This window comes from Flavobacterium collinsii (assembly GCF_902804485.1).
Lineage (GTDB): Bacteria > Bacteroidota > Bacteroidia > Flavobacteriales > Flavobacteriaceae > Flavobacterium > Flavobacterium collinsii.
The window spans coordinates 1-45,813 of record NZ_CADCST010000088.1 but is presented as its reverse complement, the minus strand read 5'-3'; the positions used below and the strand labels follow the sequence as shown (position 1 = coordinate 45,813).

The following is a 45,813-nucleotide window of genomic DNA, read 5'->3' as shown; positions in this document are numbered from 1 at the left end:
GCATAGATTTCTAAACCTTTATTTTCCTGACAATATTTTAGAGCATTTATCAAAATATTTTTTTGATTTAGTCTTGTAAATATATCTATCCATCCTACAACAGTTATAGTTATGAAATATGCTTCATCAGTTGTTGTTGCTTTGTATTTTGTTGACACGTGTTTTTTTTCCTACAAAAATAAAAAGTATAGTGGAAAATTTTAATTTTTTTATTTATAGGTTCTGAAGGAATTACTTTGCGGGCACGGATTGCAAATCCGCGCTATCGTTGCGGAGATAAATCTGCGCGATCAGGTAACACCTAAATTAAAAAGAGCCTGCCCAAATCTTTGACTTGGATTTTTTTCTAAATACTCTTCTAATAAATCAAGTATGATCCTATGTTCTTTTTTCATTTTAAATTAATTTTGTTTATTTTCTAAGTTCTCAAAAAATAGTATTGGATCAGTAATAAATTTTATTGCATTTGAACTTTTCAAACTCTCAATAATAGATTCTATTTCGGGTTTAAAGATTTGTCCTTTTAAATCAATCAAAACAAATTGATTTTTTTTGCAGAGATTTAAAATTGATTGAAGAACATTTATAATATTGGATGCTTTTCTTAAATCAATTCGGAACTGAAATTCTTTAATTTTGTTTTTGTCATCATTTAAGCAAATAAAGGCATCATTATCTTCTTCATTACTTCCATTGCCTTTCCAATTTATAAAAGTATCATTACCCCAATCAGCTCTTTTTATTATTTGATCCATTTCGGAAATAATAGAAGAAATATTTCCATCAAAATTTTCCCAGAAAGAATCAGTATCGGGTAAAAATTCAGTTTCATTATTTTCAAAAATATTGTAATTTTTATCAATAGAATTTTCAGGAATAACGATTAAAAGATATTGCCAGATTGCCATTTTACGATAATATTAATAATTGGTAATTACTTTCGAGCTAGCTAATATAGAAATTATGAAAATAGTATCTTACAAAAACGACTTGTTTTTTACCTAAATTTATTTTCGTTCAAAAAAATTAAATATCTTTGAACTATGAGCACAGCAACAAAACCAAAACATATCGGCAGAAATATAAGCCGTATCAGAGAGCTTAAAGATATGAAACAGGAAGCACTGGCACAGGCTTTAGGAACGAGTCAGCAGAGCATTTCGAATATTGAAAACAGCGAAACTGTAGACGAACAAAAACTAATTGAAATAGCAAAAGTTCTTGGAGTTTCTGTTGAAGCAATTAAAAACTTTTCGGAAGAAGCGGTTTTTAATATTATTGGAAATACTTTTCAAGATCACGGTAGTATTCCTATTATTACAACAGGTGATTACAATTGTACTTTTAATCCTTTAGATAAAGTTGTTGAACTTTACGAACGTTTGGTGCAAGCTGAGAAAGATAAAGTTGAGTACTTAGAGAAATTATTGAACGGGAAGTAACGTTTTTAAATATATATTATAAAAAGGAGATCTTATTAAGATCTCTTTTTTTATGTTCAATTGCTGGCGCGAGCGTTTCTAATGCTGTGCGAAGTCTCCCGACTTCGTACCCACTCCTAATATTCCGTTCCAATGTCTTGTAATTTACTTTGTGGTTAATTGGAACGGGTACGAAGTCGGGAGACTTCGCACAGCGATCGTAACACTTCGCAGAGTGGGGTCCCAAATCATAGCAAATACAAAACCAACTTTCCATTAGGCGCCTATTGCCCAAATCCGCTGTAGTGGCTGTTAGTGGCTTCTTTATGAAGCTAATATTCAATTCTACTTTCTCCGTCTATTGAAGCAAATACTTTATTTACTATTGAATCTTTAACTATAATGTCCCCTTCGCTATTAATCTTTCTCTCTTGTGTCATTTCCACTTCAATAGAGTAGCGATTTGAAAAATGCATCTTCCCATTAAATACTTTGTTGTTAAAATCATTATCATTCATTAAGAAATTGATAATCTTTTCATTATAAAAGCCTTTCCATCTGAAATTACGTTTTATAGCTGGAGTAGCGACATCAATCACTACTCTTTCTAATTCAAGTTTTGGTAAATCATCTGTACGCAATATAAACATAGAAAATTGATTTTTTTGTACTGTTCTGGGTGTTCCTACAGGCTCATCATCCTGTAATCGGAGCACATCAATATATTCCACTTTTGAATAGTTTTGGAGTCTTTTATAAAGATTAGATTTGCGCCAAGAAACTTTATAATTTTTATTTACTATGTTAACGGAATCTAAAACAGTTTTTTGATCTAATTCACTGTCTTCTTTTAATTGATCAAGATTTAGTTTTTTCAACTCCTTTCTTTTTATCTCATTATCCAATTTCAAATTTTCAATTTGCAAAGTTGTTAATTCTTCATTTTCCACAGGAAATCTTGACAGTACTCCTAAAGCAATAGCCACTATTAAACTAATTTGAGTAGAATTTTTGCCTAAGAGTTTCCACTTCTCCTTAAAACCACCCTCATTGCTTGGTAGCGTTTCTAAATCAAGTTGTAAGCCTAAAGTTTCAGAGATTTCCTTAATTATATATAATATTTCTTTTTCACATTCATTTCTAACAATAGAATTTATTGAATGACTATCATCGTCAAAATAGTAATGTAATTGTATGCCGTTTGATTTTTCTATTGACTCCATATTTTTTAGTAAAGGAAAATTCAAATGTAAGCTATTGATTGTTAAACAACAAATGTCCTTTGATTAGTCTGCGAGTAGTTTGCCGCTAACGTTCTTAATCTACAAGCAGTTTGGGATTAAATTAAGCCCTATTTTCGGATTTGCCAAATTTTCTCAAAATCAATTTTCAAATTAAGGTTAATATCCAAATTGTTTGTATCGTGTGTTACCAGTAGTTTTTTATTTATTTAATTGGTTTATTAGTGGCTCAATCTCTTTTTGAAAGTCTCCTTGTCTTCTCCAATTGCTACCAAATTTTTCAACACAATAACCTTTTTTAGTTGAAATAATTCGGTATTGATCTCCATTTGGTTTAGTCGCTACTAATCCATCATCTGTTTCATTCCAATTTGTAAGCTTTCTTTGAATGTTGTATAAATCACTCATGAATGCTCCTGTATTTTCATATCTAATTTTTAAAGAAGGATGAGTAGCTTTTTGAATAATTTTAATAATTTTTGGATGAATATATTTTGGCAATGTATTTAACTGCAATAATTTGTGTTTAGTAACCAGTTTATGAATTATTTTTTCAAGATAAATACTTTGCTCATAATGCCCAGAAATAGCCAAAAATTTCTTTTGCTCTTTATCATTAAGCCAATCAAAATATGCGCCTGGAAAAAAACCACCCAAAATTTGAAACAATGTAACTCCAATTTGATAAATATCAGATTGAGTAGTATAAGTATTATTATCGAATACTTCTTTTGGAGTGTATACTAGCGTTGTCTTTGAACCAGATACTGAACCTAAGTTTTTATCAAACTGTTTGATTGACCCAAAATCGGATATTAATGGTTGCTTACTGTCCTCATATATTAAGATGTTTTTCGGTTTCAAGTCTCGATGAACAATTGATATGTCTGATTTATGTAATTCTGTTAGGCCATGTAATATTCCGTGAATTACGTTGAGTTTCTCAGTCAAATTTAATTTTCCATTTTGAAAAAATTTCTCTAAATCTCCACCGCTTATTTCATCAGTCATAAAGTAACTATAATAGTGGCCAATTCTTTTTGCATCTCTCACTCTCAGAATATTTTCATGATCTATTCGTGATAATATTCGTGGTTCATTATGAGAGTTTTTGTCGTTTCCATAATAAATTTTTAGAGCGATTCTACGATCAAAAATTTTATGATAACCAAAGAAGATGTCGCAATTACCTCCTTCTTGAGAAACCCGATCAATAATAAAATCAGTTTGTGAAGTCAGAAAATCTTTTACCTCGTCATCTAAACCAAGTTCTGTTAAATTCATTTACAAATTTTTGATTTGATAATAAGCAATTTTTAATGCTTCTTCTTGATAACTATATTTTGCTTTAAAAGGTAATGGATTCTTTTTTATGAAAGCAGTACTTGTTTGGGGTTTAATTAATCTAACATCTGCACTTTCAAAACTTTGAATTATACCTTCAATTTTAAATGAAATAGGAGAAGCGGAAAGGTTTTTTTCACTCTGGTCGAATTTCGCAGGTTTAGGGTTTCTCCATCTAATTGTTATTATATCTGGATTAAAGCTTTCAAATGTAGCATGAAGTGATTTTCTGAATAAAATTACGTTTTGAGCAATTTCATCATCTTCTAGTTTGATAGGTTTATAACCTCCTGTAATATCATTAATTTGTCCACTTGAGTTTTCTTCTAGAGCAATAATTCTAACTTCTCGTCCTTTGATTTCAATTCCTAGTACTTTCAAAATATATTTGATTTTTATATTAATAATAGAGGAAAGATATTAAAGAAGATCTCTAATTCCATCTCTGTGTGAAAATTGCTGGTAACTTATTTATAGAAGAAACAAACTTTCATATATACACCTGAATAGGGGTAGATAAGCGAAAAGCTATTTCGTTTTCTTGCTTTTTCAAATATATGGATTTTTTCTTGCCAATTTTTACGGATTTCCTTACTTGATATTTTATTTATTAATTCAAAATAATGAATTGCAATGCAATAAAAAAGCGAGTAAAAATATTTTTACTCGCTTTGATCATTTTTATTTTTATTACCCCAAGAAGGCTTTCAACTCTTCATAAGTTCCAATCTTCACACTAACTTTCTCTTCATTAATAACACTTTCAATTTGAGCAGGAATAGGAAGCGTAATTCCTAGCGCCGGTTCAACCACATCTAAGAATTTTATAGGGTGTGCCGTTTCCAAGAAAACACCAATGGCATTAGGGTGTTTCTCCAATTCTTTCTTCAAACCTAGATAACCAACAGCACCATGTGGTTCTGCGATGTAACCGTTTGTGTTATAAATATTTTTTAGAGCAACAAGCGTTTCTTCGTCGGTATAGCTATAAGAAGAGAAGTCCTTTTCGAATGCTTTTAAGTCGTTGTGGTACAATTCCTGAATTCTAATAAAGTTACTTGGATTACCAACATCCATGGCGTTGGAGATTGTTGCTTTAGAAGGTTTCGGATCGTATGTTCCGTTTTCTAAGAATCTCGGCACCGTATCGTTTACGTTGGTGGAGGCTACAAAATGTTCAATTGGTAAACCCAATCTCTTAGCCATAATTCCGGCGCAGATATTCCCGAAGTTTCCACTTGGGCAAGAGAAAACCAATGGTTTGTTTTGGTTTTTCAACGCTTTATAAGCAAAGAAAAAATAGAACATCTGTGGCAGCCAGCGCGCAATATTAATCGAATTGGCCGAAGTCAGGTTTTTATGCGCTAAAGTTTCATCTAAAAACGCTTTTTTAACCATATCCTGACAATCGTCAAAAACACCGTCAACTTCTAGCGCTTTAATATTTTGCCCTAAAGTAGTCAATTGTTTTTCCTGAATGTCGCTCACCTTTCCTGACGGGTATAAAATCACCACATCGACACCTTCGACGCCTAAAAATCCGCTCGCAACCGCTCCGCCTGTATCTCCGGAAGTAGCCACAAGAACAGTGTTTTTAGCGTCTTTATTGTCTCTGTTAAAATACCCCAGACAACGTGACATAAAACGTGCTCCAACGTCTTTAAACGCCATGGTTGGGCCGTGGAATAATTCTAAGGAGTAGATTCCGTTTTCGACTTTTACTACCGGAAAATCAAAAACTAAAGTATCCGCAATGATTTCTTTTAATTTGTCTGCCGGTATTTCATCGCCAACGAATTGTTTGATCGCTTCAAAAGCAATGTGTTCGTGGCTTAAATTTTCAATTTCATCAAAAAACGAAGGGTCTAAAGGAGTGATGTTTTCAGGAAAGTATAATCCTTTATCACTCGCGAGTCCTTGTATTACGGCTTCCTTAAACGAAACCTTTGGGGCGTTATGGTTTAAACTGTAGTATTTCATTTTTTTTTATTGCTTTAAGCTTTAAGCTTTAGGCATTAGGCTTTTTCCCTAGTACGTATAGCTTATTGCTTTTTTCATGATTTTATTTTCGCAATGGTTTTAAGCTTATTGCCTAAAGCCTATTGCTTAAAGCGTCCCGTCCTAAAGGACGCGGACACCATCGGGATTAATCTTCGAAACGTGAATTTCATACGGTAAATTCATTTTTTCGTAAACGTCGCTCATGGCTTTGGCGATTTGGTTTGCGGTTTCTTCTCCACGGCTTAGAGCGAAGATAGAAGGGCCGGAACCTGAAATTCCAGAACCTAAGGCACCATTTTCGTAAGCGGTTTGTTTGATTTGGTCGAATCCCGGGATCAAAACACTTCGTAAGGGCTCCACAATTTCGTCATGAAGCGAACGTCCGATTAAGTCGTAATCTTTGGTGTATAATCCGGCGACTAATCCGCCCACATTTCCCCATTGCATGATGGCGCTTTTAAGAGAAACGTTTTGTTTTAGTACCGAACGTGCATCCGAAGTTTTCAATTCGATTTGAGGATGCACCACCGTAGCGAACAATTCCTCCGGGCTGTCAATTCGGATAATGTCTAAGGGAGCGTAACTTCTTACGAGCGTAAAACCGCCCAAAAGGGCAGGAGCAACGTTGTCGGCATGAGCGTTTCCGCTGGCCAGTTTTTCACCCTGCATGGCAAATTGTACCAAATCCTTGCGGGAATAAGGTCTCCCAAGCAATTCGTTGATTCCGAAAACTGCTCCCGCAGAACTGGCTGCACTGCTTCCGATTCCGCTTCCAGCTTTAATATGTTTGTAAATTTCGATTTCGAATCCGCAATCTACGTCAAGTGTCTCCAACATGGCCAAAGCCGCAACGCCTGAAACGTTTTTCTCCGTTTCTAAAGGCAAATCGGCTCCCTCGATTTTGGTAATTCGAACTCCTTTTTGAGCTACTTTTCGAACGATCATTTCGTCGCCCGCATTGTCTAAGCAAAGCCCTAGTACATCAAATCCACACGAAAGATTTGCAATTGTAGCGGGACAGAATAATTTTATTTCCATTGTTTTATAAGGTTCTGAGGTTCTGAGTTGCTAAGGCTCTAAGGTTTTTTGCTTTGCAAATTTTTACCACATTTTTTTAAAGGTTCTGAGGTTCTGAGTTGCTAAGGTTCTAAGATGTATCTGGTAAAAAAAACTCAGAACCTTAGTACCTTAGCATCTTAGCGCCTTTATATATTCCCTATTCGGATAACGTCAGCAAAAATTCCTGATGCGGTAACTGCTGCACCTGCTCCGGCGCCTTTGATTAGTAGCGGCTGATCTACGTAACGATCGGTGTAGAAAAGTACAATATTGTCTTTTCCTTCCAGATTGTAAAAAGGATGCTCTTTTGGAATGAATTGCAGACCAACGCTTGCTTTTCCGTTTTCGAATTGCGCTACATATTTCAATCTGGAATCTTTGCTTAACGCTTCGTCATAGATTTTTGAAAAATGAGGAGCATGTTGCGTTAAAGAAGCAAAGAAATCTTCGTTGTTAGTTGTGGCAAGACATTCGGCTGGCAGGAACGATTCGTTGGCGATCGCGTCAATATCCATTTCGTAACCGCTTTCGCGAATTAGGATCAGGATTTTACGAGCTACGTCGATTCCGCTTAAATCAATTTTTGGATCCGGTTCAGTGAAACCTTGTACTCCGGCTTCTTTTACCACATCATGAAAAGAATTGTCTTTATCGAAATTGTTGAAAATGAAGTTCAGACTTCCGGATAAAACCGCCTGAATTTTATGCACTTTATCACCCGAGGCAATTAAGTTTTTCACGGTATCAATAATTGGCAATCCCGCTCCAACATTGGTTTCAAATAAAAATGGTGCGTTGTATTGACGAGATAAATTCTTTAATTTTTTATAATTGTCATAGGCAGACGAGCAGGCAATTTTGTTACAGGTCACCACCGCAATACTCTGTTTTAAGAAATTTTCGTAGGTTTCAGACACGCTTGCATTTGCAGTAATATCAACAAAGATGCTGTTACGCAAGTTTAATTCCTTCGCACGAGCGATGAAGGCTTCTTTATTGGCATTTTCCCCTTTGTCCAAAGCCGATTGCCAGTCTTTTAACGAAATTCCGTCCTCGTCAAAAAGCATTTTTCGGGAATTAGATAAAGCGATCACACGAACATTGATTTTAAGGTTGTCTTTTAGAAACTTCTTTTGATTGTGAATTTGCTCGATGAATTTTTCACCCACATTTCCAACACCCATCACAAACAAATTGAGCTGTTTGGTGTTTTCTTCAAAGAAGTTTTCGTGTAAAGTATTCAATGCTTTCTTAACGTCTCTTTCGTTGATTACAGTCGAAATATTACGTTCAGAGGCTCCTTGTGCAATGGCACGGATGTTAACGTTGTTTTTTCCTAAAGTGCTAAACATTCTTCCACTTAGACCCTGATGGTTCTTCATGTTTTCGCCCACCAAAGCGATAATGCACAGGTCTTTTTCGACGATACAAGGATCGATTTTGTTTTGCGAAATTTCAACTTCAAAAGCTCTGTTGATGGCAGCCTCTGCATTTTCGGCATCCGAATTCAGAATTCCGATACAGATCGAATGCTCAGAAGAAGCCTGAGTGATAAAAATAACGTTGATTTTTTCCTGAGATAGTACTTCGAATAAACGTTTTGACGAACCTGAAACTCCAATCATTCCAGGGCCTTCAAGGGTTACTAATGAAATATTATCGATATGACTGATTCCTTTTACAACGGTATCTTTTGAGGAAACCTGGTCGGAAATTAAAGTTCCTTCAGCTTCCGGTTCAAAAGTATTTTTGATTAAAATTGGAATGTTTTTTCTTAAAACGGGCTGAATCGTTGGGGGATACAGCACTTTGGCTCCAAAATGCGATAATTCCATAGCTTCCTGATAAGAAATCGTAGCAATAGGGTGAGCCTGTTTTACAATTTTAGGATTGGCCGTAAACATTCCGTTCACATCAGTCCAGATTTCTAATTGTTCTGCTTCAAGTGCTCCGGCAACTATGGCAGCGGTATAATCAGAACCTCCACGGCCCAAAGTAGTAGCGATTCCGTCAAGAGTTTGAGAAATAAATCCCGGAAGAATATTAATTTTAGACTGATTTTCGGCAAAATATTCTCTGATCAGCTGGTTGGAAACTTCAAAATTTACAGCTGCTTTTCCAAAATTATTATTGGTTTTAATCAGTTCACGGCTGTCCTTATAAACCGCATTTTTATCAATTTGCAGATACGCCTGCGCAATGATGTAAGACGAAAGCAGTTCTCCAAAACTTAAAATGGTATCTGAAGTTCGGGGAGATAATTCGCCCAGTAAAAAACAGCCGTCCAATAAAGTTTCTAAGTGATTGATGATTCTTTTTACATGGCTTAACAAGCTGCTTTGCTCGCTAACCGGAATAAGTTCTTTTAAAGTGTCAAGGTGTTTTTTCTCGATTTCGGCAACAATTTCTCTAAAGCTTTCGTCATTTGCTGCTGCTTTTGCTGCTGCCAATTGCAGTAAATCAGTTACTTTGCTTAAAGCTGATACTACAACAACCAATTGGTCCTGCTTCGATTTTTGATTTATGATTTCGAGAACTAGTTTTATATTTTGTGCATTGGCAACCGAAGTTCCGCCAAATTTTAATACTTTCATTTTTGATGTTTTTTAATAAGGTGCAAAGATTTTTAGTAACAAAGGTTCAAAGGTTATCAACTGTGAACTGAAACTGAAAACTGCAACTATTTTTTTCTTTGTAAATGTTTTTTATGTATCCAATAACTCTCTTCTTCTTAGAAAAAAGTACTAGGTAACCTGAGTGATATGTAAAATGTATACCCCTAAGGGGTAGTAGTTGTTGTAGTTGAAATTGTAATAGCAGCGATTGCAACTCTGGTTTGAGTTGTTAGTGTAGAATGATATTTTACGCTGTTACTTTTCATTTTGGTTTTTCAAAAGTACAGTTTTTTATAAAAGTTAAAAATCTTTCGGGCCTTTTTATGAATATTTTAAAAATTCAAATCTTACCAAATTAATATTGAGCTTTTGTCAGAATTGAGTCTGTTAAATTATTGGATTCGTATAATTATACGGGTTTATATTTGGGATAGATGGCGTTAATAGGTTGATTTTTAATCCAGAATAATGCCGAAAAACGTCATTAGTCTATAAAACTACTAGGAATTGATTGCTTTTAGGATTTTCTTGTTAAAATTTGGAAGAGCCTTTTTGTTACGAAAAAAACAATCCTGATTTTGTATGATTACTATTGTGAAAAGAACAAAATCGGGGAATTTGTGAGAATCAAATTTTAATTATTAGGAATAAATGTTGCTTTTTAATATTGATTTGCTGAATTTTGAAGTCTTAAATTTAAAACAACATGAGAGAAATCCATTATATAAGTACGGAGACCTTAAGTTTAGAAGCTTTACAGGAAATTATTGTCAACCAGAAAACGCTTGAATTATCTGAAGAAGCGAAAGTAAACGTTCAGAAATGCCGTGATTATCTGGATAAAAAAATGGCTTCACATTCAGAACCTATCTACGGAATCAATACTGGTTTTGGGTCACTTTGTAATGTGAAAATTTCAAATGAAAACTTATCTAAACTTCAGGAAAATCTTGTAAAATCGCATGCTTGCGGAACTGGTGAAGAAGTTCCTGCTGAAATTGTGAAGATGATGCTGTTGCTTAAAATCCAGTCTTTGAGCTACGGACATTCCGGAATTCAATTGCAGACAGTAGAGCGTTTGGTAGATTTCTATAATAATGATATTCTTCCTGTAATATATACTCAGGGTTCATTGGGGGCTTCAGGAGATTTGGCACCTTTGGCACATCTATCTTTACCTTTATTAGGTGAAGGCGAGGTTTTGTTTGAAGGAAAAAAAACAGCTTCTGCTGAAGTTTTAAAACATTTTGGTTGGGAACCAATCATTTTACAATCAAAAGAAGGTTTGGCTTTGCTAAATGGAACTCAGTTTATGAGCGCTTATGGAGCACACATCTTATTAAAAGCCTATAAATATTCGTATTTGGCAGATTTAATCGGAACGATTTCATTAGAAGGTTTTGATGGGAGAATTGAACCTTTTAACGAGTTGATTCATTTTATCCGCCCTCACAAAGGACAGATTGTAACAGCACAACGCATTACTGAATTTTTAGACGGAAGCGAGATCATTGCTCAGGAGAAAAAACATGTACAAGATCCGTATTCTTTCCGTTGTATGCCACAAGTTCATGGTGCTTCAAAAGATGCCATTGATTATGTTAGAAAAGTATTTAAAACCGAAATCAATTCGGTTACAGACAATCCAAATATATTTATCGAAGCCGATATGATTATTTCGGGAGGAAATTTCCACGGACAGCCTTTGGCGTTAGCGTTGGATTTCATGGCAATTGCTTTGGCTGAGTTAGGAAGTATTTCCGAAAGAAGAACGTATCAGTTGATTTCGGGATTACGCAATCTTCCTGCATTTCTGGTAGATAATCCGGGATTGAATTCAGGATTTATGATTCCGCAATACACTGCAGCAAGTATCGCAAGTCAGAACAAACAATTGGCAACTCCATCAAGTATTGATAGTATTGTTTCAAGTAACGGACAGGAAGATCACGTGAGTATGGGAGCTAACGGAGCTACAAAAGCACTACGTGTTATGGACAATCTGGAACGTATTTTGGCGATCGAATTGATGAACGCTTCACAGGCGATTGCTTACAGAGCACCTTTAAAATCAAGCGATTTCATCGAAATGTTCTTGAACAGCTACAGAGAAGTAGTGCCTTTGGTTAAAGAAGACAGAATCCTGCATTACGATATTGAAAAAACAGTTGAATTCCTTGACAGTTTTCAAATTGAAAACGATTTGTTAACAATGGCTTAACATGACAAAATAATATTGAAGTAATTTTGCACTATCAAAAATATAAAAATGTCAATAAACAGTATTTTCCAATTTTTAGTGCCGAAAGACAAGAAATTCTTTCCACTTTTTGAAGAAGCTTCAAGCAATCTAATTGAGTTAGCTTCTAATTTACACGAAGCTGTAAACCTTCCATTAAAAGAAAGAGAAGTTCTTTTTCAAAAAATTGATGAGTTAGAGCAAAAAGGAGAAGACATTACACGTCAAACCAATCTTGAATTGAGTAGAAATTTTATTACTCCATTTGACAGAGAGGATATTCATACATTGATTACTTCAATTGATAACGTTGCAGATTACCTGCACGGAGCAGCAAGCAGAATGAGATTGTATCAGGTGGATAAGATTACGAAGTCGATCAGAAAAATGACTGAAATCAATCTTGAAGCTTGTCAGAACATTGATAGTGCGGTAAAAGAATTGAGAAATTTACAGAATTTCAAAGTCATAAAAGATGCTTGTGCCAGAATTAATAAACTGGAAAACAAGTCCGATAACGTTTATAACAAAGCAGTTTTTGAAATTTTTGAAAACGAAACAGACGCTAAAAATATTATTAAATACAAAGAAGTGTTATCTGTTTTAGAATCAGCAACAGATAAATGTAAGAGTGTTGCGAACATACTGGAATCTATTTCTGTAAAACATTCTTAAATTCAATTTATTTCATTCTGAAGTTATAATTTATGACGCTACTTATAATTATTATAGTATTAGCCTTAATTTTTGATTACATCAATGGTTTTCATGATGCGGCAAATGCTATTGCAACAGTTGTTGCGACAAAGGTACTGACGCCTTTTCAGGCGGTTCTTTGGGCAGCATTTTTTAACTTTCTGGCCTATTGGGTTTTTGGATTTGGTGTTGCGGATACTGTTGCTAAAACAGCAGATACAATGCAAATTGACCTGGTGGTTATTTTAGCTGGTGTTATTGCAGCTATTTGCTGGAATTTATTGACCTGGTGGTTGGGAATTCCTTCGAGTTCATCACATACTTTGATCGGTGGTTTTGCGGGAGCGGCGATTGCGCATGCGATTGCTGTGCACGGTTTTTCGGGTTATGTTGATGCGGAAGGAGTTACACATCATTGGTATGATATCGTGAGTTGGTATAAGGCAGGAAAAGATGGTGGAATGCCCTCCGGAGTTCTTATTATTATTGCTTTTATTGTTTTAGCACCTTTATTAGGAGCTTTAGCTTCCTACTTAATTTCGATTTGGTTGTTGAATGCTTCTCGTAAAAGTATTGGGCCAAAGATATTTACAGTAGCTTTAATGATTGCAACTATTTGGTTCGTTTACACGCAAATGATTCCTTATGAGGAAATTATAAAAGATGGACATAAACCTCGTTTTGCTTCTTCTGTTTTTTGGAGTGTTGCTTTTGAACCACACAATATTAAATGGTTTTTGGTTGCATTTATTGTGTTGACAGTGAGTTGTTTTTGTTTGATATTTAGTAGTTTGAATCTACATCAGGCAGATGCGGCTTTAAAGAAAATGCAATTATTATCTTCAGCGGCTTTTAGTTTAGGTCACGGAGGAAATGATTCACAAAAAGTAATGGGTATTATTGCAGCAGCTGTTGTTGTTTATATCAATACAAATCCTGGCGTTCATATGGATTCTTGGCTAGATGTAGCTCTTCCTTCTGAGGATGGTGCTTTTAAAATGCCAAGCTGGATTCCGTTAGCGTGTTATTCTGCTATTGCTGCGGGAACTTTAAGTGGTGGATGGAAAATTGTGAAAACAATGGGGTCTAAAATCACAAAAGTAACTTCGTTTGAAGGAGTTGCAGCTGAAACTGCAGGAGCTTTAACGCTTTATTTTACAGAGCACTTAAAAATTCCGGTAAGTACAACACATACCATTACAGGTTCTATTATTGGAGTTGGATTGACAAAACGTGTTTCTGCTGTTCGTTGGGGAGTTACCGTAAGCTTAATCTGGGCCTGGATACTAACTATTCCTATTTCGGCTTTATTGGCTGGTTTGGTTTACTTTGTATTGAGTGTGTTTATTTAGTAAAATGATTATTGTAAAATGTGAGAGGTAAATCACATTTTGTCGAAATATTTTAAAGCCGATTTCAATTTGAAATCGGCTTTTTTGTTTGTTATGTATGACCGTTTTGAATTATAATGTATTTATATTTACTTAAAAATAAAGAAATACAGATTGAAAACAGAGTTATTGAATCAGATAGAAAGAATAAAAAAGAAGCTGATCATCGCGAAAAATGAAGACAAAGCTTTAAAGGTTTTTGGAGCGTCAAGTCATAAATATGAGATTGGAAAAACGGTTAGTGAAGATCAGATAATTCGTTTTGAAACCGAGTATAATTTGGAGCTTCCGGAGGGTTATAAAGCCTTTTTATTGCATATTGGTAATGGCGGAAAATCCGATCAGGATGCTGCTGCTGGTCCAAGTTATGGGATTTTCCCTTTTGGTGAAAATCTAGAGGAATTTATTTATAGTAACGCTGAAAATTGTTTTAAACAGGATTGTAGAATTTATCCAAAAATGAGTGATGAATTCTGGAAGGAATTGACGAAAAACATTGACGAGAATGACGATATTTCTCATAAAGATTTCGATGCGGAACTCGGTAAAATGTTTGCCGGAATATTGCCAATTGCGAGTCAGGGTTGTTCTTATTATTACGGACTTGTTTTAAATGGGGAATTTAAAGGACGAGTGGTTAATATTGATATCGACAGGCAGAAACCCTTTTTTACTTTTGAATCTAATTTTTTAGATTGGTATGAAAGATGGCTTGACGTGATTATCCCTGAAAATATAATGGTAAATGACCCTGATTTGTTCCGATATACATTAGGTGGATTTTCAGGCTATATTTTAGAGGTGTATTTTTCTACGGAGGATGATGAAACCAAAGTGGAATGTCTTAATGGGATTTTGAAAAAAGAGGCGCTAAATGCTGAAACTCTTAATGTCTTAGAAGAGCAGTATAAAATATGTTCTGGAGAGATTCAGAAAACAATGCTTCAGGTACTCACGAAGTTTGATTATGGACGCGCAAAACCATATTTGGTTGATTTTTCTAAACAGAGCCTGCTGACTGTGTTTCAGTTTGTGTTTTGGTATGCAAAAGGCAAAAGTAGGGACTGGTTAGAGGTTATAAAAGCGAATGCTGATGCGATTGAAGATGATGAAACCTTTAGATTTTGTATTTATTTGTTAAAAGAAACTAAGTTGGATTATGGTGGTATTATCATTCCGTTTACGTCCAATAAGAGTGAAGAAATAAGAGTTAGTGCTTATTACGGACTTGGGCAAATGAGTGATAAAAAGAAATATATCAGTGTTTTTATAGAGGGGCTTCATGATAATTCTAACCGGGTTATTCATGCAACTTTGCAGGCATTGGATGGAGTAGAGGATAGAAGGCTTTTGAAACACTATAAAATGATTGCTGAAAAATTCCCAAAAGAAAAAGATTATATTTTGGCAAATCTCAATCATAGATTAAAAGCTTATGGTTTGACTAATAAAACTATTAAATCGGTTACTATAGATTTTGAAACCGATAACGAGGGCAAGGAATGGTATCAATTTTGGAAATAATAAAAAGCTAGTTTCAGTAAAGAAACTAGCTTTTTATTTCAGTACGAGTTATTCTTTTGTAAACAAATAATCTTTCCCGCCTTGTTTTAGAGTCATTTCTTTTTTCTCAGCATTAAACTCAAGAACGATTCCTGCAGTATCAAATTTAAAGATATTTACAGCTGTAGCCTCTAAAGGAAAAGAAGGCTGGCCTGTGGCCTGAGCGATTAAAGCATTGTCTTTGTTAGAAATGCTTATTTTTAACGGAATCTGCAAACTACCATAGGTTCCGGAGTAAGAATCCAATGTTGCGGTAGTGATAGCAATGTTGCTAAAGACAGGCATTTTAAAAGGTTTGTTGAAATACGAATTCAGTGCGCATAACATAATATTGTTGTTATCGTAGCCCATTCCGTTTGAAGTTAGAGCTAAAGCTAATTTTTCATTTGGGAAATAGCCTGCAACAGATCTGAAACCGTCAATTCCTCCAGTATGTCCATAACTTTTTCTGTCGTAATATGGAAATTCAAAAAGACCCATTCCGAATTTGTCTTTAATGGTTTTCATTTGGTTTAAATGTTCTATAGAAACTACTTTCCCTGCGAAGAGATTTTCATAGAAAAGATTTAAATCAGTAGGATTAGAAGCTACTGCTCCGGCTCCAAGCGGAATCGATGCGTCGGTTTCACTTTCTTTATTCCATTTTTCTTCAAGTGTATAAGAATAGCATTCATTGTTGTTCAGGCTGATTTTGCTGCCGAGATAAGTGTTTTTTAGATGTAAAGGTTTTGTGATTTTCAGGCTTAAAATTTCTCCATAAGGCTTCTTGTAAATGTCTTCGAGTATAAACGACAATAGTATGTAATTAGAATTGCTGTACTGACCTTTAGTGTCAGGTTCAAAAACGACGACACCGGCAGAAATACGTTCGATCATTTTGGTTCTGGATTGGAATTGAGTATTCCATTTTAAGTAATCGTCATCGTCTGTAAAGTCGTGTATACCACTTCTGTGATTTAATAAATTGCCGATTGTAATTGTTTTGGCATTTTTCACTGTTGGAAAATACTTATCAATAGTTTGATTTAAGTTGATTTTATTCTCTTCTACAGCCTTTAAAATTAAGGATGCGGTAAATGTTTTAGAGATCGAGCCAATTCTGTACTTGGTCTGGATATTGGATTTTTTTGCACTTGCGATGTCATCATAGCCAATAGATTTGGTGTAGATTGTTTTCCCGTTTTCAGATATGGCTATGCTTCCCATGTATTTGCTGTTTTTTTCTAAAAGAGCAAAAAGGCTGTCAAGTTTTTTTGAGTTGAAAGTTTGAGAAAAACCGCTCGTCGTGATGAGGGCAATTAAACAGATGTTGGTGATTTTTTTCATAAGGATGATTTTTGATTGATTGATTTTTTAAGTTTTAATAATAAGGTTATAAGTAAATAGGATAATACGGTTAATACTAGCATAACAGGAATAAACCAATTGCCAAGTGCCTCGTAAGTGTGGTATTTAATTTGGTCTTCAGGATCCATTATTCCTAATGTGAAAACAGAAATAGAGTCTTTGTTGATATGAAGACCAACCTGAGAAGGATTAAGGATTTTCGCAAAAATCAGGAATACGAAACCAAACAGGAAAAGGTATAAAATAGAGAAAAAGATGTACGAAATACCATTGGTAATGTTTAATACCAAAGCTTTGAAAACATGAATAGGATTGAAAGTTTTGGTAGCCTGTTCCAGTTTTTTGTCTGCAATAAGCGGTTTTAGAACCTCTTCGGGAGGACCTAGTTTTTCGATGCTGTCTAAAAGAGCATCAACTTCGTTTGTTCCGTTTCTATGTTGGATGGTTTCAAAAATATGGCTGTTGAATTCCATATAAATGTCGTCCTGATCTATTTTTGGTAGTGAAGCTGTTGCTTTTTTGATACGCTTCATGTAGTTGTTGTAAATTCGTTGCGAAGCTTCCTGCTCGAATTTGATATCTTCTATTCTCATTGAATGATTTTTTTAATTGATTTTTCGAGATTTTCCCAGTAAATATTCATTTGGCTCAAAGTTGCGATGCCGGCTTCGGTTAAGGAATAGTACTTCCTTGGGATTCCGGTTTCCTGCTCAACCCATTTTGAATCTACCAGTTCTTCTGTTTTTAATCGGTTCATTAATGGGTAAAGTGTTCCCTCTGCTATTTCTATTTCGGTATGCTTTCTTATTTGTTCGATAAGTTCATAACCATAGTACTCCTGGTTTTTGAGTACATTAAGGATAATGAAAGTTAAAGTGCCTTTCTTTACCTGAGACTTCCAGTTTGTTACAAATGTTTCGTTCATGTGGCTAATGTATAACAAAATACATAGCATAACAAAGTATATAGCTAAGTTTTTTAACTTAAAATATTAAGTTGTTGATTTTAAGCTACTTGTGCTTATGATTTATTTTTGCAGATTCTTGCGATTGTGTTTTCGCTTGTAGTGTGTTTGCTTGAGATTTTGTTTCTCTTTCGAAATAATACTTATAGTGCCATCGATTTCCAGCATGGCGAGCTTTATATCAGTTAAATGCTCCAGGCCATGTTCGCGTGCCGCTTCTTTTAATTCTTCGTGCGAAATATCAAGTTTGCTTAAAGCTTTGAAATCCAGTTTGCCATCATGAATCAGGATTTCAGGTTTGTCCAGTAGTAAATTGCTGAGACCTTTGTATTTGTGAGTCAGTTTTTTGATGATGTAATTGATGATAAACAAAGCCAAAGCTGCAACTAAACCTCCCCAAAGACTAGTGTCTGGACCTACCATGGCATTTTGAACGGAGTTACTAATCAATAAAATCAGAATAATATCGGCAGTGTTCAATTGCGAAAGCTCTTTTTTACCGAAGATTCTCAAAGCAATAGTCATGAAAAAATAGACGGAGAGACTTCTTAAAATAATATCTAAATAGGGAGATAGCATCATTTTCTTTATTATTTGAATTTAAAAAAAAACTTTGTCAAAGTAAAACCTCAACAAAGTTGCTAAATTAATGATTAGACATTAGGTCTAAATGAATATTTTTACTGAAAAAGAAACAATTATAATTTAAAGTTCTTTTCGATTGCTTTAATCATTTCGCCTGCAACATCTTTGTTGGTAGCGCCTTCGATTCCTTCAAGACCCGGAGAAGAGTTTACTTCAAGTAATAATGGACCTTTTGAAGAGCGAATAATGTCGACACCTGCTACTTTTAAGTCCATGGCTTTTGCGGCTTTTATAGCGATTTTTTTCTCCTCGGCAGTTACTTTTATAACAGATGCAGTTCCGCCTAAGTGAATGTTGGCTCTGAATTCTCCTGGCATAGCTTCACGTTGTATTGCAGCTACCACTTTACCGTCGATAACAAAACAGCGAATGTCTTTTCCGTTGGCTTCTTTAATGAATTCCTGAACAAGTATATTGGCATTTAAGCTCTTAAAAGCATTGATCACACTTTCTGCAGCTTTTTTGGTTTCTGCTAAAACAACACCTTTTCCCTGGGTACCTTCCAGTAGCTTAACGATTAAAGGAGATCCTCCAACCATTTTAATTAGATTGTCAGTGTCTAGCGGAGAATTGGCAAATCCGGTAGTTGGGATATCGATTCCACTGTTTAATAGAAGTTGTAAAGAATAGAGTTTATCGCGGGATTGTGTGATTGCTGTCGCAGAGTTCAGTACAAAAACCTTCAGCGCTTCAAACTGACGCGTTAAAGCACAGCCGTAAAAAGTAATGCTTGGTCGAATTCTTGGGATAATAGCATCAAACTGATTCAGTATTTTTCCACCGCGATAATGAATTTCAGGTGTTTTGGCATCCAGTTTCATATAGCATTCTTTGATGTTCAAAAAATGCATTTCATGTCCGCGCATTTCACCTGCTTCCATGATTCTTTTATTGCTGTATAATTCAGGGTTACTTGCCAAAAGTCCAATTCTCAATCCGGAAGTTGCTTTTTCAGAGTTTTGGTATAATTCTTTTAAGGCTTCAGGACTTGGCTGTCCTAAAAGATATTTTTCTTCGGGATCAACTAATACACGTCCGCTCATGGCTTCACGACCCAGAAGCATTCGGAATCCCATAGAATCCCTGTTGGTTAAGGTCATTTCGATTGGCCATTTTATATCGCCAATTTTTAAATGTGTTTGAATAACGTAGCGATGTTCTCTAAAACCGCTTGAGCTTTTTACAATTCTTTTGTCAACCAATGGAGCTTCACAATGAATAATAGTTTTGATATTATTCTGAATTGGATTAATATCGAATTTTACCCAATTGGCATCATTTTTTATAAAAGGAGCTATGTTTATAGCGTGCATTGCCGAAGTTTTGGCACCGGAATCCACACGAGCCTTGATTGTCGGGATCCCTAGTTCTGGAAATGAGCACCATTCTTCGCTACCTAAAATGACTTTGTTTTGAAGCATACGTTGTTTTTTATTATAGAATTTAATAGCCAAAAATAGCTATTTGCTTTTATTAAAGATAGCAAATTATCCAAAAAAAATACCCGTTATGTTATGAAAACGTAACGGGTATTTTATTTTTGTTATAAAATTAAACTAATTTATTGATTAGTTGGCTCTTCGGCTTTATGAATCTCTACGGAAAGTTCCTGAGAATCATCTTTCAGATCCATTAAGATTTCATCACCTGAATGTATTTTTGAAGTGATGATTTCTTCTGCCAATAAATCTTCAACATATTTCTGAATCGCTCTTTTAAGAGGTCTTGCGCCAAATTGTCTGTCGAAACCTTTTTCTGCAATAAATGCTTTTGCTTTATCGGTAAGACTTAAGGTGTATCCTAATTCTGAAACTCGGCTGTACAATTTCTTAAGTTCAATTTCGATAATCAAGTCAATATCGGCTTTTTCTAAGGCATTGAATACGATTACATCATCAATTCTGTTTAAGAACTCAGGAGCAAAGGTTTTTTTCAAGGCATTTTCGATTATGCTTTTTGAGTTCTCATCGGCCTGAGCCACTTTTGCAGCAGTTCCGAATCCTACACCTTGTCCAAAGTCTTTTAACTGACGTGCTCCAACGTTAGAGGTCATGATAATAATCGTGTTTTTAAAGTCGATTTTGCGACCTAAACTATCTGTTAAGTATCCGTCATCTAAAACCTGAAGCATCATATTAAATACATCCGGATGCGCTTTTTCGATCTCGTCTAAAAGTACAACACAATAAGGTTTTCTGCGAACTTTTTCAGTCAACTGACCACCTTCTTCGTATCCTACATATCCCGGAGGCGCTCCAACTAAACGGGAGATGGCAAATTTCTCCATGTATTCACTCATGTCAATACGGATTAACGCATCTTCCGAATCAAATAATTCTTTTGCTAAAACTTTTGCTAATTGTGTTTTACCAACTCCAGTTTGACCTAGGAAAATAAACGAACCGATTGGTTTGTTTGGATCTTTAAGTCCGGCTCTGTTACGCTGAATAGAACGTGCAATTTTTAAAACAGCTTCATTTTGTCCGATTACTTTGTTCTGAATCAATTCAGGTAATTGAGCTAATTTGTTGCTTTCTGTTTGTGCAATACGGTTAACAGGAATTCCGGTCATCATCGAAACAACATCGGCTACGTTATCTTCTGTAACTTCAATTCTGTTGTTTTTAGAGTCTTCTTCCCATTGTTCCTGAGCGACAGCCAGGTCTTTTTCGATACGTTTTTCATCGTCGCGAAGTTTGGCAGCCTCTTCGTATTTTTGTTTCTTAACCACCATGTTTTTCATTTCGCGAACTTCTTCTAACTGACGTTCCAAATCTAAAATTTGTTTAGGGACATCAATGTTAGTAATGTGTACGCGGGATCCTGCTTCGTCAAGAGCATCGATAGCTTTGTCCGGTAAGAAACGCTCAGACATATATCTGTTTGTTAACTTAACGCAGGCTTCAATAGCTTCTTGTGTATAAGTAACATTGTGGTGATCTTCGTATTTGTCTTTTACATTGTTTAAGATAGCGATTGTTTCTTCAACAGAAGTTGGTTCAACAATTACTTTTTGAAAACGTCTTTCAAGGGCGCCATCTTTCTCAATATATTGTCTGTATTCGTCAAGAGTTGTGGCTCCAATACATTGGATTTCACCTCTTGCCAAAGCAGGTTTGAACATGTTGGATGCATCAAGTGAACCTGTTGCGCCACCAGCACCAACGATAGTGTGGATTTCGTCGATGAAAAGAATGATGTCATCATTTTTTTCAAGTTCGTTCATCACAGCTTTCATTCTTTCTTCAAACTGGCCGCGGTATTTTGTTCCGGCTACTAAACTGGCCAAATCAAGTGTAACTACACGTTTATGAAAAAGAATACGGGATACTTTTTTCTGAATGATGCGCAGAGCAAGTCCTTCTGCAATAGCAGATTTACCAACTCCCGGCTCTCCGATAAGAAGAGGGTTGTTCTTTTTTCTACGGCTTAGAATTTGAGAAACACGTTCTATTTCTTTCTCGCGTCCTACAACCGGGTCCAGTTTTCCTTCCTCTGCCATTTCTGTTAAATCTCTCCCAAAATTGTCCAGAACCGGAGTCTTAGATTTTTTGTTTGACTTATTGGCGGGATTGTTAAAACTACTTTCTTTAAGACTGTCATCTTGTCCTGAATCGTCATTATACGATTCGTTTCTTGGCAAGTTTTCTAAGAATTCTTCTTCGTTTGGAGTCATATTTAAATATTGTTCTTTAGCTATGTCATAATCTATTTTTAGTTTATTCAATAGCTTGGTTGTTGGATCGTTTTCGTTGCGTAAGATACATAAAAGCAGATGCGCCGTGCTAATTGACGAGCTTTGAAATACTTTTGCTTCCAGAAAAGTGGTCTTCAGGGCTCTTTCCGCCTGACGCGTGAGATGAAGATTTTTCTTTTCGGCATTTACTTCAACGCTCTGATTGGCTGGACTCAGTATTTCTACCTTCCTGCGTAAATGATCTAAATCGACTGCAAGGTTATTAAGTATATGAATAGCTTTTCCGTTTCCATCTCTTAAAATGCCTAGCATTAGATGTTCAGTACCAATAAAGTCGTGGCCCAAACGCAAGGCTTCCTCTTTACTGTAGGTAATAACATCTTTTACTCTTGGTGAAAAATTATCATCCATAATATATAATTGGTATTGTAAATTTAGTGAATTACTGTTTGAAAAACAAAAACCGTACCCATCAGCATCTCCTGACAGCTAAGTGACAAAAAAAATAACAATAAAAGCGTTAAAATACGCTTAATTTATTAACTAAAACCTAAAATAAAGTTGTTAATAAATCATTGAAATAAGTGTAGGTAAATAGCTGAAAAAATTTCAAAAAAAACGTATCTTGGCACGCTTTGAAACTAATATAATTATTTAATATAACAACTTATGTCTGAAGGAGAAAAGTTAATTCCTATTAACATAGAAGATGAAATGAAATCAGCTTACATTGATTATTCGATGTCAGTAATCGTATCGAGAGCGCTTCCAGATGTTAGAGATGGCTTGAAACCAGTGCATCGAAGAGTTCTTTACGGAATGTATGACTTAGGAGTAACATCAAGATCTGCCCACAAAAAATCTGCAAGAATCGTAGGAGAGGTTCTGGGTAAGTATCACCCGCACGGAGATACCTCTGTATATGATGCGATGGTACGTATGGCTCAGGAATGGAGTATGCGATATTTATTAGTGGATGGTCAGGGTAACTTTGGTTCTGTTGATGGCGATAGCCCGGCAGCAATGCGTTATACTGAGGCCAGAATGCGTAAGATTTCTGAAGATATCATGGCAGATATCGAAAAAGAAACTGTTGACTTTCAGTTGAACTTTGACGATACTTTATATGAGCCAAAAGTAATGCCAACAAGAGTTCCTACTTTATTAGTAAACGGAGCTACAGGTATTGCTGTTGGTATGGCAACAAATATGCCGCCACACAATTTAACTGAAGTAATCAACGGTACATTAGCCTACCTTGATAATAATGATATTGAAGTTGACGAATTAATGACGCATATTAAAGCTCCGGATTTTCCAACCGGTGGTGTAATATACGGTTATGAAGGAGTTCGTGAAGCTTTTAAAACTGGTAGAGGACGTATCGTAATGCGTGCTAAAGTTGGTTTTGAAGAAGTGGATGGAAGAGAATGTATCATTGTTACCGAGATTCCATATCAGGTGAACAAAGCCGAAATGATCAAACGTACGGCTGATTTGGTTAACGATAAAAAAATTGAGGGTATTGCGAATATTCGTGACGAGTCGGATAGAAATGGTATGCGAATCGTTTATATTTTGAAACGTGATGCTACACCAAACGTAGTGTTAAATACCTTATATAAATACACTTCATTACAATCTTCTTTTAGTGTAAACAATATTGCATTGGTAAAAGGCCGCCCACAAATGCTGAATCTGAAAGATATGATTCACTATTTTATTGAGCACCGTCATGATGTAGTAGTAAGAAGAACTCGTTTTGAATTGCGTAAAGCAGAAGAAAGAGCTCATATTTTAGAAGGTTTAATTATTGCTTCAGATAATATTGACGAAGTAATTGCGATCATCAGAGGTTCTAAAAATACCGAAGAAGCCCGTGAGAAATTAATCGAGAGATTCAATTTATCAGACATTCAGGCGCGTGCCATTGTTGAGATGCGTTTGCGTCAGTTGACAGGTCTGGAGCAGGATAAATTAAGAGCTGAGTTTGATGAATTAATGAAGTTAATCGAACATTTGAAAGCCTTATTGGCAGATGTAGATTTAAGAACGAATTTAATTAAGGAAGAACTTGAAGAAATCCGTGAAAAATACGGAGATGAGCGTCGTTCTACTATAGAATATTCAGGTGGAGATGTTAGTATCGAAGATTTGATTGCAGATGAAAATGTAGTAATTACAATTTCGCATGCAGGTTATATCAAACGTACCAACCTGACTGAGTATAAAACTCAAAATAGAGGGGGAGTTGGACAAAAAAGCGCAGGAACAAGAGATCAGGATTTCCTTGAGCATATGTTCGTGGCAACCAACCACCAATATATGATGTTCTTTACGCAAAAAGGAAAATGTTTCTGGATGCGTGTTTATGAAATTCCTGAAGGAAGCAAAACGGCAAAAGGTAGAGCAATTCAGAATTTAGTAAACATCGAAAGTGATGATAAAGTAAAAGCTTTCATTTGTACGCAAGACTTAAAAGATAAAGAGTATATCAACAGTCATAATCTTGTAATGGTAACTAAACAAGGTCAGGTTAAGAAAACATCTTTAGAGAAATATTCTAAACCAAGGGTAAATGGTGTTGCTGCTATTACTATTAAAGAAGGTGATGAATTACTTGAGGCTAAATTAACCAATGGAGAAAGCCAAATCATCCTGGCAGTTAAGTCTGGTAAACTGGTTCGTTTTGAGGAAACTAAAACGCGTCCGATGGGAAGAACAGCTTCGGGGGTTCGTGGAATTACTTTAAAAGACGATACTGATGAAGTAATTGGAATGGTAACCATTGATAAAGATAATGTTAACGATTCGCAAATTTTGGTTGTAACTGAAAATGGATACGGAAAACGTACCAAATTAGTGGACGACGATGGTGAGGATGTTTACAGAATTACAAATCGTGGCGGAAAAGGAGTTAAAACCCTTAACATTACAGAGAAAACAGGAAAACTAATCTCGATCAATGCGGTAACAGATGCTGATGATTTAATGATTATCAACAAGTCTGGATTAACCATTAGAATGGCTATTGAGGATTTACGTGTAATGGGGCGTGCTACTCAGGGAGTTCGATTGATTAACCTAAAAGGTAAAGATTCTATTGCTGCGGTAACAAAAGTAATGAAAGATGATGTTGCTGAAGTTGTTGTAGACGAAGATGGTAATGTTATTGAATCAGCTATTGAGAGAGTGAAACCGGATTTAGAGGTTCTTGAAGATGACGGTGTTGTCGAAGATGATGACGATGATGATTCTGAAGAAGAATTAGAGGATGAAGATGATTCTGAAGAAGAAGAATCGGAAGAATAGTAGAAAATAAACCACTTATAATTAAATACACAAATTGAATATTATGAAAAGTAAATATGTAATACTTGCGTCAGCATTATTGATTTCAGTAGCTACTTTTGCTCAGAAGGATCAGATTAAGAGTGCTGAAAAAGCATTAAAAAGCGGAGATGCTCAGGGAGCACTTACGATCTTAAAAGATGCTGAAAATATGGTAATAAATGCCAAAGATGTTGAACAAGCACAATACTATTTTGTAAAAGGTAATGCTTATTTAGATTTGGCAAACAAAAAAGTAGAAGAAGGAAAAAATCTTTCTCTTGCTGCTGAGACTTATAAAAAACTAATTGATGTTGAAAAAGCATCTGGAAAAGTTAAATATTCTACTCAGGCTGCAACTTCTATTATTGAAATAAAAGGAAAGTTGATTAATGCTGCAATTGCTGATTCTCAGGCAACCAAACATGCTGATGGAGCAAAAAAATTGTATGATGCTTATTTGTTAGACAAAAAAGATACAATCAATTTATATTATGCGGCTTCTACGGCAGTAAATGCTCAGGATTTTGATCTTGCTTTACCGATGTATGAAGAGTTAAAAAAATTAAATTATTCAGGAAAAGGAACTAGTTTCACGGCTGTAAATAAAATTTCGGGTAGTGAAGATGGTTTTAACAATGCTAAAGATAGAGACTTAGCAGTAAAATTAGGGACTCACGAAAAACCAAAAACAGAAGCTATTCCTTCTAAAAGAGGTGAAATCTACAAAAATCTTGCTTTAATCCTGGTTCAAAAAGGACGTAGTGAAGATGCTAAGCAAGCTATTGCAGATGCTAGAAAAGCAAATCCGGAAGATTCTTCTTTGATTTTGACAGAAGCGAATTTGTATTTGGAATCTAAAGATTACGAAACATACAAAAAACTAGTAGGTGAGGCTTTGCAAAAAGATCCAAACAATGCTGATTTAGTTTTCAACTTAGGTGTAATCAGTGCTAATGCAAAAAACAATGCAGATGCTGAGAAATATTACCTAAAAGCTATTGAAATCAATCCAAACTATGCTAATGCTTACCTAAACCTTGCGGCGTTAAAATTAGAAGCTGAAAAACCAATCATTGATGAAATGAATAAATTGGGAACTACTGCTAAGGATATGAAACGTTACGATGTGTTGAAAGCTCAAAGAGAAAGTGTTTTCAAAGGAGTTATTCCTTATCTTAAAAAAGCGAATGAGTTAGATCCTAAAAACGAGGATGTTTCTAAGACTTTATTAGGAGTTTACAAAGCGTTAGAAATGACTGCTGAAGCAAAAGCATTGAAAGCGACAATGTAATTAACGAGAGTTAATACTCAATAATTTAAAATTCCAAATTCCAATGATGTCTATTATTGGAATTTGGAATTTTTTTATTGGTATGTATAAAAGCTCAATACCTAAAACAAACAAATTCCAAATTCCAGTGATACCCAGGATTATTGGAATAGGGAGTTTTCTTAAGCGATTAGTATAACGGACAATGTGATGGTAGTATTTAAAAGTTTGGAAATTGGACAAATCTCTTTTGCTTTTGCTGCTGTTTTTTCAAATTCCTCTTTAGAAATAACTGGCACTTTTCCTTTTAAATCCAAATGAATCAAAGTGATGGAGCCATCTTCAAACGTTACTGTGGCCTCTGTGCTTAAATCATCTGCTGTATAACCACCTTCGTTTAGTAAAAAACTTAATTGCATCGTAAAACAGCCGGAATGAGCTGCAGCGATAAGTTCTTCAGGATTTGTTCCGACACCGTCAGCAAATCTTGTTTTAAATGATAATTGTGCGTTATTTAAAGTAGTGCTCTGTGTGCTGATCGTTCCTTTTCCTTCCATACCAGTTCCTTTCCAGTTGGCATTTGCTTTTCTTGTAAATTTCATTGTCTTGTGATTTGAATTAATAATTAGTTTGTATCCTATTGATTGTCAGTGGATAATGTGATTATCAAATATAATCAATATTTTACAGAATTGTTTTATGAAGTTTAATGAGAATGTTAAGTTTAAGGTTTTAGTTGAAATGGGTGAAAGTTTTGCCGTAAAGTCTGTGAAGATTGGAGCTGTTTGTTTGTTTGTTTGTTTGTTTGTTTGGAAAGCGGAAAATTTACAAAGTTTTACCTGGATTTAGATTTGCGAACTTTGGCTGCCATGAGGTTAGACATTGTAGTTGTAATTGTTAAGTCCCTACGGGACAGATTTGTCGAGGGAGGAGTTGTGTAGTTACCTATATGTAATCTCTACGAGATTTTTTATGCTTCTATTTTAGTAAAGTAAACTAAATTAAAGTAAACTAAATTAAAGTAAAGTAAAGTAAAGTAAAGTAAAGTAAAGTGTTTGGTGATTATGGTGCTTTCAGGCAAATGTGCTCCTTTAGGAGCTTAATATTGGTAAAAAAGAGCCAGCCTTAATGTGGAGTGTCCCATGGGGACTACATATTGGTTTCGTTTATGTAATTTGTGTTAAGTTGCTTTTACAGATAAGGTTAAAAGCTTTGGGGCGGATTTGTAAGGCAAAAAAAAGCTGTAGTGAAAATCTGCATTGCACCTTTTGTGTTTAATTGTAATGTTAAGTTTAGTGTTTTGACTTGGAATGGTTTTACCTTAAAGAACGTAAGGTTTTGTTTTGCATTGCAGTTAGAAAAAAAAACACAAAATTCGCAAAGCTTTGTATTTATTTAGCTTTGCGAACTTTGCGCAAACCATTACACACTTTGTGGTATAATGTGAACAGGATAAAAAAAACTGCAATGAATATTCATTGCAGTTCTGATATTTAAATTATTCCTGACCTAAATTTCGCAATTGTTTAAGTTTTTCTTTCCAAACTTCAAGGCTTTCTTTATGAATAGCAATGTTTTTGCGGACTTCGAGAACAATTGAATTTTCTTTCTTTGCATTTTTTGTATTGGTAAAGAATTGAATGTTATTCTCTAATTGGAAAATTTCATTTTGAACTTCTTCAATTTTACGCATTAAGAAAATCTTTTCGTTGTCTAATTTACGAGTATCGTTACTGTCAGATAAAGAATCAATTCGGTTTGAGAAGCGCATCATTTCAGTTTCTTTTTTACTTAAACTTAGTTTTTCAAAAAGAGCATCTAAAATTTTATTGAATTTCCCTTCAATATGACGTCTTGCAAAAGGAACTTTTCCGTATCCTTTCCAGATTTCGATATGCGCTTTAATCGCATCCAGATCCGTTTTGTGATCACCGGTTAGCTGGTAAGCTCTCAAGATGTCTAAATATGCTTTCTTATTATCAAAAGCAGCTACTTCATCAACATTTTCTTCTGATTTGTGCTCTTTTAATTTATCAAAATAGTGGTTACAGGCATCTTTAAATTCTTTCCAGATTTTGTCAGAATACTTTTTAGGAACGTGTCCAATTTGTTTCCACTCTTCCTGAATTTGTTTCATGATAGGAGTAGTGGCAGTAAAGTCAGTACTTTCTTGTAGTTCTTTGGCTTTTGCTACAAGTGCCATCTTTTTGTTTAAATTGTCGTTTTGATCTTTTTTAATGTCTTTGTAAAAAGAATTTTTAAAAGAATTAAAGTTTCTAACGGCAGTTTTAAAAGCGGCCCAGGTTTCTTCATTTACTTCTGAAGGTACTTTTCCGGCAGCGAAAAACTCATTTCTAAGGGCTTCTACTTTTTGAATTTGTACCAGCCACTGTGAGTGAGAATTTACTTTCTCGGTTCCTAAAACCTCAATTTTTGAGATGATGTCTTTTTTAACTTCAAGATTGTTTTGTTCGTTTGCTCTTTGGCTTTCAAATAAAACTTCTCTCTTATCGTGAATTTTTTTGGTCAGTTCGCTGAATCTGTTCCAGATCGTATCGCGGTGTTCTTTAGAAACCGGTCCGATATCTTCTTTCCAGATTCTGTGTAAGTCCTGTAATTCGCGGAATGATTTGCTAATGTCGGTTTCGTTAACTAGTTCCTCAACACGTGCAATTATTTTTTGTTTTTGTTCCAAATTGTGTTTGAAATCCAAATCTCTTGCTTCACGGTCTAAATGCAGGTAATCATAAAAGTTTTCTACATGAAAATGGTAGTTATTCCAGACGTGGTTGTATTTGTCTTTCGGAATTGCACCGGCATTCTTCCATCTTTCTCTTAAATCATTAAAATGCTTAAGGGTGTCTTTGATGTTTTCCTGCGGGTTGATAAGCTCTTTTAGTTCTTCAACGATGGCAAGTCTGTTTTCTAAATTCGATTTCAGGTTGGTTTGTAAATGTTTAAAATGAGCATTTCTTTTCTCTCTAAAAACATTATAGTACTCGTCAAATTTAGATTTTAAAGGAGAGTGGTATTCGAATTCTTCATTCGGATCTTGTTTAGAAGCATTGAATTCTTCTTTTTTCTCTTCTATAAGGTGGTTGTATTGTAATAAAAACGACTTCTTGATTTCTTCGATATGATCTTTTACCGACATTACTTTGTCTGTATTAATCAGTTTTTTCAATTCATCAACAAGTGCATCCAAAGAAAAGGTGTCATAATCCTGCATAGGAATCTCGTGACGCTCTTTAAGCGTCTCATCTTCACTTTCTTCGGCATTCGAATTTGTTATGGCATCTAATGCAGTTTGATGATTGACTTCTATAGCTTCGGCAGTGTTTTCTGATTCAATTTCAGGGTCTGAAATTGTATTTTCAGTTACTGCATCGGCATCAGCCGTTTCAATTGCACTATTTTGAGTAGAATCGTTAGTATCGATTTCTAATTTTCCGTCTGCTTCCTGCAGGTTATCATTCTTTTCTTCTAACATTTTAAATGTATAAGGTTTTTATTTTAAACAGAGCGAAAGATAGTAAAGGTGTTTCTAACTACAAAATAAATCGTTTGTTTATACGTTATTTTACGATGAAATTCTTACTAATTGGTTTAATTTAAAGATATCATGCGGGTTTTTTTGTTGATTTTTTGAAGTTAATTTAAATTATAAATTGCCGGAATTTTTAGATAATGAAAAAGAAAATGATGATAGTAAGGCGTCATAAGTCGTTTTATCTCGATTTGGAATTAGGAAACCGGGAAGGTATAGCTGTTTTATAGTATTTGGTATAAAAACAACAAACCCGACAGGTTTTTGAAAACTGTCGGGTTAAGATGTTTGAAGTAATGTTCTGTCTTAAACTTTTATTTGTTCCAGATTTTCCATGCTTTTTCTGCCTGAAAAATAAGCATATCGTAGCCGTTTTTTATGATGGCACCCTTTTCCTTAGCTCTTTTTAAAAACTCGGTTTCTGCCGGATTATATATTAAGTCGTAAGCAATATGTTTGTCTGTAAAAAACTCATACGGAATATCAGGGCAAGCTTCGATATTAGGACTTGTTCCTACTGGTGTACAGTTAATGATAATCTGAAAATTATCAAAAGTAGTCGCATTGATTAAGTTGTAATCGATCATGTTTTCTTTGGCCTCTCTGGAAACAAAAGTATAGAGTATGCCTAACTCATCCAGAGCGAAAGCGACACCTTTTGAGGCTCCGCCTGTTCCCAGAATCAAGGCTTTTTTATGATGTGGTTCCAGTAAAGGTTCTAATGATTTTTTGAAGCCGTAATAATCTGTGTTGTATCCTTTTAATTTCCCGCTTTTAGTAAATTTAATAGTGTTTACAGCACCAATTAAGGCTGCTTTTTTGGATAGCTTATCTAAGAATGGAATGACTTGTTCTTTGTAAGGAATTGTAACATTTAAACCTTTTAAATCAGGATTGTTTTTTACTAACTCGGTGAAATAATTAATTTCAGAGATATCGAAATTTTCGTAGCTGTTGCCGGCAAAAACTTCATCGCTAAATTTTTCTGTAAAATATCCTTTTGAAAAAGAGTAGCTAATATTACGGCCTAGCAAGCCAAAACGTCTTCTTAAAATATCAATCATTATTATTTTCTGTGTTTTTCAATGTAATTTTGAACCGTTTTTTTCGACCATACTACCGGAAATAAATCTTCGATTAAGATGTAATTGTCAAAGTTTAAACGCAAACCATTGCTCAAATGAAATTTAGCTTTGGTAGTGTCCTGAATCATGAAATACAATCCTGCTAATCGGTATTCGATTTCATTCTCTTCCGGAAAATATTCAGTTGCCTGTAGCAGGGTCTGAATTGCGCTTTCGAATTCGCCTAGAAATTGCAAAATATCAACCCAGAATAACCAGGTATCCAAAGCATAATCTCCAAATTCTACCGCTTTTCGGTATCCAAATTCAGCTTCTTCAAAAAAGTTCATTTGTTTGTTGATTGTCGCATAACGTTTCCAGTACAAACGATTTTGATTGTCGATTGCCAGCGCTTTATTGACAAAAAACAGGGCTTTTTGAAAATTTTTCTGGCGCACATGAAAGTCAGTAATGGCGATCCATCCTTTGTCTAAAAGCGGATCCTCATGTACCGTTTGGTTGTAATATTGTAAAGCTTTTGCCGAATTTCCGAGTTTTTCATAGCATTTTCCAATACGCAATAGAGCATAAGAAGTGGCATCGTCAAGCTCGATAGTACGGTTGTAGCTTTCAATAGCTTCGTTGTATTTTTTTAAACGTTCGTAAGCTTTTGCTTTTTCCATGAAAGCGCCCAAAAACTCATCGTCGATCAGCGTTGCATAATCAAAAGCGCGAATGGCATTTTCGTATTCTTTTACACCATAATGCAAACGTCCAAGCTGGTGCCAGGCAATTTCGCTATATGGGTTTTTATTGATATAATTGTTAAGATACACAATGGCTTCCTGGTTTTGATCTAAAAATTCAAAACAATACACCACGTTGTAAAGAGCAGACTGATCTTCTAGATCTTCTTCAAGACATTTGATAAAACTGTCTTTTGCCATCTCGAGGTTATCCATAAAAAGATACTCCATTCCAATAAGGTTGTACACGTCTGCGTAATCGTCTGTAAATTGCAGGGCAATTTTAAGTAATTCTACCGCTTTTTCGTGTTGATCTCTTTTGGAACAGATATTGGCTTTCTGGATATAAATTTCCTCGTTGTTAGGTTCGATTGCATACAACTCATTTAAGAGTTTTTCGGCGATTTCTAGTTTGTCGTCGTAAACCAGCATTTCTACTTGTACTAATTTTAAGCCTGTAGATTTTGGGTGTTGGTCTAATGCAAGTTTCAGGGCTTTCTTTGCTAAATTAGCCTTGCCTATGTCTAAATAATGAAGAATAATTTCTTCGAATTCTTCAGAATCAAAAAAGAGTACTTTGTTAGTTTTTAACATCGACTCAAATTTGGATAAGGATAGGTTATAATCTTCTTCTTCGTTGCTTAATTGCATACTGTCTTTATTTGAAATTAGCCTGTTATAAATTTAGGCAACCATATTATTGTTGTGGGGAAAGGAAATTAATTGTTTTGAACAATTTAATTAACAATATGGACAGAATTCCGATTCTGTTTTTAGTCATAATCTTCTTATTTATAAAAAGATTATTTTGTTATTATTTTATTTATCGATGGGAAACAGGTCCCGATCATGATGTGTTTTAATTAAACTTGTTGTTCCTTTTTCAGGATTTCATCCATAACATCTAAGATTATGGCACAGCCTTCTTTAATTTCCTCTTCAGAAATGGTTAATGGAGGTGTTATTCTTATGGCGCATCCTTCAAAAAGTAACCAGAATAATATAAGCCCTTTGTCCTGACAGTTTAAAATAACTTCATTTGTTATTTCTGCAGTTTCGGTCATTGCGGCAAGCATCAATCCCCTTCCTCTAACTTCCTTTATCAAAGGATGTACCAAAAGCGATCTAAAGAGTTTTTCTTTATCTAAAGCCTCCTGCATTAAGTTTGTTTCAGTTAATTCCTGCAAAGTAGCCAGGCATGCTGACGCAATGACAGGGTGTCCTCCAAAAGTAGTAATGTGTCCCAGTTTGGGATTTTCCGTCAGAAGATCCATTTTTTCTGCCGAAGCAGTAAAAGCACCTACTGGCATTCCGCCTCCCATTCCTTTTCCCATCACCACTATGTCCGGAACGACATCGTAATTCTGAAAGCCAAATAGTTTTCCTGTTCGGCCAAAACCAGGCTGGATCTCGTCAACAATCATCAGAGCGCCAACCTCATCACAACGTTTTCTGACTTTTTGCAGAAAATTATCGTGGGGTTCAATAAATCCGGCACCTCCCTGAATAGTTTCTAATAGTATTGCAGCAGTTCGGGTTGTTATTTTTTGTAAATCTTCCTCGTTATTAAAGGTGATAAAATCAACATCGGGAAGTAGTGGTCTAAAAGCCTGCTTGCGCTCTTCAAAACCCATAACACTCATAGATCCCATAGTGTTACCATGATACGCATTATGACAAGAAATGAGCTGGCTGCGGCCTGTTGAACGTTTAGCCAGTTTTAACGCTCCTTCAATCGCTTCCGTTCCTGAATTGACTAAATACGTTTTGCTTAAGGATTCGGGTAGGAGTGAAGCCATTAGTTTGCAATATTGTACAGCTGGGCTTTGAGAATATTCCCCATAAACCATAACATGCGAATATTTGTCCAGCTGATCTTTAATCGCCTGATTGACTCTTGGATGCTGATGTCCAAGTGTGCAAGCAGAAACACCTGCTACAAAATCTAAGTATTTTTTATCATTAGTATCGTAAATGTACGAGCCAATAGCGTGTGAAACTTCCATTCCTAAAGGGTAAGGTGAAGTTTGTGCCTGGTATTTTATAAAATCTGGATTCATTTTTTTTAAGGTTCAAAGGGATATAAGTCTCAGTTTTCAGTCTCGGTTTTCAGTTAGTGAAAACTGCGACTGCGACTGAATACTGCGACTGAAAACTGAAAACTATTTTTTACTCTTAGCATTAGTAGTTTTCTTCGACGCGGGTTTCTTTTTATCGTAATCCAGGGTTTCTTTTCTGACTTTTATGGGAGTATCTTTATCTTTAGTCTCTTCGTCTTTTCCTTCCTTGATTAATTTGTCGTTCATTTCATTGTCTTCGGCAGTAAAAATATCGTCTTTTGACTTTATTCGTTCGTCACCTCGCCAACGCAAGCCTTTTAGTTTACGGGCATTTTCAGGTAAATCGGCTTCAGGATAAACGTCACCGTCTACTTTGTTGAAAAATGTGATGGTTTCAATATCATTGTTTTCTATAATCAGATTGATTTTGCTGCTTACATTCTTGTTGATTCCAATCAATTCATTAAAATCATTGCGCATGTAGTATATGACTTCGGTGTTTTTGATAACGTCAACATCATGTAGCTTTCCTTCTTTGAATTTTCCAAATAAATTGAGTCCCTTGACCTGATTATAGCCGGTTCCGAGAGTATCCCGCGAGACGATAAAGGTATTGTTGAGGACTTTTAAGGAATCCAGTTTTTTGGTGTTTTTATCACCAATAAGATGCATGATATCTCCTGTGATTTGGCTTTCCCCGTTCCAAAGAATAGGGTTTCCGATTAGCTTTGTTAAAGCGGTTTTGGAATTCGAATGAATAGAATCACATTTTCCACTCATGTCTATTTTATAAAAACGTACATTGTTGTAAGCTCTCAAAATACGTTCGCCTTCTTTTCCGGTAACCATCAATTTTTTTCCGTGAATGTAAACGGAATCTTTTTCCACCAGATTGATGGCTACTGCTCTTTTAGTAACAAACATGGAATCTTTAAGTTTGTAAATTTCGGCATAGTGGCCTTTTACAATACCGCGATTGATAGAATCGGTGATTTTTACATTTCGGGTTGCAGAGGCAAATTCGATGTTTCGATTGTAATATAAACTGTCTCCTTCTATGAGACGGTCATCGTATTTGATGTAGGATTTCCGTAGAAAATGGGCTAAGTTCTTCTTGGTGTCGTAAAAACCTCTTTCGGTATAAATAAAATTGGCTTTACTGGTAATGGTGGAAGGGCCGAGCAAATACGAGTGTCCTGAATTGCTATAATAATCTAAATGGTTTGATTTTATAACATATTTTGGATTAGTAATGGTTACTGCAGTTAAGAATTGGAATTTTTTCTCGGCCACATAATATCTTCCTGATTTACTAACCAGCGTATTGTCTTTGTTGATGATCGTACCTTTTGTATTGTAATATACCTGCTGAATATTTCGGTCAAAATTTATGGTATCGGTGCTTAAAGTGGCATCGGGAGAACTCATTACGGCATCTCCTGTTGCGAAGGCTTTTTTCACATTTCCACTATATTCCGCATATTTACTGTTTAGAAACAAGGTGTCTCCTTGTACTAATTGTACATTTCCAAAGGCTTTGAGATAGTTTTCTTTTTGAAAAAAGTAAGCGCGGTTACAGGTAAGCACAACGCCATCATGATTTACTTTTACATTCCCAATTAGAAGTAAAGCACCCGGGATTTCGTTTTCGTTGATTTCTTGAAAATCGGCATTTTCAACAATTATTGTTTTAGGTTTTTGAGCAAAACTGACTTGTGCGCTTAAAAAAAGCAAACAATAGGATATGAAAAAGAGTAATTTCTTCAATGGATTAAATTTTTGTCAAATTTATGAAAAAGGTTACAACCTTTATTGATATTAAGATTAATTTATTAATGCAGATTTATTTTTAGATAGTCTACAGCACAAGTTCAGTAAAGCTTGGAAATTTCTAGCATTTTAAGTTCTTTCATGGATAAACTTTGTACTATTTATCTTTGTGGCTTTTAATCTAATTTATCAACAAAACGGCATACTCTTACGTTGTAGTTTGCAATTTTGAATGTAGACTCTAACAAAAATGATTTTAGTCTTCTTTTGAATTTAAAAATTAGCCTAAATTTAGGAAAAGATTTCCGGAATTAAGAGCGGATTTTTAGTTTGGAAATGAATCAGATTATTAGAATAAATATGATAAATAAGAAATTTTTTGTTGCAGGATTGTCTGTAATCCTGCTGTTTTCAGCATGTAAAACCAAAGATCTAAAAATGAACACAATAAAAGAAGAAGTTTCTAAAGATAAAAAGATTGTGGTGTATCAGGTTTTTACACGTTTGTTCGGGAATAAAAACACAACGAATAAACCTTGGGGTACCATTGAAGAGAATGGTGTTGGAAAGTTTAATGATTTTACAGACAAGGCATTGCATGAAATTAAAGATTTAGGGGTGACTCATATTTGGTATACGGGTGTTCCGCATCATGCATTGGTTGGGGATTATAAGGCTTATGGGATTTCGGACGATGATCCTGAAGTGGTAAAAGGTCGTGCCGGTTCTCCCTATGCGGTAAAAGACTATTATAATGTAAATCCCGATCTAGCTGCGAATCCGGCAAACAGATTGCAAGAATTCGAAGCGTTGATAGCTCGTACACATGAGGCAGGATTAAAGTTAATTATTGATATTGTACCCAATCATATTGCACGAAAATACGAAGGAAAAAGTAATCCGGTGGGAGTGAAAGATTTTGGAGCTGATGATGATGTTAATGCGGAATATAAGAGAGATAATAATTTCTACTATATACCAAACAATCATTTCGAAATTCCGGATGGAGATATTCCCTTGAACGGAGAGAAAAATGTACTTGTTGATGGTGTATTTGATGAAAATCCTGCAAAATGGACCGGAAATGGATCGCGAAAAGTTAAACCGGACCAAAATGACTGGTATGAGACCGTTAAAGTAAATTACGGAATCCGTCCTGATGGCTCAAAGGATTTTCCTGAACTGCCGGTAGGATTTGATGAAAAAACGTATCAGGAGCATTTCGCTTTTTGGCAAGATAAAGACGTTCCGGATTCCTGGAAGAAGTTCAGATCGATTGCTTTGTATTGGATAGGCAAAGGGGTAGATGGTTTTCGTTATGATATGGCGGAGATGGTTCCGTATGAATTTTGGAGTTACATGAATTCGGCAATCAAAATGAAAGATCCAAATGCTTTTTTATTAGCAGAAGTGTATAATCCGAAGGAGTATCGTAATTACATCTGCTTAGGAAAAATGGATTATCTGTACGATAAAGTAGAGACTTATGATAAGCTGAAAGATATTATTCGTGGAAAATCTTTACCTGATGGATTGTCGGATATTCAAAAAGGAATGACAGATATTGAGCACAATATGCTTCATTTTTTAGACAATCATGACGAACAGCGCTTGGCAAGTCCTGAATTTGCAGGAACGCCGGAAAGAGGAAAACCTTTAATGTTGGTTTCTGCAACAATTAGTACGTCTCCAACGATGATTTATTTTGGACAGGAGGTAGGGGAAGCTGCGAATGAGAATGCCGGTTTTGGAACCCGTTCGAGAACATCAATATTTGATTATATCGGAGTGCCGAATCATCAGCGTTGGATGAATAATGGGAAGTTTGACGGAGGACAGCTTTCGGATTCAGAGAAAAATCTTCGTGATTTTTACAAACGACTGTTAAATTTTTCGATTAAGAGTTCTGCTTTAATGGGAAGTTTTCAGGAAATTCAAAGTGTAAATCGCCAGAATACGATTCATTACGATGATTTGATTTATTCCTATGTGCGTTGGTCGGTCAATCAAAAGTTGATAATAGTGGCTAATTTTTCTTCAGAAAAAACAAGTGATTTTGATTTAAAAATTCCTTCGGATATTATCGCAAAGTGGAATTTGAAAGAAGGAGTTTATGAACTGAAAGATCAACTGTATGAAAAGAGTTCTGTGCAGTTGAAAGTACACAATGGAGAAGGAGTTGTGCGATTGAAAATAGCGCCTTCAGAGTCCTTTATTTATGAATTGAAGTAAGTGATAAGAATTTTCATTTAAGTGTATAAAAAAAAGCTGATACTTCGTGGTATCAGCTTTTTTTATGATTTATACTTTTCTAACCTTCTTCAAAGCCTCGACGTAGTATTCGTTTACTTTTTCCCAGTTTATATGCTGATAAAAAGCATCAATATAACTTCCTTTTCTATTTTGGTAATCCAAATAATAAGCATGTTCCCACAGATCGATTCCTAAGATTGGAGTTCCGGGAATCAGAGCGTTTTTCATTAAAGGATTGTCTTGGTTGTCAGTTGTTGTTACCTGTAGCTTTCCGGCTTTGTCGACTACCAGCCAAACCCATCCGGATCCGAACTGTTTCGTTGCCTGACCTTTAAACTGACTGGTAAGGTTACTGAAAGAACCAAATTCTTTATTAATAGAACCTGCCAGCGTATCTTTTGGTGTTAGTTCTTTTGGTGTAAGAATATTAAAGTAAAGGGTGTGATTGTAATAGCCACCCGCATTTTGACGCAGTTTAGCGTTGCTAAGATCCATCTTTTTAAGAATATCTTCAATAGGCAGATTTTCAAACTCGGTATTTACAATTTCTTTATTAAAATTGTTGGTATACGTTAAATAGTGTTTTGAATAATGCGTTTCTAAAGTAAGTGTTCTAATTGCAGGAGCCAAAGCATCGTAAGAAAAAGGTAATTTTGTCAATTCAAAAGAACCCGGGTCTGCTTTTACATCATTTGGAGATCCAATGGTGATTTTTTCTTCTTTTGTTGGTAAAGGAACTTCAACAACTTCGGTTAGCTTATTGTCATTACAAGAAAATAATAGAAAAAATGAAGCTAAAATGCTGAAACGAACAATGTTTTTCTTCATAATGTTAGTTATTTTGATGTTAGTGAATTAATGATTGCGATATAATTTTCTTTAGCTTCATCAGCCGTCAAATGACTTATTTGCATCCAGGCATTTGTTTTGAAAGCATTTCGCAAATCAAAATTATCCGATTGATTGTACACAGCTGTTCCAAAAGTAGCCTGTTTGTAATAGGCATAAAGCCTTAACTGCACGTCTTGTGGCAGCGTGGCCTGAGTCATTTTTAAAGCAGTCTCGACAGCCTCTGAAAAACGAGTATCTAAATCTTTTTCAGTCATTAAGCTTTTGTAGCGATGATGGTTTTTCCACCAATTGCTTTTTGGTTTAATACTACATTAATTGGAGTACCTAAAGGTAAAAATAAATCTACTCTTGAACCAAATTTAATAAATCCTGCATCTGTTCCCTGAACAACCTGCATTCCTTCTTTAGCATAATTTACAATTCGACGTGCCAAAGCGCCTGCAATTTGTCTGTATAATACTTGTCCGAAAGTTTCGTTTTCGATTACAACTGTCGTTCTTTCGTTTTCTTCACTTGCTTTTGGGTGCCAGGCTACTAAAAATTTCCCAGGGTGGTATTTGCTGAATTTTATGATTCCGTCCATTGCATAACGTGTTACGTGTACGTTTATCGGCGACATAAAGATAGATACTTGCAGACGTTTGTCTTTGAAATATTCACCTTCGTAAACTTCTTCAATAACGACAACTTTTCCGTCTACCGGAGCAAGAATGTGATCGCTGTTTCTGATTGCGATTCTTTTTGGATTTCTGAAAAATTGCAAAATGATGATTAAAACTAATACACCAGCTAGCTGAACCAATATTCTTAGCCAATTGATATCAATGAATTTTTCAGCAATTAAAAGTACAGCTACTGCGAAAACAGTGCCTAATAAAATGGATGGGCCTCCTTCTTTATGAAACATAGTATAAAATTTGATAAAATAAAAATATAATTGGTGCTACAAATATAACACTATCTAGTCGATCTAATACACCTCCGTGACCCGGCATGATGGAACCGCTGTCTTTTACTCCGGCAACTCTTTTGAATTTAGATTCAATTAAGTCTCCAATAGTTCCAAAGATGCTAACAATTAAAGCTATAATCATCCAGATTAAAATAGATTTAGCACTGAAATCCGGTTTTGGTTGTATGTATAGTTTTGAGATTAAAAAACCGGCAAAAGCAGCAAAAACAACACCTCCAAGAAAACCTTCAATTGTTTTTTTAGGCGAAATGCGTTCAAACAATTTATGTTTCCCCATTGATTTACCAACTAAATAAGCAAATGTATCATTGGTCCAAATCAAGACAAATAATCCGATGATAATTTTTGGATTGTAATCTTTAATTCCGAATGAAATTTTAGTGATAAAGAGAAAAGGGAGTGTGACGTATCCCAATAAATAAATGTATTTGGATGATTTGCTGATGATTTGTGTGTCATCAAACAAAAATACAATGCATTTTACAGATACAATCAGCGTGATAATAAGCAGTACAGAAAAAAGTTTTTCGGTATCAACTGTTATTTGTATGTTTTCTTTTAATGTTTTACTGATATAGTTTTCCGTTTCGGCTTTGTAAAAACTGATTAAAGCGACCGTACTGTAAAAAACAGAAACGAATAAAATTGAAAATATTTTATTGATTCCAACTAAATTACAGAATTCGTAAGTGGCGATAATTAGGAAAATGCCAAAAAGGACAATAAAGCTTTCGGTAGAAAACAGAATAGAAGTTAATAATAAAGCGATATAAACAGCACCAGAAATGGTTCTCTTGAGTGTTTCGTTCATCTTAAAGGTCTTCTAAGAGCAATAAATATAGATTTTTGGCAACACTTCCGTATTGGGTAAAATCTTCCTCTTTTGCTTTTTCGAAATATTTTATTGTGGTAATATTAGTAGGATAGTCTCTTTCGTATTTGCGTTTGATAGCGCTAAGTCCGTCACTTTTGATCGAAAGTATCTGACTTGTTGTAGCAATTATAACAATATTTGCAGGTAATTCGTTTGGTTTGTCTTGTCTGATTTGTTTTGATGAAAACAGAATTGAGCCTTCATCGGCAATTAGATTCTCACAAGTAGCAAGTAAAAATTTTGGGTTTCGAGGAGAAATATAAAGTAGTTTGTTTTCTTCTAATAAACTAAAAAGGGCAGGTTCATAACACAGAACTTCATTTTCGAACCAGTCATTTTCTTCCAGGATATTTTCAAACTGTTCTGCAACTTCTTGTTTGTTTTCACAATACAAGAACTTACCGCCATTTTTCTTGAAATTGAAAATGAATCTTTCATCAATAGATAAATGACTGTCCGGAGCTTGATTTCCTCCGTATTCACTTTCATGTTCTTCATCAGAAGCAGCGTCGCTGGAACCAAATATTTTTTTGAAAAAATTCATTTTATATGAAATACTTTACATGTTAATTGAAAACGTTCAAAGATAAAAAAATCTTAATTCAAAAGGCTATTTTGAATTAAGATTTTAAAAAATATTACATATTTAGTGAATTATTTAGGAAACCACTTCTTCTAAATTTTTATCAAAAGTACGTTTTCCGAAAATAGTTTCTAAGTCATCTTTAAAAATAACCTCTTTTTCAATTAATATGTCAGCCAATTGATTTAGCTTGTCTTTGTTTTCTTCGAGAATTTCGATGGCTCTTTGGTATTGGCCTTCAATTAATTCTGAAATTTCTTTGTCAATTATTTTTGCAGTTTCGTCAGAGTATGGTTTTGAAAAGCTGTACTCACTTTGACCACTTGAGTCATAATACGTAACATTTCCAATTTTATCATTCAATCCATAAATGGTTACCATAGCACGAGCCTGACGTGTAACTTTTTCTAAATCGCTTAATGCTCCGGTTGAAATTCTGTCGAAAGTTACTTTTTCAGCGGCTCTTCCACCCATAGTAGCACACATTTCGTCTAACATTTGATCTGTTCTAACGATTTGTCTTTCTTCCGGAAGGTACCAAGCGGCTCCTAAACTTTGTCCACGAGGAACAATAGTTACTTTGATTAACGGTGCAGCATGCTCTAACATCCAACTTACAGTTGCGTGACCAGCTTCGTGAATTGCGATTGCTCTTTTTTCTTCCGGTGTAATAATTTTGTTTTTCTTTTCAAGTCCACCAATGATTCTGTCAACAGCATCAAGGAAATCCTGTTTGTCTACTGCAGTTTTGTTGTTACGGGCAGCGATTAGGGCTGCTTCGTTACAGACATTTGCAATATCAGCACCAGAGAAACCCGGAGTTTGTTTGGCTAAGAAATCAAGATCAAGACCTTCTACTTTTTTGATAGGTGCTAAATGCACAGCAAAAATTTCAGCTCTTTCGCGAATGTCCGGTAAGTCTACGAAAATTTGTCTGTCAAAACGACCTGCACGCATTAACGCTTTGTCTAGAACATCAGCTCTGTTGGTTGCAGCCAAAACAATTACGTTAGAGTTTGTACCAAAACCGTCCATTTCGGTTAGTAATTGGTTCAAAGTGTTTTCTCTTTCGTCATTTCCGCCTGACATATTGCTTTTTCCTCTCGCTCTACCAACAGCATCAATTTCATCGATGAAGATAATAGCAGGAGATTTTTCTTTTGCTTGTTTGAACAAGTCACGAACACGTGAAGCACCAACTCCTACAAACATTTCTACGAAATCAGAACCTGATAAAGAGAAGAACGGAACCTGAGCTTCTCCTGCAACTGCTTTTGCAAGTAATGTTTTACCAGTTCCCGGAGGCCCTACTAATAAGGCTCCTTTTGGAATTTTACCTCCCAGATTGGTGTATTTTTCAGGGTTTTTTAAGAACTCTACAATTTCTTGTATTTCTTCTTTTGCGCCTTCTAAACCAGCAACATCTTTGAAAGTAGTTTTAATGTCGGTTTTCTCATCAAATAGTTTGGCTTTTGATTTTCCAATGTTGAAAATTTGTCCGCCACCGCCACCGGCACCACCTGACATTTTACGCATGATGAAAATCCATACACCAATAATGATGATGATTGGAAGCAGACTGATTAAAATGTCGCTCCAGTTATTTTTTTGCAAGAAGTTAAAATCTTTTAGTTTGCCTTCGCCAACTGCTTTTTCCAGCTTCGTTTGAAAAATTTGGTCATTACCAATTTCTAAAGTATAATGAGGGCCTTTGTTAGGTCTTTCAAAGATATCTTTAGCTACTTTTTTATTAGCCGCGTCTTTAAGAGCCGCAGCGTTTAAATATACTTCAGCTTCAGCTTTATTATAAACGATTACTTTTTCAATTTGTCCTTTTTCTAATAAAGTATTGAATTTAGAAGAGGTCAATTGAGCAGGTTCGCTTAAGTTAGATCCACCGGTTGCAAAACTTATAAATAAAAAAACCAGAAGTATTGCGGTGTATATTAACCAGGGACTTATTTTAAATTTACTCGGATTTGGATTATTATCTTTAGCCATTAGAAGAAATTTTCTTTAGTATTTGTTTTCGATTGTAGTTATTTTGGCGTCACCCCAAAGGCTCTCGATATTGTAGTATTCTCGGATGTGTTTCTGGAAAACGTGTACCACGATATGCACATAATCCATTAGAACCCATTCTGCATTATCGGTTCCTTCTACGTGCCACGGTTTATCTTTTAAGTCTTTAGATACAGTTTTTTGAATTGAGTTTACAATGGCATTAACTTGGGTATTTGAACTTCCGTTGCAAATGACAAAATAGTCACAAACTGCCGTGTCTATTTCTCTTAAGTCAAGAATGTCGATATCATTTCCTTTTACTTCTTCAATCCCTTTGATTATGTTCGCCAATAGAACATCATTATTAACAGTCTTTTTCGCCATGAATTATTTTGTATGAATTTGTAAAGTTACCAAATTTTGTGATTATTTTTGAACCTTAACAAAATATTAAATTAAGTTATTTAAATTACTTGAATGAAACTAATCAAACTCGATGCCATAGATTCTACAAATGATTTCCTTAAATCTTTGTCAAGCCATGATGAACCGGATAATTTTACTGTGGTAACGGCTGAAAATCAGACAAAAGGCAAGGGGCAGATGGGGGCAAAGTGGCAGTCTGAAGTGGGTAAAAACTTAATTATGAGTATTTTGGTGAAAGATTTTGTCTTTAATAATGAACACGTTTTTAACCTCAGCGTTATCGTTTCTTTAAGTGTAATTGAGGTATTAAAATCGTTAAATATTCCTGATTTAAGTATAAAATGGCCAAACGACATTATGTCATATAATAAGAAAATTGGTGGCATACTTATTGAAAATACCCTTAAAAGCGGTGGCAGAATTGTGTCAGTTGTTGGATTAGGGTTAAATGTCAACCAGACTAATTTTGACGAACTGCCAAATGCTTCTTCATTGGCAGTCATTTCGGGACATAGTTTTGATAAAGATATTTTACCTCAGTTAATTGTTGAAAAAATAAAGGAAAAAATAAGTCTATGGGAAGTTAATTCTAAAGATTTATGGGCTATTTATTTTAATTCATTGTTTCGAAAAGGTGTTCCAATGCCATTTAAAAATCTAAAAAATCAAAATTTCATGGGAATCATTCAGGGAGTATCACCTGTTGGTAAAATCCAAATTTTACTGGAAGATGACTCTGTCTCGGAGTTTGATATTAAAGAGATTCAGATGCTTTATTAAAGGTTCTGAGGTGCTAAGGTTCTAAGGTTCTGAGTTTTTTGTTTGGACTGTGTGAATGGTTTTAAGATTGAAAATCTGCCGAATCGGTTTGAAGCACTATTTTATACCTTTACTGTTTTAACTGTTTTTGGAGCTATTTTTTTGTTCCAGTAAAGAATATAGAATGTTCCAAGGATAGAAGGTGCCATCCAGGTGATTATATTACCAAGCCCAATTCCAGCCACTATAAAAGCAGTTACTGATGCAATTAGTGCTCCAGTCATCTTTCCGATGTGCTTGGATAGCCAATTGTTTGTTTTTGATAAGTTTTTAAAGAAGATAAAATGCTTTACAGTCATATAAAGGCCAAATCCGCCAAAGAAAGTAAATAAAATGCCGTTTTGTACAGAATTCAATTGACAGTAGATCCCAATCGAAATCATTATTACAGAGAAAAACAACATGGTTCCTGAGATTAATTTATCGTAAAAATCGGCTTTTGTTTTGTGTTTAAAGTTTAAAGCTCTGTTTCCTGATATTACCAGATAAATGGTGAATAAGCCAATTAGAAATAAAAAAATATTCTGATGTTTCGGCATCCAGCAGATCGGGATAGAGATAAGTGTACTAATGAACATTCCTATTGAGAATAATTTCCCCATTCTTTTGTGCAGTGTGCTTCCTTTTTTGACTACAACACTTCCTATTCCGGTAATTAGACCGATTCCTCCAAAGAATGCATGAATGTAAATTAAAATTTTGATCGTTGCTTCCATTTTGTTTTTGTTTGGTTAATGGATCAAACTTCTATCAATAATTCAATATGTGATAATTTATAGTGCTGAAGTGTTATATTTTGAGGATGAAGTGTTTTTTTTTGGAGGCTCAAAGAAACAAAGGTTCTAAGGTTTTTTTAGAATAATCTCGCAAAGGCACAGAGTCGCAAAAAATATACGCAAGCTTGTTGTTCTTCCTTAGTCAGGATTGTAAAAGTTACTTATTTCGGTAACGGATTTATCATTTCAATTGGCTTTTTTCCATCAATTCCCTGATGTGGTCTTTCATGATTATAATAG

The 45,813-nt window shown here is 35.0% G+C and carries 36 protein-coding genes and 1 pseudogene; 9 read left to right on the top strand and 28 right to left on the bottom strand.

All coding sequences use genetic code 11. The features are described from left to right. Positions 1-158 (bottom strand): annotated as a pseudogene (locus FLA105534_RS23825) (REP-associated tyrosine transposase); the annotation flags it as partial. 243 nt (positions 159-401) lie between these two features. Continuing rightward, on the bottom strand, positions 402-908 hold the full coding sequence (locus FLA105534_RS13650) for a hypothetical protein (RefSeq protein WP_173966677.1): 507 nt from the start codon (positions 906-908) through the stop codon (positions 402-404). Between the two features lie 135 nt (positions 909-1,043). On the opposite strand from FLA105534_RS13650, the gene FLA105534_RS13645 reads away from it, so the two are divergent. Then, positions 1,044-1,442 (top strand): helix-turn-helix domain-containing protein, encoded by a 399-nt coding sequence (locus FLA105534_RS13645; protein ID WP_173966676.1) that lies wholly within the window; start codon positions 1,044-1,046, stop codon positions 1,440-1,442. A 311-nt stretch (positions 1,443-1,753) separates the two neighbouring features. On the opposite strand, the gene FLA105534_RS13640 is transcribed toward FLA105534_RS13645, so the two are convergent. The 6 genes from FLA105534_RS13640 to thrA form a co-directional block, all read right to left on the bottom strand. After that, on the bottom strand, positions 1,754-2,644 hold the full coding sequence (locus tag FLA105534_RS13640; protein ID WP_173966675.1) for a hypothetical protein: 891 nt from the start codon (positions 2,642-2,644) through the stop codon (positions 1,754-1,756). Positions 2,645-2,863: 219 nt separating this feature from the next. Further along, entirely contained in the window at positions 2,864-3,946 is a 1,083-nt protein-coding gene (locus FLA105534_RS13635; protein ID WP_173966674.1) for a protein kinase domain-containing protein, read from the bottom strand. Beyond that, positions 3,947-4,387, bottom strand: coding sequence for a DUF3010 family protein (locus FLA105534_RS13630; RefSeq protein ID WP_173966673.1), 441 nt, complete (start codon positions 4,385-4,387; stop codon positions 3,947-3,949). A gap of 309 nt (positions 4,388-4,696) precedes the next feature. Continuing rightward, positions 4,697-5,986: a threonine synthase gene (thrC, locus tag FLA105534_RS13625; protein WP_173966672.1), complete on the bottom strand. Its 1,290-nt coding sequence runs from the start codon at positions 5,984-5,986 to the stop codon at positions 4,697-4,699. Positions 5,987-6,127: 141 nt separating this feature from the next. Further along, positions 6,128-7,045, bottom strand: coding sequence for a homoserine kinase (locus tag FLA105534_RS13620; RefSeq protein WP_173966671.1), 918 nt, complete (start codon positions 7,043-7,045; stop codon positions 6,128-6,130). Positions 7,046-7,212: 167 nt separating this feature from the next. Beyond that, complete coding sequence (thrA, locus tag FLA105534_RS13615) at positions 7,213-9,660, bottom strand: bifunctional aspartate kinase/homoserine dehydrogenase I (RefSeq protein ID WP_173966670.1); 2,448 nt, start codon at positions 9,658-9,660, stop codon at positions 7,213-7,215. A 727-nt stretch (positions 9,661-10,387) separates the two neighbouring features. Here thrA and hutH point away from each other — a divergent pair. From hutH to FLA105534_RS13595, 4 genes are all read left to right on the top strand, one after another. Beyond that, a complete protein-coding gene (gene hutH, locus FLA105534_RS13610; RefSeq protein WP_173966669.1) occupies positions 10,388-11,902 on the top strand; it encodes a histidine ammonia-lyase in 1,515 nt (504 codons plus the stop codon). A 48-nt stretch (positions 11,903-11,950) separates the two neighbouring features. Then, on the top strand, positions 11,951-12,595 hold the full coding sequence (locus FLA105534_RS13605; RefSeq protein ID WP_173966668.1) for a DUF47 domain-containing protein: 645 nt from the start codon (positions 11,951-11,953) through the stop codon (positions 12,593-12,595). A gap of 32 nt (positions 12,596-12,627) precedes the next feature. Next, a complete protein-coding gene (locus FLA105534_RS13600; RefSeq protein WP_173966667.1) occupies positions 12,628-13,968 on the top strand; it encodes an inorganic phosphate transporter in 1,341 nt (446 codons plus the stop codon). Positions 13,969-14,121: 153 nt separating this feature from the next. Next, positions 14,122-15,531, top strand: coding sequence for an SMI1/KNR4 family protein (locus FLA105534_RS13595; RefSeq protein ID WP_173966666.1), 1,410 nt, complete (start codon positions 14,122-14,124; stop codon positions 15,529-15,531). A gap of 48 nt (positions 15,532-15,579) precedes the next feature. Here the strand turns inward: FLA105534_RS13595 and FLA105534_RS13590 are convergent, their stop codons facing one another. The 6 genes from FLA105534_RS13590 to FLA105534_RS13565 form a co-directional block, all read right to left on the bottom strand. Beyond that, positions 15,580-16,896: a serine hydrolase domain-containing protein gene (locus tag FLA105534_RS13590; RefSeq protein ID WP_173966665.1), complete on the bottom strand. Its 1,317-nt coding sequence runs from the start codon at positions 16,894-16,896 to the stop codon at positions 15,580-15,582. Continuing rightward, on the bottom strand, positions 16,893-17,510 hold the full coding sequence (locus FLA105534_RS13585) for an HAAS domain-containing protein (protein WP_173966664.1): 618 nt from the start codon (positions 17,508-17,510) through the stop codon (positions 16,893-16,895). The genes FLA105534_RS13590 and FLA105534_RS13585 overlap by 4 nt, the downstream gene beginning before the upstream one ends. Then, positions 17,507-17,842, bottom strand: coding sequence for a PadR family transcriptional regulator (locus tag FLA105534_RS13580; protein ID WP_173966663.1), 336 nt, complete (start codon positions 17,840-17,842; stop codon positions 17,507-17,509). Before FLA105534_RS13580 ends, FLA105534_RS13585 begins: the two co-directional genes overlap by 4 nt. 102 nt (positions 17,843-17,944) lie before the next feature. Beyond that, complete coding sequence (locus FLA105534_RS13575; RefSeq protein ID WP_173966679.1) at positions 17,945-18,460, bottom strand: DUF421 domain-containing protein; 516 nt, start codon at positions 18,458-18,460, stop codon at positions 17,945-17,947. A gap of 119 nt (positions 18,461-18,579) precedes the next feature. Then, positions 18,580-19,947 (bottom strand): 30S ribosomal protein S6--L-glutamate ligase, encoded by a 1,368-nt coding sequence (rimK, locus tag FLA105534_RS13570; RefSeq protein ID WP_173966662.1) that lies wholly within the window; start codon positions 19,945-19,947, stop codon positions 18,580-18,582. A 140-nt stretch (positions 19,948-20,087) separates the two neighbouring features. After that, the gene (locus FLA105534_RS13565) at positions 20,088-22,634 is read right to left on the bottom strand and encodes an ATP-dependent Clp protease ATP-binding subunit (RefSeq protein WP_173966661.1); all 2,547 of its coding nucleotides are present in this window, start codon (positions 22,632-22,634) and stop codon (positions 20,088-20,090) included. Between the two features lie 258 nt (positions 22,635-22,892). Here FLA105534_RS13565 and gyrA point away from each other — a divergent pair, with 258 nt between their 5' ends. Continuing rightward, positions 22,893-25,535, top strand: coding sequence for a DNA gyrase subunit A (gyrA, locus tag FLA105534_RS13560; protein WP_173966660.1), 2,643 nt, complete (start codon positions 22,893-22,895; stop codon positions 25,533-25,535). A gap of 43 nt (positions 25,536-25,578) precedes the next feature. Next, positions 25,579-26,847, top strand: coding sequence for a tetratricopeptide repeat protein (locus FLA105534_RS13555; protein ID WP_173966659.1), 1,269 nt, complete (start codon positions 25,579-25,581; stop codon positions 26,845-26,847). A 161-nt stretch (positions 26,848-27,008) separates the two neighbouring features. On the opposite strand, the gene FLA105534_RS13550 is transcribed toward FLA105534_RS13555, so the two are convergent. From FLA105534_RS13550 to FLA105534_RS13525, 6 genes are all read right to left on the bottom strand, one after another. Next, a complete protein-coding gene (locus FLA105534_RS13550; protein WP_173966658.1) occupies positions 27,009-27,428 on the bottom strand; it encodes an OsmC family protein in 420 nt (139 codons plus the stop codon). 896 nt (positions 27,429-28,324) lie between these two features. Beyond that, positions 28,325-30,316, bottom strand: a complete 1,992-nt coding sequence (locus FLA105534_RS13545; protein ID WP_173966657.1) for a DUF349 domain-containing protein — start codon at positions 30,314-30,316, stop codon at positions 28,325-28,327. A gap of 371 nt (positions 30,317-30,687) precedes the next feature. Beyond that, positions 30,688-31,437, bottom strand: a complete 750-nt coding sequence (locus FLA105534_RS13540) for a shikimate dehydrogenase family protein (protein WP_173966656.1) — start codon at positions 31,435-31,437, stop codon at positions 30,688-30,690. Positions 31,438-31,439: 2 nt separating this feature from the next. After that, entirely contained in the window at positions 31,440-32,834 is a 1,395-nt protein-coding gene (locus tag FLA105534_RS13535) for a tetratricopeptide repeat protein (RefSeq protein WP_173966655.1), read from the bottom strand. A 212-nt stretch (positions 32,835-33,046) separates the two neighbouring features. Then, on the bottom strand, positions 33,047-34,243 hold the full coding sequence (locus FLA105534_RS13530) for an aspartate aminotransferase family protein (protein ID WP_173966654.1): 1,197 nt from the start codon (positions 34,241-34,243) through the stop codon (positions 33,047-33,049). A gap of 102 nt (positions 34,244-34,345) precedes the next feature. Then, entirely contained in the window at positions 34,346-36,010 is a 1,665-nt protein-coding gene (locus FLA105534_RS13525) for an OstA-like protein (protein WP_246253241.1), read from the bottom strand. 363 nt (positions 36,011-36,373) lie between these two features. Between FLA105534_RS13525 and FLA105534_RS13520 the strand changes: the two genes are divergently transcribed. Then, a complete protein-coding gene (locus FLA105534_RS13520; RefSeq protein ID WP_173966653.1) occupies positions 36,374-38,245 on the top strand; it encodes an alpha-amylase family protein in 1,872 nt (623 codons plus the stop codon). A 69-nt stretch (positions 38,246-38,314) separates the two neighbouring features. Here the strand turns inward: FLA105534_RS13520 and FLA105534_RS13515 are convergent, their stop codons facing one another. The 7 genes from FLA105534_RS13515 to rsfS all read right to left on the bottom strand — a co-directional run bounded on the left by FLA105534_RS13515 (position 38,315) and on the right by rsfS (position 43,936). Next, positions 38,315-39,094 carry a superoxide dismutase gene (locus FLA105534_RS13515; protein ID WP_173966652.1) on the bottom strand — a complete coding sequence of 260 codons (780 nt, stop codon included), beginning with the start codon at positions 39,092-39,094 and terminating at the stop codon, positions 38,315-38,317. Positions 39,095-39,102: 8 nt separating this feature from the next. Beyond that, a complete protein-coding gene (locus FLA105534_RS13510) occupies positions 39,103-39,372 on the bottom strand; it encodes an acyl-CoA-binding protein (RefSeq protein ID WP_173966651.1) in 270 nt (89 codons plus the stop codon). After that, on the bottom strand, positions 39,372-40,025 hold the full coding sequence (locus tag FLA105534_RS13505) for a phosphatidylserine decarboxylase family protein (protein ID WP_173966650.1): 654 nt from the start codon (positions 40,023-40,025) through the stop codon (positions 39,372-39,374). The genes FLA105534_RS13510 and FLA105534_RS13505 overlap by 1 nt, the downstream gene beginning before the upstream one ends. Next, positions 40,015-40,902, bottom strand: a complete 888-nt coding sequence (locus FLA105534_RS13500; RefSeq protein ID WP_173966649.1) for a phosphatidate cytidylyltransferase — start codon at positions 40,900-40,902, stop codon at positions 40,015-40,017. Before FLA105534_RS13500 ends, FLA105534_RS13505 begins: the two co-directional genes overlap by 11 nt. A 1-nt stretch (position 40,903) precedes the next feature. Further along, positions 40,904-41,509 (bottom strand): lactate utilization protein B/C, encoded by a 606-nt coding sequence (locus tag FLA105534_RS13495; protein ID WP_173966648.1) that lies wholly within the window; start codon positions 41,507-41,509, stop codon positions 40,904-40,906. Positions 41,510-41,623: 114 nt separating this feature from the next. Continuing rightward, the gene (gene ftsH / locus FLA105534_RS13490; protein WP_173966647.1) at positions 41,624-43,549 is read right to left on the bottom strand and encodes an ATP-dependent zinc metalloprotease FtsH; all 1,926 of its coding nucleotides are present in this window, start codon (positions 43,547-43,549) and stop codon (positions 41,624-41,626) included. Positions 43,550-43,564: 15 nt separating this feature from the next. Continuing rightward, the gene (gene rsfS, locus FLA105534_RS13485; RefSeq protein WP_017496527.1) at positions 43,565-43,936 is read right to left on the bottom strand and encodes a ribosome silencing factor; all 372 of its coding nucleotides are present in this window, start codon (positions 43,934-43,936) and stop codon (positions 43,565-43,567) included. A 93-nt stretch (positions 43,937-44,029) separates the two neighbouring features. On the opposite strand from rsfS, the gene FLA105534_RS13480 reads away from it, so the two are divergent. Further along, positions 44,030-44,758 carry a biotin--[acetyl-CoA-carboxylase] ligase gene (locus FLA105534_RS13480; protein WP_173966646.1) on the top strand — a complete coding sequence of 243 codons (729 nt, stop codon included), beginning with the start codon at positions 44,030-44,032 and terminating at the stop codon, positions 44,756-44,758. Positions 44,759-44,859: 101 nt separating this feature from the next. Here the strand turns inward: FLA105534_RS13480 and FLA105534_RS13475 are convergent, their stop codons facing one another. After that, positions 44,860-45,513: a hypothetical protein gene (locus FLA105534_RS13475; protein WP_173966645.1), complete on the bottom strand. Its 654-nt coding sequence runs from the start codon at positions 45,511-45,513 to the stop codon at positions 44,860-44,862. Positions 45,514-45,813: the final 300 nt, after the last annotated feature.

What these genes read in the sequence shown, in the direction of transcription:
- FLA105534_RS13650 (WP_173966677.1), bottom strand. Translation starts at nt 908, where the DNA reads ATGGCAATCTGGCAATATCTTTTAATCGTTATTCCTGAAAATTCTATT.
- FLA105534_RS13645 (WP_173966676.1), top strand. Translation starts at nt 1,044, where the DNA reads ATGAGCACAGCAACAAAACCAAAACATATCGGCAGAAATATAAGCCGT.
- FLA105534_RS13640 (WP_173966675.1), bottom strand. Translation starts at nt 2,644, where the DNA reads ATGGAGTCAATAGAAAAATCAAACGGCATACAATTACATTACTATTTT.
- FLA105534_RS13635 (WP_173966674.1), bottom strand. Translation starts at nt 3,946, where the DNA reads ATGAATTTAACAGAACTTGGTTTAGATGACGAGGTAAAAGATTTTCTG.
- thrC (WP_173966672.1), bottom strand. Translation starts at nt 5,986, where the DNA reads ATGAAATACTACAGTTTAAACCATAACGCCCCAAAGGTTTCGTTTAAG.
- FLA105534_RS13620 (WP_173966671.1), bottom strand. Translation starts at nt 7,045, where the DNA reads ATGGAAATAAAATTATTCTGTCCCGCTACAATTGCAAATCTTTCGTGT.
- thrA (WP_173966670.1), bottom strand. Translation starts at nt 9,660, where the DNA reads ATGAAAGTATTAAAATTTGGCGGAACTTCGGTTGCCAATGCACAAAAT.
- hutH (WP_173966669.1), top strand. Translation starts at nt 10,388, where the DNA reads ATGAGAGAAATCCATTATATAAGTACGGAGACCTTAAGTTTAGAAGCT.
- FLA105534_RS13605 (WP_173966668.1), top strand. Translation starts at nt 11,951, where the DNA reads ATGTCAATAAACAGTATTTTCCAATTTTTAGTGCCGAAAGACAAGAAA.
- FLA105534_RS13600 (WP_173966667.1), top strand. Translation starts at nt 12,628, where the DNA reads ATGACGCTACTTATAATTATTATAGTATTAGCCTTAATTTTTGATTAC.
- FLA105534_RS13590 (WP_173966665.1), bottom strand. Translation starts at nt 16,896, where the DNA reads ATGAAAAAAATCACCAACATCTGTTTAATTGCCCTCATCACGACGAGC.
- FLA105534_RS13585 (WP_173966664.1), bottom strand. Translation starts at nt 17,510, where the DNA reads ATGAGAATAGAAGATATCAAATTCGAGCAGGAAGCTTCGCAACGAATT.
- FLA105534_RS13580 (WP_173966663.1), bottom strand. Translation starts at nt 17,842, where the DNA reads ATGAACGAAACATTTGTAACAAACTGGAAGTCTCAGGTAAAGAAAGGC.
- FLA105534_RS13575 (WP_173966679.1), bottom strand. Translation starts at nt 18,460, where the DNA reads ATGCTATCTCCCTATTTAGATATTATTTTAAGAAGTCTCTCCGTCTAT.
- rimK (WP_173966662.1), bottom strand. Translation starts at nt 19,947, where the DNA reads ATGCTTCAAAACAAAGTCATTTTAGGTAGCGAAGAATGGTGCTCATTT.
- FLA105534_RS13565 (WP_173966661.1), bottom strand. Translation starts at nt 22,634, where the DNA reads ATGGATGATAATTTTTCACCAAGAGTAAAAGATGTTATTACCTACAGT.
- gyrA (WP_173966660.1), top strand. Translation starts at nt 22,893, where the DNA reads ATGTCTGAAGGAGAAAAGTTAATTCCTATTAACATAGAAGATGAAATG.
- FLA105534_RS13555 (WP_173966659.1), top strand. Translation starts at nt 25,579, where the DNA reads ATGAAAAGTAAATATGTAATACTTGCGTCAGCATTATTGATTTCAGTA.
- FLA105534_RS13550 (WP_173966658.1), bottom strand. Translation starts at nt 27,428, where the DNA reads ATGAAATTTACAAGAAAAGCAAATGCCAACTGGAAAGGAACTGGTATG.
- FLA105534_RS13545 (WP_173966657.1), bottom strand. Translation starts at nt 30,316, where the DNA reads ATGTTAGAAGAAAAGAATGATAACCTGCAGGAAGCAGACGGAAAATTA.
- FLA105534_RS13540 (WP_173966656.1), bottom strand. Translation starts at nt 31,437, where the DNA reads ATGATTGATATTTTAAGAAGACGTTTTGGCTTGCTAGGCCGTAATATT.
- FLA105534_RS13535 (WP_173966655.1), bottom strand. Translation starts at nt 32,834, where the DNA reads ATGCAATTAAGCAACGAAGAAGAAGATTATAACCTATCCTTATCCAAA.
- FLA105534_RS13530 (WP_173966654.1), bottom strand. Translation starts at nt 34,243, where the DNA reads ATGAATCCAGATTTTATAAAATACCAGGCACAAACTTCACCTTACCCT.
- FLA105534_RS13520 (WP_173966653.1), top strand. Translation starts at nt 36,374, where the DNA reads ATGATAAATAAGAAATTTTTTGTTGCAGGATTGTCTGTAATCCTGCTG.
- FLA105534_RS13515 (WP_173966652.1), bottom strand. Translation starts at nt 39,094, where the DNA reads ATGAAGAAAAACATTGTTCGTTTCAGCATTTTAGCTTCATTTTTTCTA.
- FLA105534_RS13510 (WP_173966651.1), bottom strand. Translation starts at nt 39,372, where the DNA reads ATGACTGAAAAAGATTTAGATACTCGTTTTTCAGAGGCTGTCGAGACT.
- FLA105534_RS13505 (WP_173966650.1), bottom strand. Translation starts at nt 40,025, where the DNA reads ATGTTTCATAAAGAAGGAGGCCCATCCATTTTATTAGGCACTGTTTTC.
- FLA105534_RS13500 (WP_173966649.1), bottom strand. Translation starts at nt 40,902, where the DNA reads ATGAACGAAACACTCAAGAGAACCATTTCTGGTGCTGTTTATATCGCT.
- FLA105534_RS13495 (WP_173966648.1), bottom strand. Translation starts at nt 41,509, where the DNA reads ATGAATTTTTTCAAAAAAATATTTGGTTCCAGCGACGCTGCTTCTGAT.
- ftsH (WP_173966647.1), bottom strand. Translation starts at nt 43,549, where the DNA reads ATGGCTAAAGATAATAATCCAAATCCGAGTAAATTTAAAATAAGTCCC.
- rsfS (WP_017496527.1), bottom strand. Translation starts at nt 43,936, where the DNA reads ATGGCGAAAAAGACTGTTAATAATGATGTTCTATTGGCGAACATAATC.
- FLA105534_RS13480 (WP_173966646.1), top strand. Translation starts at nt 44,030, where the DNA reads ATGAAACTAATCAAACTCGATGCCATAGATTCTACAAATGATTTCCTT.
- FLA105534_RS13475 (WP_173966645.1), bottom strand. Translation starts at nt 45,513, where the DNA reads ATGGAAGCAACGATCAAAATTTTAATTTACATTCATGCATTCTTTGGA.